The 56,405-nt window shown below is 69.7% G+C and carries 51 protein-coding genes, 1 tRNA gene and 2 pseudogenes (2 of these 54 only partly in view); 10 read left to right on the forward strand and 44 right to left on the reverse strand.

From position 1 onward, the window contains the following. A protein-coding gene (locus ACH4S8_RS16030; RefSeq protein WP_398394217.1) for an ABC transporter permease crosses the window boundary here: on the forward strand, positions 1 to 628 show its 3' portion. It extends 140 nt beyond the left edge of the window; the window shows 628 of its 768 coding nt (coding positions 141-768); its start codon lies off the left edge, out of view; its stop codon occupies positions 626 to 628. Here the strand turns inward: ACH4S8_RS16030 and ACH4S8_RS16035 are convergent. Beyond that, complete coding sequence (locus tag ACH4S8_RS16035) at positions 609 to 1,607, reverse strand: hypothetical protein (protein WP_398394219.1); 999 nt, start codon at positions 1,605 to 1,607, stop codon at positions 609 to 611. The two genes, ACH4S8_RS16030 and ACH4S8_RS16035, sit on opposite strands and share 20 nt — an antisense overlap. Positions 1,608 to 1,780: 173 nt before the next feature. On the opposite strand from ACH4S8_RS16035, the gene ACH4S8_RS16040 reads away from it, so the two are divergent. The 3 genes from ACH4S8_RS16040 to ACH4S8_RS16050 all read left to right on the forward strand — a co-directional run bounded on the left by ACH4S8_RS16040 (position 1,781) and on the right by ACH4S8_RS16050 (position 5,063). Next, complete coding sequence (locus tag ACH4S8_RS16040; RefSeq protein WP_398394221.1) at positions 1,781 to 2,719, forward strand: hypothetical protein; 939 nt, start codon at positions 1,781 to 1,783, stop codon at positions 2,717 to 2,719. A 227-nt stretch (positions 2,720 to 2,946) separates the two neighbouring features. Then, the gene (locus ACH4S8_RS16045) at positions 2,947 to 4,221 is read left to right on the forward strand and encodes an ABC transporter ATP-binding protein (protein ID WP_398394223.1); all 1,275 of its coding nucleotides are present in this window, start codon (positions 2,947 to 2,949) and stop codon (positions 4,219 to 4,221) included. Further along, a complete protein-coding gene (locus tag ACH4S8_RS16050) occupies positions 4,218 to 5,063 on the forward strand; it encodes an ABC transporter permease (protein ID WP_398394225.1) in 846 nt (281 codons plus the stop codon). Before ACH4S8_RS16045 ends, ACH4S8_RS16050 begins: the two co-directional genes overlap by 4 nt. Positions 5,064 to 5,124: 61 nt before the next feature. Here ACH4S8_RS16050 and ACH4S8_RS16055 read toward each other — a convergent pair whose 3' ends face one another. Beyond that, complete coding sequence (locus ACH4S8_RS16055; RefSeq protein WP_398394228.1) at positions 5,125 to 5,457, reverse strand: ATP/GTP-binding protein; 333 nt, start codon at positions 5,455 to 5,457, stop codon at positions 5,125 to 5,127. Positions 5,458 to 5,710: 253 nt separating this feature from the next. On the opposite strand from ACH4S8_RS16055, the gene ACH4S8_RS16060 reads away from it, so the two are divergent. Next, the gene (locus tag ACH4S8_RS16060) at positions 5,711 to 6,739 is read left to right on the forward strand and encodes an LLM class flavin-dependent oxidoreductase (RefSeq protein ID WP_398394230.1); all 1,029 of its coding nucleotides are present in this window, start codon (positions 5,711 to 5,713) and stop codon (positions 6,737 to 6,739) included. A 104-nt stretch (positions 6,740 to 6,843) separates the two neighbouring features. Here the strand turns inward: ACH4S8_RS16060 and ACH4S8_RS16065 are convergent, their stop codons facing one another. Further along, on the reverse strand, positions 6,844 to 7,236 hold the full coding sequence (locus ACH4S8_RS16065; protein ID WP_398394232.1) for an SCO5389 family protein: 393 nt from the start codon (positions 7,234 to 7,236) through the stop codon (positions 6,844 to 6,846). Between the two features lie 364 nt (positions 7,237 to 7,600). Here ACH4S8_RS16065 and nucS point away from each other — a divergent pair, with 364 nt between their 5' ends. Beyond that, positions 7,601 to 8,272 carry an endonuclease NucS gene (nucS, locus tag ACH4S8_RS16070; RefSeq protein WP_398394234.1) on the forward strand — a complete coding sequence of 224 codons (672 nt, stop codon included), beginning with the start codon at positions 7,601 to 7,603 and terminating at the stop codon, positions 8,270 to 8,272. Between the two features lie 111 nt (positions 8,273 to 8,383). Here nucS and ACH4S8_RS16075 read toward each other — a convergent pair whose 3' ends face one another. From ACH4S8_RS16075 to ACH4S8_RS16095, 5 genes and pseudogenes are all read right to left on the reverse strand, one after another. Continuing rightward, positions 8,384 to 10,885, reverse strand: coding sequence for an ATP-binding protein (locus ACH4S8_RS16075; protein ID WP_398394236.1), 2,502 nt, complete (start codon positions 10,883 to 10,885; stop codon positions 8,384 to 8,386). 267 nt (positions 10,886 to 11,152) lie between these two features. Beyond that, on the reverse strand, positions 11,153 to 11,476 hold the full coding sequence (locus tag ACH4S8_RS16080; RefSeq protein ID WP_398394238.1) for an STAS domain-containing protein: 324 nt from the start codon (positions 11,474 to 11,476) through the stop codon (positions 11,153 to 11,155). A gap of 215 nt (positions 11,477 to 11,691) precedes the next feature. Beyond that, the gene (locus tag ACH4S8_RS16085) at positions 11,692 to 12,540 is read right to left on the reverse strand and encodes a 3-hydroxyacyl-CoA dehydrogenase family protein (RefSeq protein ID WP_398394241.1); all 849 of its coding nucleotides are present in this window, start codon (positions 12,538 to 12,540) and stop codon (positions 11,692 to 11,694) included. Positions 12,541 to 12,655: 115 nt separating this feature from the next. Continuing rightward, a pseudogene (locus ACH4S8_RS16090) lies at positions 12,656 to 13,180 on the reverse strand (TetR/AcrR family transcriptional regulator); the annotation flags it as partial. Positions 13,181 to 13,218: 38 nt separating this feature from the next. Next, positions 13,219 to 14,499, reverse strand: a complete 1,281-nt coding sequence (locus ACH4S8_RS16095) for an RNA-guided endonuclease InsQ/TnpB family protein (protein WP_398394243.1) — start codon at positions 14,497 to 14,499, stop codon at positions 13,219 to 13,221. A 26-nt stretch (positions 14,500 to 14,525) separates the two neighbouring features. On the opposite strand from ACH4S8_RS16095, the gene tnpA reads away from it, so the two are divergent. From tnpA to ACH4S8_RS16110, 3 genes are all read left to right on the forward strand, one after another. Beyond that, the gene (tnpA, locus tag ACH4S8_RS16100) at positions 14,526 to 14,954 is read left to right on the forward strand and encodes an IS200/IS605 family transposase (RefSeq protein WP_398394245.1); all 429 of its coding nucleotides are present in this window, start codon (positions 14,526 to 14,528) and stop codon (positions 14,952 to 14,954) included. A gap of 220 nt (positions 14,955 to 15,174) precedes the next feature. Further along, a complete protein-coding gene (locus tag ACH4S8_RS16105) occupies positions 15,175 to 15,747 on the forward strand; it encodes a cob(I)yrinic acid a,c-diamide adenosyltransferase (RefSeq protein WP_103550959.1) in 573 nt (190 codons plus the stop codon). A gap of 370 nt (positions 15,748 to 16,117) precedes the next feature. Further along, positions 16,118 to 17,947: a glycosyl hydrolase family 18 protein gene (locus ACH4S8_RS16110; RefSeq protein WP_398394247.1), complete on the forward strand. Its 1,830-nt coding sequence runs from the start codon at positions 16,118 to 16,120 to the stop codon at positions 17,945 to 17,947. Between the two features lie 131 nt (positions 17,948 to 18,078). On the opposite strand, the gene ACH4S8_RS16115 is transcribed toward ACH4S8_RS16110, so the two are convergent. The 26 genes from ACH4S8_RS16115 to ACH4S8_RS16240 form a co-directional block, all read right to left on the reverse strand. Further along, positions 18,079 to 18,525, reverse strand: a complete 447-nt coding sequence (locus tag ACH4S8_RS16115) for a DUF2550 domain-containing protein (RefSeq protein ID WP_398394249.1) — start codon at positions 18,523 to 18,525, stop codon at positions 18,079 to 18,081. Positions 18,526 to 18,685: 160 nt separating this feature from the next. Further along, on the reverse strand, positions 18,686 to 19,060 hold the full coding sequence (locus tag ACH4S8_RS16120) for a F0F1 ATP synthase subunit epsilon (RefSeq protein ID WP_339131571.1): 375 nt from the start codon (positions 19,058 to 19,060) through the stop codon (positions 18,686 to 18,688). A gap of 127 nt (positions 19,061 to 19,187) precedes the next feature. Next, complete coding sequence (gene atpD / locus ACH4S8_RS16125; RefSeq protein WP_388782852.1) at positions 19,188 to 20,624, reverse strand: F0F1 ATP synthase subunit beta; 1,437 nt, start codon at positions 20,622 to 20,624, stop codon at positions 19,188 to 19,190. After that, entirely contained in the window at positions 20,624 to 21,538 is a 915-nt protein-coding gene (locus ACH4S8_RS16130; protein WP_398394253.1) for a F0F1 ATP synthase subunit gamma, read from the reverse strand. Before ACH4S8_RS16130 ends, atpD begins: the two co-directional genes overlap by 1 nt. Before the next feature lie 21 nt (positions 21,539 to 21,559). Continuing rightward, entirely contained in the window at positions 21,560 to 23,149 is a 1,590-nt protein-coding gene (gene atpA, locus ACH4S8_RS16135; protein WP_398394255.1) for a F0F1 ATP synthase subunit alpha, read from the reverse strand. A 128-nt stretch (positions 23,150 to 23,277) separates the two neighbouring features. Further along, positions 23,278 to 24,099 carry a F0F1 ATP synthase subunit delta gene (locus ACH4S8_RS16140; protein WP_398394257.1) on the reverse strand — a complete coding sequence of 274 codons (822 nt, stop codon included), beginning with the start codon at positions 24,097 to 24,099 and terminating at the stop codon, positions 23,278 to 23,280. Next, a complete protein-coding gene (locus ACH4S8_RS16145) occupies positions 24,096 to 24,641 on the reverse strand; it encodes a F0F1 ATP synthase subunit B (protein WP_037624943.1) in 546 nt (181 codons plus the stop codon). Before ACH4S8_RS16145 ends, ACH4S8_RS16140 begins: the two co-directional genes overlap by 4 nt. A gap of 42 nt (positions 24,642 to 24,683) precedes the next feature. After that, positions 24,684 to 24,914, reverse strand: a complete 231-nt coding sequence (gene atpE, locus ACH4S8_RS16150; protein ID WP_028804225.1) for an ATP synthase F0 subunit C — start codon at positions 24,912 to 24,914, stop codon at positions 24,684 to 24,686. 76 nt (positions 24,915 to 24,990) lie between these two features. Continuing rightward, positions 24,991 to 25,818: a F0F1 ATP synthase subunit A gene (gene atpB, locus ACH4S8_RS16155; protein WP_398394260.1), complete on the reverse strand. Its 828-nt coding sequence runs from the start codon at positions 25,816 to 25,818 to the stop codon at positions 24,991 to 24,993. Positions 25,819 to 26,043: 225 nt separating this feature from the next. Beyond that, complete coding sequence (locus ACH4S8_RS16160) at positions 26,044 to 26,481, reverse strand: hypothetical protein (protein ID WP_387707861.1); 438 nt, start codon at positions 26,479 to 26,481, stop codon at positions 26,044 to 26,046. Positions 26,482 to 26,775: 294 nt separating this feature from the next. Continuing rightward, the gene (locus ACH4S8_RS16165; protein ID WP_398394263.1) at positions 26,776 to 28,131 is read right to left on the reverse strand and encodes an MraY family glycosyltransferase; all 1,356 of its coding nucleotides are present in this window, start codon (positions 28,129 to 28,131) and stop codon (positions 26,776 to 26,778) included. A 129-nt stretch (positions 28,132 to 28,260) separates the two neighbouring features. Continuing rightward, the gene (gene glyA / locus ACH4S8_RS16170) at positions 28,261 to 29,484 is read right to left on the reverse strand and encodes a serine hydroxymethyltransferase (RefSeq protein ID WP_398394264.1); all 1,224 of its coding nucleotides are present in this window, start codon (positions 29,482 to 29,484) and stop codon (positions 28,261 to 28,263) included. 86 nt (positions 29,485 to 29,570) lie between these two features. Continuing rightward, entirely contained in the window at positions 29,571 to 30,218 is a 648-nt protein-coding gene (locus ACH4S8_RS16175; RefSeq protein WP_398394266.1) for a protein-tyrosine-phosphatase, read from the reverse strand. Between the two features lie 52 nt (positions 30,219 to 30,270). Next, the gene (locus tag ACH4S8_RS16180; RefSeq protein ID WP_103550972.1) at positions 30,271 to 30,918 is read right to left on the reverse strand and encodes an L-threonylcarbamoyladenylate synthase; all 648 of its coding nucleotides are present in this window, start codon (positions 30,916 to 30,918) and stop codon (positions 30,271 to 30,273) included. 116 nt (positions 30,919 to 31,034) lie between these two features. Beyond that, the gene (gene prmC / locus ACH4S8_RS16185; RefSeq protein WP_398394269.1) at positions 31,035 to 31,880 is read right to left on the reverse strand and encodes a peptide chain release factor N(5)-glutamine methyltransferase; all 846 of its coding nucleotides are present in this window, start codon (positions 31,878 to 31,880) and stop codon (positions 31,035 to 31,037) included. Positions 31,881 to 31,912: 32 nt separating this feature from the next. Continuing rightward, entirely contained in the window at positions 31,913 to 32,989 is a 1,077-nt protein-coding gene (gene prfA, locus ACH4S8_RS16190; RefSeq protein ID WP_398394271.1) for a peptide chain release factor 1, read from the reverse strand. Positions 32,990 to 33,159: 170 nt separating this feature from the next. Further along, positions 33,160 to 33,381 (reverse strand): 50S ribosomal protein L31, encoded by a 222-nt coding sequence (gene rpmE, locus ACH4S8_RS16195; RefSeq protein ID WP_037624960.1) that lies wholly within the window; start codon positions 33,379 to 33,381, stop codon positions 33,160 to 33,162. A gap of 213 nt (positions 33,382 to 33,594) precedes the next feature. Then, on the reverse strand, positions 33,595 to 34,731 hold the full coding sequence (locus ACH4S8_RS16200) for an LCP family protein (RefSeq protein WP_398394274.1): 1,137 nt from the start codon (positions 34,729 to 34,731) through the stop codon (positions 33,595 to 33,597). 211 nt (positions 34,732 to 34,942) lie between these two features. Beyond that, a complete protein-coding gene (locus tag ACH4S8_RS16205) occupies positions 34,943 to 36,646 on the reverse strand; it encodes a trypsin-like serine protease (RefSeq protein WP_398394276.1) in 1,704 nt (567 codons plus the stop codon). Between the two features lie 281 nt (positions 36,647 to 36,927). Next, on the reverse strand, positions 36,928 to 38,985 hold the full coding sequence (gene rho, locus ACH4S8_RS16210) for a transcription termination factor Rho (RefSeq protein ID WP_398394278.1): 2,058 nt from the start codon (positions 38,983 to 38,985) through the stop codon (positions 36,928 to 36,930). Between the two features lie 388 nt (positions 38,986 to 39,373). Beyond that, positions 39,374 to 40,303, reverse strand: a complete 930-nt coding sequence (gene thrB / locus ACH4S8_RS16215) for a homoserine kinase (RefSeq protein ID WP_398394280.1) — start codon at positions 40,301 to 40,303, stop codon at positions 39,374 to 39,376. A gap of 542 nt (positions 40,304 to 40,845) precedes the next feature. Then, a complete protein-coding gene (gene thrC / locus ACH4S8_RS16220; protein ID WP_398394282.1) occupies positions 40,846 to 41,904 on the reverse strand; it encodes a threonine synthase in 1,059 nt (352 codons plus the stop codon). 6 nt (positions 41,905 to 41,910) lie between these two features. Then, entirely contained in the window at positions 41,911 to 43,200 is a 1,290-nt protein-coding gene (locus ACH4S8_RS16225; RefSeq protein ID WP_398395032.1) for a homoserine dehydrogenase, read from the reverse strand. 281 nt (positions 43,201 to 43,481) lie between these two features. Next, positions 43,482 to 44,873: a diaminopimelate decarboxylase gene (gene lysA / locus ACH4S8_RS16230; protein WP_398394284.1), complete on the reverse strand. Its 1,392-nt coding sequence runs from the start codon at positions 44,871 to 44,873 to the stop codon at positions 43,482 to 43,484. A gap of 22 nt (positions 44,874 to 44,895) precedes the next feature. Beyond that, a complete protein-coding gene (nrtL, locus tag ACH4S8_RS16235) occupies positions 44,896 to 46,008 on the reverse strand; it encodes an ArgS-related anticodon-binding protein NrtL (RefSeq protein ID WP_398394286.1) in 1,113 nt (370 codons plus the stop codon). A 580-nt stretch (positions 46,009 to 46,588) separates the two neighbouring features. Next, entirely contained in the window at positions 46,589 to 47,077 is a 489-nt protein-coding gene (locus ACH4S8_RS16240; protein ID WP_398395035.1) for a response regulator, read from the reverse strand. 188 nt (positions 47,078 to 47,265) lie between these two features. Here ACH4S8_RS16240 and ACH4S8_RS16245 point away from each other — a divergent pair. Beyond that, positions 47,266 to 47,337 (forward strand) — tRNA-Arg (locus tag ACH4S8_RS16245). 296 nt (positions 47,338 to 47,633) lie between these two features. On the opposite strand, the pseudogene ACH4S8_RS16250 reads toward ACH4S8_RS16245, so the two are convergent. The 10 genes and pseudogenes from ACH4S8_RS16250 to ACH4S8_RS16295 all read right to left on the reverse strand — a co-directional run. Further along, a pseudogene (locus ACH4S8_RS16250) lies at positions 47,634 to 48,102 on the reverse strand (haloacid dehalogenase-like hydrolase); the annotation flags it as partial. 635 nt (positions 48,103 to 48,737) lie between these two features. Then, complete coding sequence (locus tag ACH4S8_RS16255) at positions 48,738 to 50,198, reverse strand: tyrosine-type recombinase/integrase (RefSeq protein ID WP_398394288.1); 1,461 nt, start codon at positions 50,196 to 50,198, stop codon at positions 48,738 to 48,740. After that, positions 50,195 to 50,365, reverse strand: a complete 171-nt coding sequence (locus tag ACH4S8_RS16260; protein WP_398395037.1) for a helix-turn-helix transcriptional regulator — start codon at positions 50,363 to 50,365, stop codon at positions 50,195 to 50,197. The genes ACH4S8_RS16255 and ACH4S8_RS16260 overlap by 4 nt, the downstream gene beginning before the upstream one ends. A gap of 4 nt (positions 50,366 to 50,369) precedes the next feature. After that, positions 50,370 to 51,545, reverse strand: a complete 1,176-nt coding sequence (locus tag ACH4S8_RS16265) for an AAA family ATPase (protein WP_398394290.1) — start codon at positions 51,543 to 51,545, stop codon at positions 50,370 to 50,372. Further along, a complete protein-coding gene (locus ACH4S8_RS16270) occupies positions 51,542 to 52,459 on the reverse strand; it encodes a bifunctional DNA primase/polymerase (RefSeq protein WP_398394292.1) in 918 nt (305 codons plus the stop codon). The genes ACH4S8_RS16265 and ACH4S8_RS16270 overlap by 4 nt, the downstream gene beginning before the upstream one ends. 85 nt (positions 52,460 to 52,544) lie before the next feature. Further along, positions 52,545 to 53,033, reverse strand: coding sequence for a single-stranded DNA-binding protein (locus ACH4S8_RS16275; protein WP_398394294.1), 489 nt, complete (start codon positions 53,031 to 53,033; stop codon positions 52,545 to 52,547). Between the two features lie 5 nt (positions 53,034 to 53,038). Continuing rightward, positions 53,039 to 53,701 carry a hypothetical protein gene (locus ACH4S8_RS16280; protein ID WP_398394296.1) on the reverse strand — a complete coding sequence of 221 codons (663 nt, stop codon included), beginning with the start codon at positions 53,699 to 53,701 and terminating at the stop codon, positions 53,039 to 53,041. Between the two features lie 14 nt (positions 53,702 to 53,715). Further along, positions 53,716 to 53,910 (reverse strand): hypothetical protein, encoded by a 195-nt coding sequence (locus tag ACH4S8_RS16285; protein ID WP_398394298.1) that lies wholly within the window; start codon positions 53,908 to 53,910, stop codon positions 53,716 to 53,718. A 151-nt stretch (positions 53,911 to 54,061) separates the two neighbouring features. Continuing rightward, positions 54,062 to 54,313 (reverse strand): hypothetical protein, encoded by a 252-nt coding sequence (locus ACH4S8_RS16290; RefSeq protein ID WP_398394300.1) that lies wholly within the window; start codon positions 54,311 to 54,313, stop codon positions 54,062 to 54,064. Between the two features lie 140 nt (positions 54,314 to 54,453). Next, a protein-coding gene (locus ACH4S8_RS16295; protein ID WP_398394302.1) for a cell division protein FtsK crosses the window boundary here: on the reverse strand, positions 54,454 to 56,405 show its 3' portion. It continues 253 nt past the right edge of the window; 1,952 of the gene's 2,205 nt are visible here — the last part of the coding sequence; its start codon lies off the right edge, out of view; it ends in the stop codon at positions 54,454 to 54,456.

The following is a 56,405-nucleotide window of genomic DNA, read 5'->3' on the forward strand; positions in this document are numbered from 1 at the left end:
CAACATGAGCGCGAACGACCGGCTGACGTTCGACCCGACGTTCATCAGCTTCGCGGGCATGACCCTCGGCCAGCTCGCGATGATCGTGTTCGGGGTGCTGGTCGTCGGCAACGAGTACAGCACGGGCATGATCCGCACCTCGCTCTCGGCGGTGCCCCAGCGCGGCACGTTCCTCTTCAGCAAGATCGCGGTGGCGGCCGGCCTCGCCCTGGCCGTCGGCATGATCACCAGCTTCGCCACGTTCTTCGTGGGCCAGGCGGCGCTCGGCGCGCACCGGACGTCGATCAGCGATCCGGGGGTGCTGCGCGCGGTGATCGGCGGGGGCCTCTACATGACGCTCATCACCGTGTTCTCGATGGGGGTCGCGGCGATGCTGCGCTCTCCGATGCTCTCGCTCGGCATCCTGATGCCGTTCTTCTTCCTGATCTCCAACATCCTGGGCGCCGTGTCCGCGACCAAGAAGGTCGGCCGCTACCTCCCGGACCAGGCCGGCAGCAGGATCCTGCGGGTGGTGACCCCGCTCGACGACACCCCCTACGGTCCCTGGGGCGGCCTCGGCATCATGCTGCTGTGGGTGGCCGCGGCCCTGATCGGCGGCTACGCGCTGCTCAAGAAGCGGGACGCGTAGGGCGGCCGGGGGGCTCGCCGCCGTCCGGGCCGGGGTGGATCAGCCCGTCGAAGTCGGACCATCCCTCCCACTGCCACACGTCCTTGCCGAGGTCGGGCTGGAGCGGCACGAACCGGCCGAGCTCGAAGTCCCCGCCGTCCAGGTCGAACCAGCGCTCGTCGGCGACCTCGGTGCCGAGTCCGACGGTCCGCGCGGTCAGCCGGACGAGGAGTTTCACCCCGGACGATCCGGACAGGTCCTTGCCCTGGATCCGGTGGAACGGCAGTCCGGTCACCGGCGCCTCGACCGGTATCCAGACCGTGAAGGGCGCCCCCCTCTCGACGGCGAGCCAGCTCCGCTCGTCGGCCGGCTCGCCCTGGGCGTCCAGGACCTTCAGCCACTGCTTGTAGATGACGAGGCTGCCGTCGTGCGGGGAACGCTCCAGGTAGCGCAGATGGGCGCGGGCCCGCAGGTCGACGACCGAGAGGTTGTCGAAGCGGTTGTAGAAACGGACGGCGATGACGGCGTCGTCGCTGTCCGCGTGCCGCCGCGAGTAGCCGGGGAAGTCGGCGGTCCAGGCGTGCGAGACGCTGGCCCGGCGCCGCCAGACGAAGGGCCGCAGCGCGAACAGCTTGATCAGGACGATGCCGAGGAGCACCGCCGGTGCCAGGGCGCCGGTCACCGAGGCGAGCGTGGCGAGCAGCTGGTGCGGGGTGCTGTCCGGTTCGGGGTCGAGGTTGTCGGTGCCGACACAGGCCCGCAGCACTCCGAGACTGAGGTCGAGGAGCCGCTCCCCGTTCGAGAACCGCTCCGCCATGGACCGCGGCGAGTTCTCGGTCAGCGTCCACGCCGTCGCCACGAGGACCGAGAGTCCGGCCAGCGCGCCCAGCGCCATCAGCAGCAGGGCGTGGACGGTGCGCCCCGCGATCCACCAGCGAACGGAGGTACGAAAACGCGGATGCGCCGGCCTCCGGCCCGATCGCCCCGCCGCGCGTCTCATCAGCCCCAACTCGCTTCCCCCGCAACTCACTTGGTGACGACTCGTACAATCGGGACGGCATCATTCCCGGTGCCGGTTCAGGCCAACCGCGCTCAGCCGGGGAGACCGGGTCCCGCGCCGGGTACACCTCGGGTGAAGGCCCAGGTTCATCTCGCGTGAAAGGCTGTGCCCGCATGCGCGCGACACCACCCCCGGAGGGCGTCACCGTGACGGCGAAGGACCGAAGCCTGAAGGACCGAAGCCTGGAGGCACTGGGCCTGAGCGACGTGCCCGCGAAGAAACCCCTCACCTATCCCGGCCGGCCCACCACCGAGCCGTCCCTGCTGACCGGCGGCGAGCTGCTCCAGCTGGACGTGCGGCCGCTGCGGCTCGGCGAGTGGTACGTGGAGGAGCGCCAGGAGCAGCAGCGTCTCGACGAGGCCCTCGCCGACCTGGGGCAGGTGGGCACCGGGCTGCGCCATCCGGTCATCGCGGTCGGCTCGAACGCCTCCCCCGGGCAAGTCGCCCACAAGCTGACCCGGCTGGACATCCCGGCGACGGTGCCGATGGTCCCGGTGCGGGTGCGCGGCATCGGCGTGGGCTGCTCCGGGCACATCAGTCCGGCGGGTTACGTGGCCGGGACACCGTACGTGGACCGGACCGCCGAGACGACGCTCGTGGTCACCTGGCTGGACTCGACGCAGCTGAAAGCCGTCGACGACACCGAGTTCCCCGACTACCGGCGGGCGATACTCCCCGGCGACGCGTTCACGATGACGATGCCCTCCGGGGAACGGCTCGGCGGCGCGTACATCTACTTCAGCGCGCACGGCGTGCTCGCCGATCCCGGGACCGGGCGGCCCCGCCCCGGCGGCGGCGACCAGTCCGAGCTGCTCGCCGCCCTGCTGGCCTGTTCCGGGCGTCTGCGCGACCTGCTCGGACCGGACCCCGCGGCCTGGGTGCGCCGGGCGGGTGCCGACCGGTCGCTGCGCGAGGCGGGCACGCTGGTCTTCGGCGAGGAGGGCTGGGTGCTGCCGCAGACCGACTTCCTGCCCTACCTCGACGAATCGACGGAGCTGCGGCTGTACGACGACCTTCCGCCGCTGGACGATTCCCTGCCGGAGCGCCCCTGACATTTCCCGTCGACGGGCCGGACGGCGAATTCCCTTTCCCGGCCGATCAAGAAAGACGGGTACCTGACAGAACAGACGCACGAAACGTCGCCCTCTCCTGGATCTTTCACCGTCCGATGGCCACGATTTTACTTTCCCTTGAGTGGAACCGTCGGCGCCCGGATATCCTCCTTACCCTTACGGGGGCGTGCGCCCCGAGGTCCTGAACCTTTCGATGGGTGCGGAGAATGATCGAGGCAGTCGGCCTGACGAAGCGCTACGGCGCCAAGACAGCCGTGTACAACCTTTCCTTCCAGGTCCGGCCGGGTGCCGTCACCGGATTCCTCGGGCCCAACGGCTCGGGCAAGTCGACGACGATGCGGATGATCCTCGGCCTCGACAACCCGACCTCCGGGCAGGTGACGATCGGCGGCTTCCCCTACCGCAGGCTGCCGAACGCACCCCGCCAGGTCGGCGCGCTCCTCGACGCCAAGGCCGTCCACGGCGGCCGGAGCGCCCGCAACCACCTGCTGAGCCTGGCCCAGCTGTCGGGCATCCCGGCCCGCCGCGTGGACGAGGTGCTCGGGGTCGTGGGCCTCCAGGACGTGGCCAAAAAGCGCTCCAAGGGCTTCTCGCTCGGCATGGGCCAGCGCCTCGGCATCGCCGCCGCGCTCCTCGGCGACCCCCAGGTGCTCCTCTTCGACGAGCCGGTCAACGGCCTCGACCCCGAGGGCATCCTGTGGGTCCGCAACCTGATGAAGTCGCTGGCCTCCGAGGGCCGTACGGTCTTCGTCTCCTCGCACCTCATGAGCGAGATGGCGCTGACCGCCGACCACCTCATCGTGATCGGCCGCGGCCAGCTCCTGGCCGACCAGAGCATCAAGGACTTCATCTCGCACAACTCGGCCGACTTCGCCCGGGTGCGCACCCCCGACACCGAGCCGCAGCAGCGCGAGAAGCTGACCGCCGCGCTGACCGAGGCCGGCGGCCAGGTGCTGCCCGAGCAGGACGGCGCGCTGCGCGTCACCGGCCTGCCGCTCCCCCGGATCAGCGACCTCGCGCACTCCGCCGACGTCCGCCTGTGGGAGCTGTCGCCGCACCAGGCCTCGCTGGAGGAGGCGTACATGCGGATGACGCAGGGCGCCGTCGACTACCGCTCGACCATCGACCAGAAGGCGGGGCTCCAGCAGCAGCTGCCGCCGGGCGCCATGCCGCCGCCGCAGATGCCGGTGGCGGGCCAGGGCCAGCCCGGCTGGTACGCGCCGCTGCCGCCGCAGCAGGGCGGGCAGCCCTTCGCCATGCCGCAGGCCGGGCCCTACGGCGCTCCTCCGGCCCCCGCCGCCCCTGGCCCCTACGGCGCTCCGGCCGCCCCCGGCGCCCAGGATGTCAATCCGTACGCCCAGGCCCCCGCGAGCCCGGCGGCGCCCGCACCGGCTCCCGCAGCCGCGCCCGAAGCCACACCCGAGTCCGCGCCGACGCCCGCGCCCGCCGCCGACCTGACCAAGCCCGAGGACGCCCGATGAGCACGCCCCAGCCCCCGATGCCGCAGCAGACCGCCGCTGCCCCCGACTGGCAGGCGGCGCCCGGCACTTCGTACACCTCGCCGATCCCCGTCACCCGCACCCACCTCGGGCACGCGCTCAACTCCGAGTGGACGAAGATCAAGTCGGTGCGCTCCACGATGTGGACGCTCGGCACCTTCCTGCTCCTGGTGGTCGGCATCGGATTCCTGGTCGCCACGCAGACCACGAACGAGGACTTCGGGGACGTCCCGTTCACGGTCCCCGCGTTCATCGGCCTGCTGCTCGGACAGATCTGCATGCTCACGCTGGGCGTGCTGGTGGTCTCCTCCGAGTACGGCACGGGCATGATCCGTACGACGTTCACGGCCTCGCCGCAGCGGCACCGGGTGCTCGCCGCCAAGATGATCATCTTCTTCGCGGTCGCGTTCACCGTCTCGGTCTGCGCGATCGGGCTCGTCGGCCTGTTCACCGCGAGCCTGCACAGCGGCGGCTCGTCCACCCCGTGGGGCGGCACCGTCTTCATGGGCGCGCTCTACGTCTCGCTGCTCGGCACGCTCTCGCTCGCCGTGGGGTCGATGCTGCGCCACTCGGCGGGCGCGATCACCACGATGCTCGGCGTCGTGCTGCTGCCCTCGATCCTGCCCGCGTTCCTGATGATGTCCGACACCCTGCGGACGATCGGCGAGAAGATGGAGAAGTACGCCGCCATCTCCACCCTCGCCACGGTCTTCCGGACGGGCCCCGACGACGGCAACGGCAGCGCCCAGCTCGGCCTGCTCGCCGGGGTCACGGCGGCGGCCGTCGCCGCCGCCTTCGTGCTCCTGGAGCGCCGGGACGTGTGACGCCCGCGCCCGCCGGACGGCCCGGGGCCGTCCGGCGCGAGGCCGGACCGGTCGAAGTCGCCTAGAACCTGGGCGCGTTACGGGACCGCTGCACCCGCGAGGTGCGGCGGTCCTTCGCGTTCCAGCAGGCCTTGTGCCAGTGCCGCCGCTCGTCGACGCCCGAGTGCTCCGGCCAGGCCACCACGTGCGGCACCCCGGAGGGGATCAACTGGTCGCAGCCGGGACAGCGGTAGGTCTTGCCCTGCGCGCTCGCGCCCGCCACATGACGCACGCTCCACTCCTCGCCCTGCCAGCTCTCGGTGGACTGCCAGCCGCCGTAGCGGTCCGACGAGTCCTCCTCGTGGCTCCTGCCGGACGAGCCGGCGTCCTTCGGACGGTTGCGACGCGGGGACAAGGGACACCTCACGGAGCTATACAGGGAGCAGGGGCCGGCTCCAGCCTACGCGGGACGCGCACGGGTACACGTACTCCGCCAACCCGCACAGATCTCCCACCGGACCGTCCTCGGACGGCCCTCGGACGTCTTCGGACAGCCCAATTCCCAGACAATCCGCAAATCTCTCCGCAAGGCCGTGTCTTCGGCACGTGTCAGGCGGTTATGCCGGGTGGGGGAGCTCCGTGTCGGAGCCGAGGAAGCAGGAAGTTCGATGCACGTTGGAAGCTTTGTACTGGCCGCCCAGTTCCCTGGACAGGGTCAGGGAGAGGCCCTGCACCGCGCCACGCGGTCGGCCGAGGTCGCCGAGGAGGCCGGGCTGGACACGGTCTGGCTGGCCGAACACCACTTCGTGCCGTACGGGACATGCCCGTCGGCCATCACACTCGCCGCGTATCTGCTCGGCCGCACCGAGCGGATCCGGATCGGCACCGCGGTCAGCGTGCTGCCCACCGTCCACCCCGTGGCGCTCGGCGAACAGGCCGCCCTGCTGCACCTGACGTCCGGCGGGCGCCTCTCGCTGGGGGTCGGCCGCGGCGGCCCCTGGGTCGACCTGGAGGTCTTCGGCGCGGGTCTCGCGGCGTACGAACACGGGTTCCCCGAGTCACTCGATCTGCTGATTCGCTGGTTGCGCGAACCGTCCGTCGCCGGCACCTCCGGACGCTTCCCGTTCCGTGAAGTCCCGGTCGTGCCCCGCCCGTCGGAGGCGCTGAGCGGCGCTCCGGGGCCCGAGGTCGTCGTGGCGTGCACCTCGCCCGCGAGCGTCCGGCTCGCCGCCGAACGCGGGCTGCCGATGCTTCTGGGCATGCACGTCGGGGACGAGGAGAAGGCCGAAATGGTCGCGCTGTGGCGGCGGCACGCGCGCGCGGCGGGCCGCCCCACGGACGAGATCCTGGGCGCCGCCCATGTCTCCGCAGGCGTCTGCCAGATCGCGGACCGCCGGACCGACGCCGTCGAGACGCTCGTCAAGGCGATGCCGGGCTGGCTGAAGCAGGGACTGGACGCCCACGTGACGGTCGACGGCCGCGCCCGCTCGATGCGGGACCCGGTGGCGTACACCGAACTGCTCTGCGGGCTGCACCCGGTGGGCACCCCACGACTGTGCGCCGACCGGCTCGCGGCGACCTCGGAGCGGACCGGCATCGGGCGCTTCGCCCTGCTCGTCGAGGGTTCGGGCGACCTGGCGGCGACCGAGGAGAACGTGCGGCGGCTCGGGGCCGAGGTACTGCCCCAGCTCAGGTGACCGCACGGGGCCGGGCCCGGCGGTCCGGACGCGCGGGGAGCTTGCCGCCCCAGTACCAATGCACCTCCCGCGTACGGAGCGGCAAGCAATGCGGCATCAGTGCGTCAGCAGTCCCTGAACTCAGGGGACTGGTTGAGCAGCTGACTGCGTACCGAGGTGAAGCGTGCCAGTGTGTCGTCCACCGAGTCGTCCAGTGGGAACACCGCCACCCGGTGGCAGTTCTGGAAGGCCAGCCGCACTCCGAAGTGCCGCTGCAGCGCGCCGCGTATCGCGTCACTCGCGAGCGCACGCAGCAGCTGGCCACGTGCCTGCTCGTCCGGCGGAGGCGTCTGGTTGTCGGCGAAGTTGCCGCCGTCCACCTTCAGCTGGGCCACCAGGGAGCTGATCATCTCCCACGCGTAGGGCAGGGAGGTCCGGACGCAGTCGACGAAGTCAGCTTCATCGACCTCGCCTCGCTCGGCCTGTTGGAGTAGGGCCGGTGAGACGTCGAGCGACATGGGTACTCCTCTCGCACCCCCACACATCGGGGGTTGCCGGACAGGGACGGGGATCGCGATATCGAACACGCTGAGTACAGGTATCGCGACCTCCCGTTCATACGGTAAGCATCGGCAGGTAACGACACCAGGAGAATGGGCACATAGCGAACGCCCCGTACGCCGACAATCGGCCACGACGGAACGGGGAACCTTCGGGATCAATGGGATGACCCGCGGAAACGCCGCCCGCGCCGGCCAGGGAGACCCGAGGGGTCAAAAGGGGCGAACCGTGACTTCCTCCTCCGGTCCGGGCGCGGAGGGCGGCCGGGGTCCGGGGACGGGAATCGCGTGCACCGCCGCCGGTCGAGTAGCGTTGCCGACCATGCGTCTCGTCATTGCCCGCTGTTCCGTGGACTACGCGGGCCGGCTCACCGCCCATCTCCCGTCGGCCCCCCGCCTGATCCTCGTGAAGGCGGACGGCAGCGTCTCGATCCACGCGGACGACCGGGCCTACAAGCCCCTCAACTGGATGTCGCCGCCCTGCACACTGAAGGAGGGGTCCGGCGACGACGAAGGTGTCTGGACCGTCATCAACAAGGCGGGCGAGAAGCTCATCATCACCATGGAGGAGATCCTCCACGACTCCTCGCACGAACTCGGCGTGGACCCCGGCCTGATCAAGGACGGTGTGGAAGCGCACCTCCAGGAGCTGCTCGCCGACCGCATCGAGACCCTCGGCGAGGGCTACTCGCTGATCCGCCGTGAGTACATGACGGCCATCGGTCCGGTCGACATCCTGTGCCGGGACGCCGCGGGGCAGACCGTCGCCGTGGAGATCAAGCGCCGCGGCGAGATCGACGGCGTGGAGCAACTGACGCGCTATCTGGAGCTGTTGAACCGCGATCCGCACCTCGCGCCGGTCCGCGGCATCTTCGCGGCCCAGGAGATCAAGCCGCAGGCCCGCGTTCTCGCCACCGACCGCGGCATCGGCTGCACGGTCCTGGACTACGACGCCCTGCGCGGCATCGAGGACGACAAGCTGCGGCTGTTCTGACCCCCTCGGGTTCGTATACGGCAGAGGGCCGGGTCCGTCATCGGACCCGGCCCTCTGCTCACTGCTCTGCTCGTCTTCCGTGCGGTCCGGCCGTACGTCCGGACCGCACGGTCAGATCACCGTGCCGCTCGGCGACGTCGTGGCGGAGCCCGTGCCCGCCGGGGTGCCGCCGGGCACCGGACCGCTCGCGGAGTCGGTGGTGGCCGGGCTCGACGACGTGCTGGCCGACGGCGACGGGGACGGCGAGGTGCTCGTGGAGGACGTCGACGGCGAGGGGTTCGGGGGCGACGAGGACGGCCGGTGCGTGGGCCGGTGCGTGGGTGACGCGGAGGGCGACTTCGACGGCTTGCTCGTACCGGTGCGCGTCCCGCTCGGGTCGGCGGACGGCTGCCTGCTCACCGTGGCCGTCGGCGACGGCGTCGTGGGGTCGTCCGAGGTGCCGTACGTGCCGTCGGGGCCCGGGTCGGTGGGGGAGGCCACGACGCTGGGAGAGGAGTCGTCGCCCTTCTTCGGCGTGTCCGCGCTCAGGCTGTCGTCCTGGGCGTCCTGCGTGGCGGACGGGTTGACGCCGGCCTTCTCGGGCGGGGTCTCGTTGTTGTGCTGCGAGGTCGCGCCGAGGGTCACCACGGTCCCGAGGACGGCCACGAGGAGCGCGCCCGCGCCCGCGGCCACCAGATTGCGCCGGGTGCCGGAGACCAGCCGCCCCGCGACGCTCCGCGGCTTGGCCCCGGGGGTGCCGGGGCCGCCCGGGTGGCCGAGCAACGTGACGGTGTCGCCCGACGGGTCGGTGCGGGGGAAGGCCGCCGGGACGCCGCCGGGAGGCGACATCGACTCCTCGTGGCGCGCGTCGGGTATCTCCTCGCCCGCCGGGGTGCGCCCGCCGGTGAGCTGCAGGGTTCCGGAGCGGTCGGTGACCAGCGCGAGGGCGCGGCGGCCGGCGGTGGTGCCGCGCTTGTCGGCGAGCTCGCCGCGCATGGCGACGGAGGCCTCCAGCTCGGCGCGGGCCCGGTCCAGCTGGTGGCCGCAGAGCGCGAGGACACCCAACTCGTGGTGGAAGTAGGCCTGTTCCCCGATGTCGCCGGCCAGTTCGGAGGCCTCGACACCGAGGCGCAGGACGCGCTCCCAGGCGCTCCAGTGCAGCCCCGAGGCGAAGGCCGCCGCGGCCTTGCGGGCGAGCTGGACGGAGACGGCGTCCTCGTCCTCCTCGTCCAGCGGGGCGGTGGTGACCGGGACCAGCACGTCCAGGGCGGCGAGCACCGCGTCGGCCTCGGCGCAGACCCGCTCCGGGGTGACCGAGGGGTGCCCGGCCCACCAGCTGTAGTGCCGGGCGGCGGCCAACGCGCTGTCCTGGAGGGTGTCCGCGTATCCGGAGGCCTCCAGCTGGGCCTGCACTCCGGCGGCGAGCCGGTAGCGGGGGCCGACCGGGGAGACCAGAGCGCAGTCCGCGAGTTCGGCGAGCGCGGCGTCGGCGTGGGTGTCGCCCACGAGTGCGGGCAGATGGGCCTGGTGGGGCACCTCGCCACCGAGCGCGACGGCGAAACGCAGGGTGGCGCGGGCCGATTCGCTGAGCCGGGAGGCGAGCAGCGCGGCGGGCGCGGCGCCTTCGGCGAGGGAGGGCAGCGGCAGCTCCTGGCCGTCGCCGGCCTCGAAGTGCACGTCGGCGGGGGCTTCCTGGAAGACCCCGTAGTCGTCGAAGGCCTCCTCGCCGGCCCGCTGCCGGTCGCGCTGCCGCAGCAGCGCTCCGGCCTGGATGAAGCGCAGGGGCAGCCCCTCGGACTCGAACCAGAGGTCGCCCGCCCAGTTCGACTCGTCCTCGGTCAGGACGCGTCCGACGGCGCGCTCCAGCAGTTCGAGGCCGCCGCTGCGGTCGAGGCCGCCGAGGACGACCTCGTCGAGTTCGGCGTGGGCGGACGGGGCCGGCGCGTCGGGGGCCGCGGCGATCGCGAAGGCGCACTCGGGGGTGGCGTCGAGCAGCATGTCGAGGGCGCTGCCGCCGATCTCCGCGTCGTCGAGGACGACGACCGCTCCGATCTCACGGACGAGCAGGAGCAGGTCGTCGTGGTCCGGGCGGTAAAGGGGGGCTTCGTAGACGGCGGCGAAGAGGTCGTACAGCACGTCGCTCGCGGTGCGGCCGTAGCCGGAGAGGCGCACGACTCCGTCGGGGGCGAGGTCCGCGCAGTCGTCGGCGACGGCGTCCAGCAGGACGGTGCGGCCCGATCCCGAGGGGCCGGTGAGCCGTACCGAGCGCCCGCGCGCGAGGAGGCGTACGAGTTGCTCGCGCTCCTCGTCGCGTTCGAGGAGGGGCAGCCGGGGCCGGGTCGGGCCGGGCGGAGCGGGGGGCGCCACCGCGCGGGCCAGCTCGGCACGGGCGGCGGCGCTGTGCCGGACCGGCGGCTGCGGCCGCTCGTGCGGCGGGCAGTTCTCGATCTCGCTGCCGTCGACGGGGTTGACGGTGAGGGCGAATTCGCCCGTGACGAGCCTGACCGTGCGGACGGGCGCGGGTTTGTGCTGTCCGAGGTCGGCTGCGAGCGGGTCGCGCGGCGGGCGCGGACGAGACACCTGGCCGTCGTCCTCCTGGCCGTACTCCTCGGATCCCCGGTCGATCGGGTCCATGTTCCAAGCCCCCCAAAAGCGTCGTGTGCCGATGCCCTCCCGGCCTGGCTGCACAGCGCTTCGTCGCTTCTGGTCCGGTGCCCGCTCGTAGGGTTTCGGTCGGCGGGCAGCCGAACCCTAAACCTTCGCACAGTATCTACGAACAGGCGGGGTACCGCGCCGTCCGAACCGTCACAGCTTCATGAGGATTGTGCATGTGGCACGCCGAATGCGCCGGTCGGGGCGCGTACGCGGTCGCGCACGCGGAGCACAGGGGGCGCGCCCGGGTCACACGCGGGGCAGGGACTCGACCCCGATGCCGCCCTCGATCGCCAGGATCCGGTGCAGCCGGGTGGCCACCAGCAGGCGCTGCATCTGCGCCGGCACGCCGCGCAGCACGAGCCGTCGGCCGCACCTCCCGGCACGTCGGTGGGCCCCCATGATGACGCCGAGCCCGGTGGCGTCCCAGGAGTCCAGCTCGGACAGGTCCAGCACGAGATCGCCGGCTCCGTCGTCGACGGCCGAGTGCAGGACCGTACGGGCGTCCGCCGCGCTGCGTACGTCGAGGCGGCCCCCGACGACCAGTTCGGTGTGGTCGCCCCTGATGTACATATGCGCTCCCCGAGAATGCGTCTCGTAACTCCGCGTGTGTCTGTTTCCGCGTCTTCGCGTCTGCATGTTGTGCATGGTCTGACTGCCTGAGGGCCGTGGAGGTTGCCGTCTGTAAGCGAACCGATACCGAATTCACCTCATGGGGTGACATCCGGGAGGCGCGCACGGCGTCCGCGGCACATGCGGCGACCGGGTCCCGGTCGCCGCATGATCGTTCAGTGCTTGTAGAAGCCCTGCCCGCTCTTGCGCCCGATGTCACCGGCGTCAACCATCCGGCGCATCAGCTCCGGCGGGGCGAACTTCTCGTCCTGGGTCTCGGTGTAGATGTTGCCGGTGGCGTGCAGCAGGATGTCGACGCCCGTGAGGTCGGCGGTGGCCAGCGGGCCCATGGCGTGACCGAAGCCCAGCCGGCAGGCGAGGTCGATGTCCTCGGCGGTGGCCACGCCCGACTCGTACAGCTTCGTCGCCTCGACGACGAGGGCCGAGATGAGGCGGGTGGTGACGAAGCCGGCGACGTCACGGTTGACGACGATGCAGGTCTTGCCGACGGACTCGCTGAACTCCCGTGCGGTGGCGAGCGTTTCGTCGCTGGTCTTGTAGCCGCGGACCAGCTCGACGAGCTGCATCATCGGCACCGGCGAGAAGAAGTGCACGCCGACGACCCGCTCCGGGCGCTCCGTGGCCGCCGCGATCTTGGTGATCGGGATCGCGGAGGTGTTGGAGGCGAGCACGGTGTCGGGGCGCACGATCTTGTCGAGAGCCTGGAAGATCTCGTGCTTGACCTCGAGCTTCTCGAAGACCGCCTCGATGACGATGTCCGCGTCGGCGGCGGCGTCCAGGTCCGTGGTCGCCGTGATGCGCGCGAGGGCCGCGTCCGCGTCCGCGGCTTCGAGCTTGCCCTTGCTCACGAACTTGTCGTACGAGGCCTTGATGCCGTCGAGGCCGCGGTTCAGCGCCTCGTCGGTGACATCGCGCAGAACGACGTCCCAGCCCGCCTGCGCGGAGACCTGGGCGATACCGGACCCCATCAGTCCGGCTCCGATGACGGCAAGCTTCCCAGCCACTCAGACTCCCTTAACACGCTGCTTGTGTATGCCTCTTCGGCGGAGAGTAGCGTTCGGAAGGGGGTGTGAAACCCGTAAGTAACGCGTGTCACGGTCTCAGGGCGTGAGACACCCGTCACGTCCGGTCCGGGGTGTCACCGGGCCCGGGTCGTCCGTCCGCCCGTACGGCGTAACCGCGGACCTTCGGGCTCAGCAACTCCTCGATGTCGTCGAGGAGGACGAGGACCTCGCGCGACACCTCGTCCGGGGCACGGCCCGCCCTCATCTCGCGGGCGATGACCGCCGCGACGGTCTGGTGCGCCCAGTTGATCTGGCCGGCGACGAGGCCGGGCAGCGGGTCCCCGGGCGGTGCGCCGGTCTCCTCGCGCAGGGCCTCCTCCAGGTTCTCCAGCGTCTCCTGGCCGATCGCCCAGAGCCGCGAGCGCAGCGCGGGCGCCTCGTCGACGACCTGAAGGAAACGGGCGACGCCCGCCGCCAGGCCGATCCGGGGCGAGACCGCCTCCACCTCCTCGCGCAGCTCGCGCAGGACGGCGTCCGCGGCCGACTCGCCCTTCGCACGGCCGCGCACCCAGCGGGCGAGGCTGTCGACCACGCCCGCGGAGCGGTCGAGGAAGAGGTCCTCCTTGGCCGGGAAGTAGTTTTGAAGTGCTCTCCCGAATGAGGCCGGGAGATTCCTGCTTACCTTGCGGCAGCGGGCTTGACGCGCTTCGCGCGCCTGACGACTGCCCTCCCGGCAGCCGGGACGAGCGCGAGGCCCATCCGGTACAGGTGCAGGATGTTCCGGGCCGCATTGTGGTCGGCGTTGCCCAACCAGCCGCAGTCCGAGTTCTTGCACACGAACACGGCCTGGCCCTCCCGGCTCCCGGGCGTGATCAAGCCGCACGCGGAACAACGCCGGGATGTGTTGGGGGCCGGGACCTTGTGCAGAGTGCCGCCATGCCTGGTGGTCTTGTACGCCAGCATGGTGACCGTACGGCCCCACGCTTCCCCGCTGATGGAGCGGTTCAGCCCGGACTTCTGGGCCACATTCTTCCCCGGCTCCTCGACGGTGCCCTTGGCAGACTTGACCATGTTCGTGATGGCGAGTGCCTCGACCACGACGGTGCCGTACTGCCTGGCGATGACGGTGGTCGTACGGTGCTGCCAGTCCAGGGCCCGGCGCTTGGCTTTCGCGCGAAGTCCCGCGATCTGGTCATAGGTGCGGTGCAGCCGACGGCTGCTGTGCTCGCCGGGTTTGCGGTGCTGCTTACGCTGGGCGGCGCGCTGCTCCAGGTGCAGGAGCCTGGCCTTCTCCTTGGCGGTCAGCCACTCGCCGTGCTCGTAGGTTTCGCCATCGGAGAGGGCGATGGGCACGTTGATCCCGACGTCGATGCCGACTTCGGGGCCGGTGTGGGGTTCGGGCTTGATCTCAAGGGTCTGGACGCGGAAGGCGATGTGCCATCCGAGCGCGTCTTTGACCAGCCGGGCCCCGGTGATCCGGTTCTCCGCGCCTGCGTGCTTGCCTACCGGCAGGTCTTTGGTCCAGCGGAAACGGACCCGGCCCACCTTGGGAATATTGGCCATGCCCCAGCGTCGGTGCACGCGGACGATGCTCAGGTCACGGCCCTGTGGAACGTCCACCGACATCACCGTGCGCAGCCGGCCCTTGAAGTTCGGCGTGTCTGCCCGCCCGTCCCAGCAGTTCTTCCAAGCCTGGAAGTACGTCTTCAGCACCGCTTGCGCGGCCTGGGCGGGCAGGACGGCGAGGAAATCAATGTCCTTGCGGGCCTGACGGATCGCGGCGTCCGCATTCGCCAGGGTCCGCTTTTCCTTCGGCATCATCTGCCACCACGCGTGGAGAAGATTCCACAGCGCGCGGGCGGCGTGCGCCTGGGCATCCGCCGTACGGGCCCCGGCAGGCGACAGCGCAAGCCGGGCACGGTGCCCGAACTGCCGCCTCCCCAGACCGCACTCACTCACGGTAGCGACTCTACTACAGTTGGTTTATGTCGCCGCGCTGGAATCCGAATCCTGACGTACGCACCGGACGTCACGTCGTCCACAACCTGCACGTTCACTTGGTTTTTGTCACGAAGTACCGGCGGAAGGCATTCACCGACGCCATGCTGACCCGCACCGAAGAGATCATGCAGGAGGTCTGCGCCGACTTCGAGGCCGAGCTGAAACAGTTCGACGGCGAACAGGACCACGTCCACCTGCTCGTGCACTACCCGCCCAAAGTCCAGCTCTCCAAGCTGGTCAACTCCCTCAAAGGCGTCAGCTCGCGCAGACTCCGCCAGGAGTACGACGCACATGTCCGCCGGTACCTGTGGGGCGGACACTTCTGGTCCGGCTCCTACTTCGCCGGATCATGCGGCGGTGCACCGCTCACCGCCATCCGCCAGTACATCGAGAACCAACAGCGACCCACCTGACCGTCACCACCCAGCCGCAGAGAACTCCGGCGCCTCGCGCCTCCACGACAAGGATGCACCTCACCCCCACCCTGGACGACGGAGCACTGCGCATGATCAGAGATAGACGGGTGTTCACGGAGACGTTCGCAGCGTCCACGACCCCTCGCCTTCGCCGCGCTCCCCGTGACAGTGGGCACACGGGCGTTCCGCAGAGCCGGAGCGTAACTAGGCTGGTCCCATGGTCAATCTGACGCGCATCTACACCAGGACCGGCGACCAGGGCACCACCGCCCTCGGGGACATGAGCAGGGTCGCCAAGACCGATCTGCGGATCTCGGCGTACGCCGACGCCAACGAGGCGAACGCGGTGATCGGGACGGCGATCGCGCTGGGCGGTCTGGAGGACGAGGTCGTCCAGGTCCTCACCCGCGTCCAGAACGACCTGTTCGACGTCGGCGCGGATCTGTCGACGCCGGTGGTCGAGGACCCGAAGTTCCCGCCGCTGCGGGTCGAGCAGTTCTACGTCGACCGACTGGAGGCGGACTGCGACCTGTTCAACGAGCGGCTGGAGAAGCTCCGCTCGTTCATCCTGCCCGGCGGCACCGCCGGCGCGGCGCTGCTGCACCAGGCGTGCACGGTCGTACGCCGGGCCGAGCGCTCGACCTGGGCGGCGCTGGAGGTCCACGGCGAGGCGATGAACCCGCTCACCGCCACCTACCTCAACCGGCTCTCGGACCTGCTGTTCATCCTGGCCCGCACGGCGAACAAGGACACCGGCGACGTGCTGTGGGTCCCCGGCGGAGAGCGCTGAGCAACTCCCGCCGCACCCACCGCACCGCCAAACCGCCGCACCGCCGCACCGGACGAAGGGCGTCTGCGCCGGGCTCGAAGGTCACTTCGGGCCCGCTGCCGCAGGCGCCCTTCGCCGTCCCCGCCATCCCCTCCGGCGGACCACGGACGAAGACGCGAAAGGCCCACGTCAACCGCCTGCCGGATCGTCAGAACCGCCCGACCGCCGTCAATGCACGCCCCGCTCATGGGAGTTGAGACTCCATCACGAGAGCGAAACAGTGGTCCAGACCTATTGACCTGTGGTCCAGACCTTCCTATTCTCACGGCACCGTGGGCGTGAAGGCTCAGTCACGCCCCTTCCTCCCCCAACTCCCCCGAGGAGGCGCGGAATGCGCTTCAGACAACGAGCGACGGCAGGGCTGGCCACCCTGCTGCTCCCCCTGGCCGGCCTGGTCGGCCTCGCGAGCCCCGCCCACGCCGCCGACAGCGCGACCGCCACGTACGCCAAGACCCAGGACTGGGGCACGGGCTTCGAAGGCAAGTGGACCGTCAAGAACACCGGTACCACCGCGATCAGTTCGTGGACGATCCAGTGGGACTTCCCCTCCGGGACCTCCGTCACCTCGGCCTGGGACGCGGACGTCACCAGCTCCGGAAACCACTGGACCGCCAAGAACAAGTCCTACAACGGCAGCCTCGCCGCGGGCGCCTCCGTCTCCTTCGGCTTCAACGGGGCGGGCTCCGGATCGCCGTCCAACTGCACGCTGAACGGCGGCAGTTGTGATGGCGGCACCACCGTCCCCGGCGACAGCGCGCCCTCCGCGCCGGGCACCCCCACCGCCTCCTCGATCACCGACACCTCGGTGAAGCTCTCCTGGAGCGCGGCCACCGACGACAAGGGCGTCAAGAACTACGACGTCCTGCGCGGCGGCACCAAGGTCGCGACCGTGACGACGACCTCGTACACGGACACCGGCCTGACCGCCGGCAACGACTACTCGTACAGCGTCCAGGCCCGTGACACCGCCGACCAGACCGGTCCGGTCAGCGGCGCGGTCGCCGTCCACACCACCGGCGGCACCACCGACCCGCCCCCGGCCACCGGCGGCAAGGTCAAGCTCGGCTACTTCACCGAGTGGGGCATCTACGGCCGCAACTACAACGTCAAGAACCTGGTGACGTCGGGCTCGGCCGCCAAGATCACGCACATCAACTACGCCTTCGGCAACGTCACCAACGGCCAGTGCGCGATCGGTGACTCGTACGCCGACTACGACAAGGCCTTCACCGCCGACCAGTCGGTCAGCGGCGTCGCCGACACCTGGGACCAGCCGCTGCGCGGCAACTTCAACCAGCTGCGCGAGCTGAAGGCCAAGTACCCGAACCTCAAGGTCCTCTGGTCCTTCGGCGGCTGGACCTGGTCCGGCGGCTTCGCCCAGGCGGCCGCCAACCCGACCGCGTTCGCGAACTCCTGCTACAACCTCGTGAAGGACCCCCGCTGGGCCGATGTCTTCGACGGCATCGACATCGACTGGGAGTACCCGAACGCCTGCGGTCTGTCCTGTGACACCAGCGGTGCCGCGGCCTACAAGAACCTGATGCAGGCCCTGCGCGCCAAGTTCGGCTCGAACAACCTGGTCACCGCGGCCACCACGGCCGACGGCACCTCCGGCGGCAAGATCGACGCCGCCGACTACGCGGGCGCCTCCCAGTACGTCGACTGGTACAACGTGATGTCGTACGACTTCTTCGGAGCGTTCAACGCCCAGGGTCCGACCGCCCCGCACTCCCCGCTCACCTCGTACAGCGGCATCCCGACGCCTGGCTTCACCACGGCCGACGCGATCGCCAAGTTCAAGGCGAAGGGCGTGCCCGCGAGCAAGCTGCTCATCGGCATCGGCTTCTACGGCCGCGGCTGGACCGGGGTCACCCAGGCCGCACCCGGCGGCACGGCGACCGGCCCCGCCGCCGGTACGTACGAGCAGGGCATCGAGGACTACAAGGTCCTCAAGACGTCCTGCCCCTCCACGGGCCTCGTCGCCGGCACGGCGTACGCCTACTGCGGCAACAACTGGTGGTCGTACGACACCCCCGCCACCATCGGGACGAAGATGTCGTGGGCCAAGAGCCAGGGCCTGGGCGGCGCCTTCTTCTGGGAGTTCAGCGGCGACACCGGCAACGGTGAACTCGTCGGCGCCATCAACAGTGGCCTGAGCTGATCACCGGACCGGACACCGGTCCACAGCGCACCAAAAAACCGCGGGCAGACCTCAGGGTCTGTCCGCGGTTCGCCGTTCGGGGGCCTCAGGCGACGTCCACCCTCCCCCACCCAACGGGGCCCTGAACGCCGCTACGCGACGTTCACCCGTTGTCCCGGAGGGGCCGCCTCCAGCCAGGCGAGGAATCCGGTCAGCGCGTCCTCGCTCATCGCCAGCTCCAGCCGCGTCCCGCGGTGCAGACAGGCCAGGATGATCGCGTCGGAGAGCAGCGCGAGCTCCTCCTCGCCCTCGGCGGCACGACGGCCGGCCACCTCGATCGACGAACGTTCGAGAAGGCGGCGCGGGCGGGGGGCGTACGAGAAGACGCGGTACCACTCGACCCGGTCGCCGTTGTAGCGGGCCACGCCGTAGCTCCAGCCCTTGCCGCTGAGGTCACCCTTCTCGGGGACGTCCCAGCGCAGGCTGCAGTCGAACGTTCCGCCCGAGCGCTGGATGAGCCGGCGGCGGAGGCCGAAGACGAACAGCCCCACCACCACGAGCGCCACTACCACTCCGCACACAGTCAGAGCGAGGACCATCGACACCGACCTCCTCGTCTCCTAGGTAACGGAAAAGAAAAAACGTCCGGATTTGCCTCAGCCGCGGCCAGGGCCGGAGTGATCCGGTCCCAGCCGCGGCTGAGTCAAAGCCTTGCACAGTGCTCCCCCGGCGCCTGACGGGCCGGGGTCGCACCGATCGTCAGTGGTTCGCCACCGCACGCAGACGGACGTCCGCACGACGCTCGGCGGACGCGTCGGCGTCCGACTTCGCGCGCTCGAGCGCCCGCTCCGCACGCTGGACGTCGATCTCGTCCGACAGCTCGGCGATCTCGGCCAGCAGCGACAGCTTGTTGTCGGCGAAGGAGATGAAACCGCCGTGCACCGCGGCGACGACCGTTCCACCATCACTCGTACGAATGGTCACCGGGCCCGACTCCAGCACACCGAGAAGCGGCTGGTGACCGGGCATGACGCCGATGTCGCCGGACGTGGTACGCGCGACGACCAGGGTGGCCTCGCCGGACCAGACACTGCGGTCCGCGGCGACGAGCTCGACGTGCAGCTCAGCAGCCAAGGTGGGCTCCTCGGGTCACCACCCGGCGTTGCTGCCGGGTGTTGGGTCAAAGTCTAGTAGGCGTACGGAGGGGGAAGGACCGCACCCCGCGAGGTGCGGCCCCGCCCCCTCCTCAAGAACACGAGGTTCAGGAGACGCCGAGCTCCTTGGCGTTGGCCTTGAGGTCCTCAATGCCACCGCAGAGGAAGAACGCCTGCTCCGGGAAGTGGTCGTACTCACCGTCGATGATCGCGTTGAAGGCCGCGATCGACTCGTCCAGCGGGACGTCCGACCCGTCGACGCCGGTGAACTGCTTGGCGACGTGGGTGTTCTGGGACAGGAAGCGCTCCACGCGACGGGCGCGGTGGACGGTGAGCTTGTCCTCCTCGCCCAGCTCGTCGATACCGAGGATCGCGATGATGTCCTGAAGGTCCTTGTACTTCTGGAGAACCGACTTGACGCGCATCGCGGCCGCGTAGTGGTCCGCCGCGATGTAGCGGGGGTCCAGGATGCGGGACGTGGAGTCCAGCGGGTCCACGGCCGGGTAGATGCCCTTCTCGGAGATCGGACGGGAGAGAACCGTCGTCGCGTCGAGGTGGGCGAACGTGGTGGCCGGGGCCGGGTCGGTCAGGTCGTCCGCGGGGACGTAGATCGCCTGCATCGAGGTGATCGAGTGACCACGGGTCGAGGTGATGCGCTCCTGGAGGAGACCCATCTCGTCGGCCAGGTTCGGCTGGTAACCCACCGCGGAGGGCATACGGCCGAGCAGGGTCGAGACCTCGGAACCGGCCTGCGTGAAGCGGAAGATGTTGTCGATGAAGAACAGCACGTCCTGCTTCTGCACATCGCGGAAGTACTCCGCCATGGTCAGACCCGCGAGGGCCACGCGCAGACGGGTGCCCGGGGGCTCGTCCATCTGGCCGAAGACAAGGGCGGTCTTGTCGATGACGCCCGAGTCCGACATCTCCTCGATGAGGTCGTTGCCCTCACGGGTGCGCTCGCCGACACCGGCGAACACGGAGACACCGTCGTGGTTGTTGGCGACGCGGTAGATCATCTCCTGGATGAGCACCGTCTTGCCGACGCCGGCACCACCGAACAGACCGATCTTTCCACCCTTGACGTACGGGGTGAGAAGGTCGATGACCTTGACGCCGGTCTCGAACATCTCGGTCTTCGACTCGAGCTCGTCGAAGCGCGGGGCCTTGCGGTGGATGGACCAGCGCTCGCCCGAGTACTTCTCGTCCGAGTTCAGCACCTCACCGAGGGTGTTGAACACCTTGCCCTTGGTGAAGTCGCCGACCGGGACGGAGATGCCCGTGCCCGTGTCGGTGACGGCGGCCTGGCGGACCAGACCGTCGGTCGGCTGCATGGAGATCGTACGGACCAGGCCGTCACCCAGGTGCTGGGCGACTTCCAGGGTCAGCGTCTTCTTCTCGCCGGCGTTGGCCGGGTCGGCCACCTCGACGTGAAGGGCGTTGTAGATGTCCGGCATCGCGTCGACGGGGAACTCCACGTCGACGACCGGGCCGATGACCCGGGCGACGCGGCCCGTGGCAACGGCCGTCTCAGAAGTCGTCGTCATTACTTGTCACTCCCCGCGGTCGCGTCGGCAAGGGCTGCGGAGCCACCGACGATCTCGCTGATTTCCTGGGTGATTTCGGCCTGGCGGGCCGCATTGGCAAGTCGGGAGAGCGTGGTGATCAGGTCTCCCGCGTTGTCGGTCGCCGACTTCATCGCGCGGCGCGTGGCGGCGTGCTTGGAGGCAGCCGACTGGAGCAGCGCGTTGTAGATACGGCTCTCGACGTAGCGCGGCAGAAGGGCGTCAAGGACGTCCTCCGCCGACGGCTCGAACTCGTACAGCGGAAGGATCTCGCCCTCGGGCGCTTCCTCCGCCACCTCTTCGAGGCGAAGCGGCAGCAGCCGGCCGTCGATGGCCGTCTGCGTCATCATCGAGACGAACTCGGTGTAGACGATGTGGAGTTCGTCCACGCCGCCGTCCGCCGTCTCCTTCTCGATGGCCTCGATGAGCGGACCCGCGACCTTCTTCGCGTCCGCGTAGGTGGGCTCGTCGGTGAAGCCCGACCACGATTCCACGACCTTGCGCTCGCGGAAGTTGTAGTGGGCCAGACCGCGGCGGCCGACGATGTACGTGTCGACCTGCTTGCCCTCGGCCTCAAGACGGGCGGTCAGCTGCTCCGCCGCCTTGATGGCGTTGGAGTTGAAGGCGCCGGCCAGTCCGCGGTCGCTCGTGAGGAGCAGCACCGCGGAACGGGTCGCCGTCTCCGCCTCCGTGGTCAGCGGGTGCTTGGTGTTCGAGCCGGTGCCGACCGCCGTGACCGCGCGGGTGAGCTCGGTCGCGTACGGCGTGGAGGCCGCCACCTTGCGCTGCGCCTTGACGACGCGCGAGGCGGCGATCATCTCCATCGCCTTGGTGATCTTCTTGGTCGCGGTGACGGATCGGATGCGACGCTTGTAGACCCGGAGCTGGGCTCCCATGAGTCAGGTCCCTTCCTTACGTCACTTGGCGGCGGCCGGAGCGTCCTCGCCGAGAAGCTTCCCGTCCGAGGTCTCGAACTGCTTCTTGAAGTCGACGATGGCGTCCGCGACGGCGGTGAGCGTGTCGTCGGACATCTTGCCGCCCTCCTTGATGGAGGTCATGAGGCCCTGCTCCTTGCGGTGCAGGTACTCCAGGAGCTCCTTCTCGAAGCGGCGGATGTCGGCGACCGGGACGTCGTCCATCTTGCCGGTGGTCGCGGACCACACGGAGACGACCTGGTCCTCGGTCGGCATCGGCTGGTACTGAGCCTGCTTGAGCAGCTCGACCAGGCGCTGACCGCGCTCCAGCTGCGACTTCGACGCGGCGTCCAGGTCGGAACCGAAGGCGGCGAACGCCTCCAGCTCGCGGTACTGGGCCAGGTCGAGGCGCAGACGGCCGGAGACCTGCTTCATCGCCTTGTGCTGCGCGGAACCACCGACTCGGGAGACGGAGATACCGACGTTCAGCGCGGGGCGCTGACCGGCGTTGAACAGGTCCGACTCCAGGAAGCACTGGCCGTCGGTGATGGAGATGACGTTGGTCGGGATGAACGCCGACACGTCGTTCGCCTTGGTCTCGACGATCGGCAGACCCGTCATCGAACCGGCGCCCAGGTCGTCGGAGAGCTTCGCGCAGCGCTCCAGCAGACGGGAGTGCAGGTAGAAGACGTCACCCGGGTAGGCCTCGCGGCCCGGCGGGCGGCGGAGCAGCAGGGACACGGCGCGGTAGGCGTCGGCCTGCTTCGAGAGGTCGTCGAAGATGATGAGGACGTGCTTGCCCTCGTACATCCACTGCTGGCCGATGGCCGAACCGGTGTACGGCGCAAGGTACTTGAAGCCGGCCGGGTCGGACGCCGGGGCGGCGACGATGGTCGTGTACTCCAGCGCGCCGGCCTCTTCGAGGGCGCCACGCACGGAGGCGATGGTCGAACCCTTCTGGCCGATGGCGACGTAGATGCAGCGGACCTGCTTCTTGGTGTCGCCCGAGCGCCAGTTGTCGCGCTGGTTGATGATCGTGTCGACGGCCAGCGCGGTCTTGCCGGTCTGACGGTCGCCGATGATCAGCTGACGCTGGCCGCGGCCGATCGGGGTCATCGCGTCGACGGCCTTGTAGCCCGTCTCCATCGGCTCGTGGACCGACTTGCGGACCATGACGCCGGGGGCCTGCAGCTCGAGGGCGCGGCGGCCGGACGTCTCGATCTCGCCGAGGCCGTCGATCGGGTTGCCGAGCGGGTCGACGACGCGGCCGAGGTAGCCCTCGCCCACGGCGACGGACAGCACCTCACCGGTGCGCTGCACCGGCTGGCCCTCTTCGATACCGCTGAACTCGCCGAGGATGACCGCACCGATCTCGCGCTCTTCCAGGTTCAGCGCGAGGCCGAGGGTTCCGTCCTCGAACTTCAGCAGCTCGTTCGCCATGGCCGAGGGAAGACCCTCGATCTTGGCGATACCGTCGCCGGCGACGGTGACCGTACCGACCTCCTCGCGCGAGGCCGCGTCCGGCTGGTACGACTGGACAAAGTTCTCCAGTGCGTCCCGGATCTCCTCCGGCCGGATCGTGAGCTCCGCCATCTGGGTTCCCTGCTCTCCTTGTTGGGCCCGAAGTTTCACTTTGGGGGGATGGGGGACTCCCCCCGATGAGAGGTGAATCCTCTGCACGGCCCAACCAGGGCCGTAATTGCGTACTGCTTGTGTGATTACTAGCTCGCCATGCGGCGGGCGGCGTCCTCGAGACGGTCCGCGATGGAGCCGTTGATGACCTCGTCGCCGACCTGCACCCGGATCCCGCCGAGGACATCGGGGTCCACGTCGAGGTTGAGGTGCATCGAGCGGCCGTAGAGCTTGGCCAGAGCGGCGCCGAGGCGCTGCTTCTGTCCGTCGCTCAGCGGCACCGCGGAGGTGACCACGGCGACCATGCGGTCGCGACGCTCGGCGGCGAGCTTGGACAGGGACTCGAGTCCCGCTTCCAGGCTACGTCCGCGCGGCGCGGTCACGAGGCGCGTCACCAGACGCTCGGTCGTCGCCGCGGTCCGGCCGCCGAGCAGGCTGCGCAGCAGCTCGCTCTTGGCCGCCGTGGTGGCGGCCCGGTCGGTCAGCGCGGCGCGCAGCTCGGTGTTCGAGGCGACGATCCGGCCGAAGCGGAACAGCTCGTCCTCGACGTCGTCGAGCGTGCCCGTCCGCTGCGCCGCCGTGAGGTCGGCGGTGGCGGTGAGCTCCTCGAGGGCGTCCACCAGGTCGCGGGGCTGCGACCAGCGGGAACGCACCATGCCGGAGACCAGGTCGGCGGCGCTGCCGCCCACCTGGGTGCCCAGCAGACGCTGGACCAGCTCGGCCTTGGCCTCGCCGGGCTGCGCCGGGTCGGTGAGGACCCGACGCAGCGACACCTCGCGGTGGAGCAGCGCGGTGACCGCGGCCAGCTCGTCGGCGAGCCGGGCCGCGTCCACGGACGTCGAGTCCGTCAGCGCGTCGAGACGCTCACGTGCGGCTGCGGTTGCCTCGCGGCTCGCTCCGTGTGCAGTCATCGAGCCGCCTCGGCCTTCTCCTCAAGCTCGGAGAGGAAGCGGTCGATGACGCGGCTCTGGCGGGCGTGGTCCTCGAGGGACTCGCCGACGAGCTTGCCGGCCAGGTCGGTGGCAAGCGTGCCGACGTCCTGACGCAGCGACTGAGCGGCGGCCTTGCGGTCGGCCTCGATCTGCGTGTGACCGGCGGCGACGATCTCGTCGCGCTGCCGCTGGCCTTCCGCGCGCATCTCGGCGATGAGCGTGGCGCCCTGTTCCTGAGCGTCCTGGCGCAGGCGCGCGGCCTCGTGACGGGCCTCGGCGAGCTGAGCCTTGTACTGCTCGAGAACGCTCTGGGCCTCGGTCTGCGCGGCCTCGGCCTTTTCGATACCGCCCTCGATGGCCTCGCGGCGCTGCTCCAGAACCTTGTTGATGTTCGGGAGCAGCTTCCAGGCCAGGAAGCCGAAGACGATGACGAAGGCGAGCAGGCCGATGACAAGCTCGGGGATCGGCGGGATGAGGGGATTTTCCTTCTCCTCGGCCGCCAGAATGAGCAGGTGGCTCATGTCAGTGCCTTTCGTCTAGTGGGCTGTCGCTGATCGGGTGGATCAGGTGCCGTAGACGAACGGCATGACCAGACCGATGAGGGCGAGCGCCTCACAGAAGGCGAAGCCGAGGATCTGGTTGGCGCGGATCAGACCGGCGGCCTCGGGCTGACGGGCGAGAGCCTGGGTGCCGTTACCGAAGATGATGCCGACGCCGACGCCGGGGCCGATGGCCGCGAGGCCGTAACCGATCGAGCCGAGCGAGCCGGAGACAGCGGCAAGGGTCTGGGACATGCCAGTTCTTCCTTTTCTTTACGGACCGGTGGGGGTTGGCCACCGGACGACTGAGGGGTCGGGGGAGGGGCGCCGCTCAGTGGTGCTCGGCCAGCGCGCCCTGGATGAAGGTGCAGGTCAGCAGCACGAACACGTACGCCTGCAGGGCCTGGATGAACAGCTCGAAGGCCGTCATGACGATGACCATGACGAAGGAGACGCCCGAGTAGGCGATGCCCCAGCCGTTGAGCAGGTACCAGGTGGCGATCGTGAACAGCAGCAGCAGCGTGTGGCCCGCGAACATGTTCGCGAAGAGTCGCACCGCGTGCGTGAACGGCCGGACGATCAGGTTCGAGAGCAGCTCGATGAACATGGCCAGCGGGAGAACCGGGCCGAGCGACTTGTCGTAGCCGCTGAAGTTCTTGAACGCTCCGACGAATCCGTGGCGCTTGAACGTCAGGGACACCCAGACGATGTAGACGATGCCGGCCAGTACCGCGGGGTACGAGATGATCGCCGTGACCGGGAACTGGGCGACCGGAATGATCGACCAGAGGTTCATCATCCAGATGAAGAAGAACAGCGAGACGACCAGCGGGACGTACTTCTCGCCTTCCTTCTTGCCGATCGTCTCGTAGACGACGCCGCGGCGGATGAAGTCGTAGCCGGTCTCGGCGACCATCTGCAGCTTGCCCGGGACGACCTTCGGCTTGCGGAAGGCGGCCCAGAAGAAGGCGACGACGACGAGCGAGCCGAGCAGCGCCAGGAGCATCGTCTTGTTGAAGTACACGTTGCTGTCCCCGTTGCCCCAGAGGGGCTCGAACAGGAACGAGTGCAGGCCGGGTGCCGGGAAGCCACAACCGTTGTTCTCGAAGATGTGGCAGTCGGTCTCGAAAGCGAGCACCTGCGTCGGGTCAGCACTCACCGCGGGCTCCTTCAGCGTGGCGCATAGGTACGGCAACCTCGTTGTGTCGGCGCGGCGCGCAGCCGCGGTTCGGCACTGGACTGGTGTTACGGATGTGGGGGCGGCAGAGGGGCATCAAGCCTCGCGATCGAACAGGCGTCAGCTCAGATGCCCGCGCCCGCGATGCCGCAGTTGGCACCGGACGATAGCAGGATCTCCTGCGTGCACTTATCCCGGCCCTACCCCTCACGACGAATGACCCTTGTTCTCGGGCTTTTCGGCCTTCGAGGAGTCGGGTTCGACGTAGAGGATCTTGGCCTTCATATGGGCACGCGCCTGTGCGCCGATCCACACGAGGGTGGTGACGACCAGGGTGAGCGCGAAGGACTTGGGATTGAACAGCGAGGTGTTCTTGAACACGGCGACAAAGATGAAGAGCAGAAGAATCTGCGCCGTGTAGAGCAAGAGCCCCATCGCCTGGAACAAGTGCGGAAGCGATTTGGCAGTGCGCTGCAGGACGTAGAGGCCGAGTCCCATGAAGAGAACGACCACCAGCGTCGCGACGACCGCCCCGAGCGCTCCCTTGCCGCCGGCGACCACACCGCTGACGACGGCGGCAATCGCGCCGACGGCAGCTGTGGGTACAGCGGCCTGAAGGAGGATCCGGGCGTCATTGGACGGCATGGCGGCAACTCCGCTTGCTAAGGGGGGCGTGTCGTCATGGACGAGCGTAGTCCCGGGCTGAGAGAGAACCTCACGCCAAAGGACCGTCGTTCAGGGGTCCTTCGGCTCTGCCCTGGGTTCTCGTGAACCGTATCACAAACTATTTGATGAGGTCTTTACCTGGTTGGTGTGCCGACTGTCACACATGAGAGTGAAGCTGCGCGTCTGTGCATTTCAAGCGCCCGTTTGTCTGGTATTGGGCGGCTTTACTACCCCACGTTTTGGTCACGTGTTAGTCAGATTCTTACCTTCGACTCAGCGCGAGGACTCGGCCTCGCGCCGGTCCAGAAGTCGCGGACGGGTACCGATCGCCGTCGCTCCATTGACTCCTGAGACTCCCGCGACCGCCGGAGCACCGTGCTCACGCGCCCCGTCCGGCTCGCCCGCAGAGGCCGCCTCGTGGGTCACGGGCGCCCCGTCCCGGGCGGCCGCCGCGGCGGCCCTGCGACGGCGGTAGCGCGGCGGCAGGAGGTGCTCGGCCCAGCGCGGGGCCCGCGGGGTGAAGCGCGGCAGCAGGAGCAGCACGAGACCGACGGCGCTGAGCGCCGCGATGGCGAGCACGCTCCACATGGCCCCGGAGTTGACCGAGTACGCGAGGGCGCCGAAGGCGATCAGCGCCGACCAGAAGTACATGATCAGCACCGCGCGGCTGTGCGAGTGCCCGACCTCCAGGAGGCGGTGGTGCAGATGCCCCCGGTCGGCGGCGAACGGCGACTGCCCGCGCCAGGTGCGCCTGACGATGGCGAGCACCAGGTCGGCGGCCGGGATCGCGATGATCGTCAGCGGCAGCAGCAGCGGGATGAACACCGGCACCGTCTGGTGCACCGTGTTGCGCTCGGAACCGGAGAACAGGTTCATCACGTCGGGGTCGATCTGCCCGGTGATGGAGATCGCGCCGGCGGCCAGCACCAGTCCGATGAGCATCGAGCCGGAGTCGCCCATGAAGATCCGCGCGGGGTGCATGTTGTGCGGCAGGAAGCCCAGGCACATCCCCATCAGGATCGCCGCGAACAGCGTCGCCGGGGCGGCGGCCTCGATGCCGTACGAGTACCAGATCCGGTAGGCGTACAGGAAGAACGCGGCGGACGCGATGCACACCATGCCGGCGGCCAGTCCGTCGAGACCGTCCACGAAGTTGACCGCGTTGATGGTGATGACGACGAGCGCCACCGTCAGCAGCGTGCCCTGCCACTGGGTCAGCGCGACCAGGCCGACCCCGGGGATCGGCAGCCACAGGATCGTCAGACCCTGCATGACCATCACACCGGCGGCGATCATCTGGCCGCCCAGCTTGATCAGGGCGTCGATCTCGAACTTGTCGTCCAGCACACCGATCAGCCAGATCAGCGCGGCGCCGGAGAGCAGGGCGCGCGGCTCGTTGGAGTTCGAGAAGACCGCGTTGAGGTTCTTCAGGTGGTCGGCGACCAGCAGACCGGCGCACAACCCGAAGAACATCGCGATGCCGCCGAGCCGCGGCGTGGGTTCGCGGTGCACGTCGCGCGCCCGGATTTCCGGCATGGCTCCGGCCACGATCGCGAATTTCCGTACCGGCCCTGTCAGCAGATACGTCACCGCGGCCGTGATGCAGAGCGTCAGCAGGTATTCACGCACGGGCTTCCCCACAGGTCTCGCTGGCCATCACAGCCCCACACCCTAGCGATGCACGCATATGGTTGAGGACTTTCGGGTAGCGACGATGGTTGCACGTGTGGCTGTGCAGTCGGGTACGCGTACCCCCGGTCAGTCCGGATAGGGCGGAAATCTGCCGGTCAGTTCCCGCACCTCGTCCCGTGCCGCCCGGCCGTCGATCTCGCCCCGCAGCACGCCCGCGAACAGGGCCGCGACCCGTGCCATCTCCGGCTCGCCCATCCCCTGGGTGGTCAGTGCCGCGGTGCCGAGCCGCAGGCCGCGGGCGTCTCCGTGAGGCAGCGCACAGGTGTCGAGGACCATACCGGCGGCGGCCAGCCGGCCGCGCGCGATGCGCCCCTCGACCCCGAGCGGCGCCGGATCCGCGACCAGCAGATGGGTGTCGGTGCCGCCCGTGGTGACCGCGAGCCCCTCCGCCTCGAGCCCCGCGGCCAGCACCCGCGCGTTGGCGGTCACCTGATGCGCGTACGCCGTGAAGGCCGGGGTCGCCGCCTCGCCGAACGCGACCGCCTTGGCCGCGATCGTGTTCATCTGCGCGCCGCCCTGGGTGAACGGGAAGACGGCCCGGTCGACCCGCTCGGCCAGTTCGCCGCCGCACAGGACCATGCCGCCGCGCGGCCCCCTGAGCACCTTGTGCGTGGTGGCGCACACGACATCGGCGTACGGCACCGGGTTCGGCGCCGCTCCCCCCGCGACGAGCCCGACGGTGTGGGCGGCGTCCGCGATGAGATAGGCGCCGACCTCGTCGGCGATCTCCCGGAACAGCGCGTAGTCGATGTGCCGGGGATACGAGATCGACCCGCAGACGACGGCCTTGGGGCGGCGGGCGCGGGCCAGGGTCCGCACCTGCTCGTAGTCGATCAGTCCCGACTCCGCCTCGACGCCGTAGCCGACGAAGTCGAACCAGCGGCCGGAGAAGTTCGCGGGCGACCCGTGGGTGAGATGGCCGCCGAAGGGCAGGCCCATCGCCAGCACGGTGTCACCGGGGCGCAGCAGGGCGGCGTACGCGGCCAGGACGGCCGAACTGCCGGAGTGGGACTGCACGTTGGCGTGATCGGCGCCGAAGAGGGCCTTGGCGCGGTCGACGGCGATCCGCTCGGCGACGTCGACGATCTCGCAGCCGCCGTGGTGGCGGGCGCCGGGATAGCCCTCCGCGTACTTGTTCGCCAGCGGCGAGCCGAGCGCGGCCAGCACGGCGGGCGAGGTGAAGTTCTCGGCCGCGATCAGCTGCAGCGTGGTCGACTGCCGGTCCAGCTCACCGCGCAGGATCTCGGCGAGCTCCGGGTCCTGACGGCTCAGGACATCCGCTTCGGGCATGGTGGCGACCGGCATGGTGGGCTCCGGACATCTGCGGGGGGACGCTTACGTCCAATGTAGGACCGGGACCGGCGCCACGCCCGGTGTCACGTCCGGGCGGGTACCCCCGTCAGAGCGGTGACGACCGGATCCAGTGCCTCGTTGATCTCGTCCCCGATGGACCGGAAGAACGGCAGGGGCGCTCCGTAGGGGTCGTAGACCTCGTCGGCCTCCGCGGTCGGGGCCAGCAGCCAGCCGCGCAGCGCCGCGGCGGCCCGCACCAGGGCGACGGCGCGTTCGACCACGCCGTCCTGGAGCGGCGGCAGGGTCGCGGTGTCTATCGCGCGGACCAGCCGGGTGAACTCCTTCAGCGTGAAGGTGCGCAGGCCGGCGGAGTGGCCCATGGAGATGACCTGGGCACGGTGGTCGCGGGTGGCCGTCAGGACCAGGTCGGCGCGGATGACGTGGTCGTCGAGCAGTTCACGCCCGACGAAGCCGGAGGGATCCGCGCCGAAGTCGGTCAGGACGGTCGCGGCGTTGGCCTCCATCGGCGCGCCCTCGTGGCCCCAGGTGCCGGCGCTCTCCACGATGAGGCCGCCCCACAGGGGGTCGCCCAGCCGGTCCGCCAGGGCGTGCCGGGTCAGCCGCTCGGTGATCGGCGAGCGGCACACGTTGCCGGTGCTGACATGGAGGATGCGGAAGGACCCGGCCGGCGATCCGCCGGGCCCGGTGATCGGCGTGCCTATGCCACGCATGGGGGCGCTCCCTGCTCGGGCCGAGCCGGGAGCCCGGAGGGCTCGGGGGCTGTCAATTCGCCACCTCGAGGTCGGGTACGACCTTCCGGAGCTCCTCCGCCGACAGTGCGCCCGCGCGCAGCAGGACGGGCACCTTGCCGGTGACGTCGACGATCGAGGAGGGCACGTTGCCGGGGGTCGGGCCGCCGTCCAGGTAGACCGAGACGGAGTCGCCGAGCATGCCCTGCGCGGCGTCGCAGTCCTCCGGCGCGGGGTGGCCGGTGAGGTTGGCGGAGGAGACGGCCATCGGGCCGACCTCGGTGAGCAGTTCGATGGCGACGGGGTGCAGCGGCATACGGATCGCCACCGTGCCCCGGGTGTCCCCCAGGTCCCACTGGAGGGACGGCTGGTGCTTGGCGACGAGGGTCAGGGCGCCCGGCCAGAACGCGTCGACGAGCTCCCAGGCCATCTCGGAGAAGTCCGTGACGAGGCCGTGCAGGGTGTTCGGGGAGCCGATGAGGACGGGGGTGGGCATGTTGCGGCCCCGGCCCTTGGCGTCGAGCAGGTCGGCGACGGCCTCGGAGGTGAACGCGTCGGCGCCGATGCCGTAGACGGTGTCGGTGGGGAGGACCACCAGTTCGCCACGGCGGACGGCGGACGCCGCCTCACGCAGACCTGTGGTGCGGTCGGTCGCGTCGTTGGTGTCGTATCGCCGTGCCATTTAGCGGGCCTCCTCATACACGTACTGCTGGCTGGGGGTGCGAAGAAACGCGATGCGGGCGAACGCCGTGCACGGGCGCGCGAGGGCGCCTCGCGCCCTGGCCGCGTGGGCCGCGCTCACGGCATCGCCTTGCGGGCGGTCGCGAACCGCGGCCGGTTGTTGAGGTCCGGGTGGTCGGCCGCGTCGGCCCAGCCCCGCTCCTCGGTGAAGATCCAGGGCACCTGTCCGCCCTGGGTGTCGGCGTGCTCGATGACGACGACGCCGCCGGGGCGCAGCAGCCGGTGCGCGGTGCGCTCGATGCCGCGGATGAGGTCGAGTCCGTCCTCGCCGGAGAAGAGGGCGAGCTCGGGGTCGTAGTCCCGGGCCTCCGGAGCCACGTACTCCCATTCGGTGAGCGGGATGTACGGAGGGTTGGAGATCACCAGGTTCACCTGGCCGTCGAGGTCGGGGAAGGCCGTGAGGGCGTCTCCCTGGCGCAGGTCGACCCTGGACCCCTCGACGTTCTTGCGCGTCCACCTAAGGGCGTCCTCGGACAGCTCCACGGCGTGCACGCGGGAGCGCGGGACCTCCTGGGCGAGGGCGAGCGCGATGGCGCCCGAGCCGGTGCACAGGTCGACGATCAGCGGTTCGACGACGTCCATCGCGCGGACGGCGTCTATGGCCCAGCCGACGACCGACTCGGTCTCCGGGCGGGGCACGAAGACGCCGGGCCCCACCTGGAGTTCGAGGTAGCGGAAGTAGGCGTGCCCGGTGATGTGCTGGAGCGGTTCGCGGGCCTCGCGGCGCGCGGTCACCTCCCAGTAGCGGGCGTCGAAGTCCGCGTCCTTGACGGTGTGCAGCTCGCCCCGCTTCACGCCGTGCACGAAGGCGGCGAGCTCCTCCGCGTCGTTGCGCGGCGAGGGCACGCCGGCGTCGGCCAGCCGCTGGGTGGCCTGGGCCACTTCCGCGAGCAGCAGGTTCACGCTGGTCCTCCGGGGCTGAGCTGTTGTCGTGGTTATGCGGCGGCGAGCTTGGCGGCCGAGTCCGCGTCGACGCAGGCCTGGATGACGGCGTCGAGCTCACCGTCGAGGACCTGGTCCAAGTTGTACGCCTTGAAGCCGACGCGGTGGTCCGAGATGCGATTCTCCGGGAAGTTGTACGTACGGATCTTCTCGGAGCGGTCGACCGTGCGGACCTGGCTGCGGCGGACGTCGGAGGCTTCCCGCTCCGCTTCCTCCTGCGCCGCCGCGAGGAGCCTGGAGCGCAGGATACGCATCGCCTGCTCCTTGTTCTGCAGCTGGCTCTTCTCGTTCTGGCAGGAAGCGACGACTCCGGTGGGAATGTGCGTGATGCGCACCGCGGAGTCGGTCGTGTTGACGGACTGCCCGCCGGGGCCCGAGGAGCGGTAGACGTCGATACGGAGATCGTTCGCGTGGATCTCGACCTCGACCTCCTCGGCCTCGGGCGTGACCAGGACACCGGCGGCGGAGGTGTGGATCCGGCCCTGCGACTCGGTGGAGGGCACGCGCTGCACCCGGTGCACGCCGCCCTCGTACTTCATCCGGGCCCAGACGCCCTGGCCGGGCTCGGTCGCGCCCTGGCCGCCCTTGGTCTTCACGGCGACCTGGACGTCCTTGTAGCCGCCGAGCTCGGACTCGGTGGAGTCGATGATCTCGGTCTTCCAGCCGATGCGCTCGGCGTAGCGCAGGTACATGCGCAGCAGGTCACCGGCGAACAGGGCGGACTCGTCGCCGCCGGCGCCCGCCTTGATCTCCAGGATGACGTCCTTGTCGTCGCTCGGGTCGCGCGGGACGAGCAGCAGCCGGAGCTTCTCGGTGAGCTCCTCGCGCTGCTTCTCCAGTTCCTTGACCTCGGCGGCGAAGTCGGGGTCGTCGGCGGCGAACTCCTTGGCCGTGCCGATGTCGTCCCCGGTCTGCTTCCAGGAGCGGTACGTCGCGACGATCGGGGTCAGCTCGGCGTAGCGCTTGTTGAGCTTGCGCGCGTTGGCCTGGTCGGCGTGGACCGACGGGTCAGCGAGCTTCTTCTCCAGATCGGCGTGCTCGCCGATCAGTTCCTCGACCGCCTCGAACATCTCCGGCTCCAATGGACTGTCCCCGGCCGGGTGAAGGGCTCGGGAACGTAGGTACGGCGTGGGGTTCCCCTGCTCGAACGTGTCGAGAGCCCGGGGAGGGGGTGGACCGCAAAGCGCCGGTCCCGGCGTCCCCCGTGCAGGGAACACCGAAGACCGGCGCTGTGGGCTCGCTACTTGCTGGCAGCGGCAGCCTTGCCGAAGCGGGCCTCGAAGCGGGCCACACGGCCACCGGTGTCGAGGATCTTCTGCTTGCCCGTGTAGAACGGGTGGCACTCGGAGCAGACCTCGGCGCGGATGGTTCCGCTGGAGATCGTGCTGCGGGTGGTGAACGACGCGCCACAGGTGCAGCTGACCTGCGTCTCGACGTACTCGGGGTGGATGTCGCGCTTCAAGGTGTCTCCTAGTTTCGGGAGGGCGCCGGGTCGCCGCCGCTGGATGCGGATGCGTGAACCGGGGCCGACGTACCAGTTTGCCAGCACTGGCCGTATCCCCCAAAACGGGGGGACGCGGCGTTCTATTCCCCGGGGCCGGCGCGAGGCCCGCACGGGGCCCCGGCGGGGGTCGGCGCGAGGCCGGCACGGGCCCCGACAGGGGTCGGCGGGGGCTCAGCCGGGGCTGACGACGCCCTTCGCGGTGCCGGTGGCGGTTCCCTCGGTGGCGGCCTTCGGGATCGCCCGGTCGGCCTTGAGCGCCTTCCAGACCAGCTCGGCCTTGGGCTTGTCGACCAGGACCCGGTTGGCGTCGGCGGGGTCGTACTGGACCGGCATGGTCACCATGGTCATGTGGGACGAGCCGATGCCCTTGAGGCCGCCCGCGAAGGAGGCGAGGTCGGTGACGCTGCCGATGTCGGAGTCGGTGGTCACCGCCTTGGTCGCGGTGTCGGCGAGGTCGTACAGCCTTTTCGGGTTGGACAGGAGCCCGATGTGCTTGACCCGGTCGACGAGGGCCTTCATGAACGCCTGCTGGAGCTGGATGCGGCCCAGGTCGGAACCGTCGCCGACGCCGTGCCGGGTGCGGACCAGGCCGAGCGCCTGCTTGCCGTTCAGATCGTGCGATCCGGCGGACAGCCGCAGATGGCTCTCGTGGTCGGAGATGGCCCTGGTCGTGGTGATCGTGACGCCGCCGAGGTCGTCGATCAGCTTCTGGAAGCCGCTGAAGTCGATCTCGATGTAGTGGTCCATGCGGATGCCGGTCATGGACTCGACGGTCTTCACCGCGCAGGCGGCGCCGCCGGTCGCGTACGCGGAATTGAACATCGCGCCGGAGGCCGCGCCGTGGACGGTGCCCTTGGAGTCGGTGCAGGAGGGCCGCTCGACGAGGGTGTCGCGGGGGACGGAGACCACGCTGGCCCTCTTGTGGCCCTTGTACACGTGGACGATCATCGCGGTGTCCGAGCGGGCGGTGCCGTCGTCGGCGCCGCCGCCCAGCTTCTTGTTGGTGCCGGAACGGGTGTCGGAACCGAGGACGAGGATGTTCTGCGAGCCGTTGTCGATCTTCAGGGGCCGGTGGCTGCCGAGCGCCTGGTTGATGTCGACGCTCTTGAGGTTGCCGTTGAGCTTGAAGAACAGATAGCCGGCTCCGGCACCGCCCAGCGCCACGACACCCGCCGCGGTCCAGGCCGTGACGATCAGGGCCTTGCGCCGTGTGCTGCGGGCCTTGCGGCGGCTTTCCTTCGCGCGGGGCGGGGTGCTGTCGCCGGGGTCGCCCGGTATGACGGGCTCCGGCGTGCTCTCGGCGGGCATATGGCTCCTCGGTCTCCTGCGCGGTCGGTTACCCCCTGCTTTCAGGGCCAGGCCCATCTGGTCGTGACGAGGCGTACCGCTCCATGGTCGCTCCGTACGGTCAGACGGGGAAACTCGGGAAAGGGTTGCGCGACGCACAGTGCCCACCGCGTGACGCGGTGGGCACCTTGTGTGTCCGGCCGAGCGGGGAGAACCCCGCTCACCTGCGATGTCAGCCGAAGATGTCGTACTGCTTGAAATCGGTACCGACCGAGATCCTCGTGGCGAAGATCTCGCTGGTGGCCTTTCCGGTCCCCGGGTACAGGTAGAGCGTGCCGCCGGGGGTGCGGGCCAGGAAGTCGGCCTTGCCGTCGCCGGTGATGTCGCCGACCGCGTCGAAGGCGTTGTAGCCGGTCCAGGCGCTGCGCACCTTGATCCGCGAGGAGAACGCCTCGGAGCCGGTCTTGCCGGTGCCCTTGTACAGGTACAGGTCGTCGCTGCCCGACTGACGGGCGAGCAGGTCGGCCTTGCCGTCACCGGTGAAGTCGCCGTGGGCGCGGATGGAGTTGTACTGGTTCCAGCCGGTGCGGACCTGGATACGGGCCGAGAAGGTGCCGTTGCCCTTGCCCGGGTACTCCCACATCGCACCCGCCGAGTCGACGGAGAGCATGTCGGGCAGACCGTCGCCGGTGATGTCGCCGGGGGCGATGATCCGGGTGCGGGTCTTCCAGTTGGTGAAGATCCTGTCGGTCGACCAGTCGTCGACCGACTTCACGTAGTGCATCCAGAAGACGTCGCCGCTGGTGCTGTCGCGCACCACGAGGTCCTGGTAGCCGTCACGGTTCAGGTCCGCCTGGACGACGGAGTTGACGCCGTTCCAGTTGCCCCACGTCACGCGCGCGGCGAACGAGGTGCCGTTGGAGTTCTTCGAGTAACCCGTCTTGGTCGACGAGTTACGGACCCACAGGTCGGCCTTGTGGTCGCCGCTCAGGTTGGTGTCCTCGACGCGCGGGTAGGCGGCGCCGACGTAGGTGCTGACCTTCGAGAAGACGCTGTACGCGCCCGCCGCGACACAGTCCTCGACACCCCAGGACACGACACCGACGATGCGGCCGCCCACGATCAGCGGGCCGCCCGAGTCGCCGTTGCAGGCCGTGGTGGTGCCGGCGTCGGAGCCGGTCGCCTTGGTTCCCGCGCAGACCATGTGGCCCGCGACGAAGTCGGTGCCGTACGTGGTCTTGCAGGTGGTGTCCGAGTTGATCGGCAGCGTGGCCGTCTTCAACGTCTCGGAGATGTCCTGCGTGGTGGACGAGGTACGGCCCCAGCCGTAGAGCGTGGCCTTGGTGCCGGACGCGTACGACGTGGTGTCACCGGACGTCGTCATGCTGATCGGCTTGGCGCTCACGGGGTTCGCCAGCGTGATGACCGCGATGTCGTTGTCGATGGTCGTCGAGTTGTACGACGGGTGGTTCCACTGGCGCCAGGGAGCGCTGACCGTGGCGCCCGACGGCAGCGTGCTGCCGCTCGCGAGCTGGGCGGTTCCGGTGACGACCGCGCCGTTGGCCTTCCAGTCGTAGCCCTTGACGCAGTGCGCGGCGGTGAGGATCTTCGTCGGCGACACGACGGAGCCACCGCAGAAGAAGCCGAAGTCGTCGGCCTCGCTGGTGGTGCCCTTGTCGTCGTAGTACCAGAGCTGCGCCATCCACGGGGCCGTGGAGATGGTGGTCGTGGTACCGCCGATGATCTTCGGGTCGACCTTCGCCGTGTTCGTGCCGGCGCTCAGGGACGCCTTCTGGGTCGTCCGGCCCGCGACGTCGTCACTGGCGACGGCGCCCGCCACCCGCTTCTCCAGCTCGGCCAGGGACGGCGTCGAGTGGGCGGGCCGCACGGTCGGAGTCGGCGGCGTCGTGCTGGGCGCGGCGTTCGCGGACGACATCAGAAGCGCACCGGCGACCACCGCGGCGAGGCCCGCCGCGGCGACCGGGACGGCGATCCGTATACGGCGTCTGTGCCTACCGCCCCCGGACGTGGACGTATCCACTCAAGTCCCCCCTCAGAGATAAGAGTTCAGATCTGCTTCAGCAGTAGTTCAAGGGCGCGATCGTACACGTGTCGCGGACAGCACAAAGGGCCGCCCCCGTCACCTGGGTGACGGGGGCGGCCCTTTGCGGTTCTGCCCTGCGAATTCGGTCGCCTGGGACCTCGGTCGCGAGGAGATCAGTCGTTGCCGTTGCCCGGCGACGGCGTGGTCTTCTGGATCTGGAGCAGGAACTCGGCGTTCGACTTCGTCTGCTTCATCTTGTCGAGCAGCAGCTCGATCGCCTGCTGCTGGTCGAGCGCGTGGAGCACGCGGCGCAGCTTCCAGGTGATGGCGAGCTCGTCGCTGCCGAGCAGGAGCTCTTCCTTGCGGGTACCGGACGCGTCGACGTCCACCGCCGGGAAGACGCGCTTGTCGGCGAGCTTCCGGTCGAGCTTGAGCTCGGCGTTGCCGGTGCCCTTGAACTCCTCAAAGATGACCTCGTCCATGCGCGAGCCGGTGTCGACGAGCGCGGTGGCCAGGATCGTCAGCGAGCCGCCGTCCTCGATGTTGCGCGCGGCACCGAAGAAGCGCTTCGGCGGGTAGAGCGCGGTCGAGTCGACACCACCGGACAGGATGCGGCCGGAGGCCGGGGCGGCGAGGTTGTACGCACGACCCAGACGCGTGATCGAGTCGAGCAGCACGACGACGTCGTGGCCCAGCTCCACCAGACGCTTGGCACGCTCGATGGCGAGCTCGGCGACCGTGGTGTGGTCCTCGGCCGGACGGTCGAAGGTCGAGGAGATGACCTCGCCCTTGACCGACCGCTGCATGTCGGTGACCTCTTCCGGACGCTCGTCGACCAGGACGACCATCAGGTGGCACTCGGGGTTGTTGTGCGTGATCGCGTTGGCGATCGCCTGCATGATCATGGTCTTGCCGGTCTTCGGCGGGGCCACGATCAGACCGCGCTGGCCCTTGCCGATCGGCGCGACGAGGTCGATGATCCGGGTCGTCAGCACACCCGGGTCGGTCTCCAGGCGGAGCCGGTCCTGCGGGTAGAGCGGCGTCAGCTTGTTGAACTCCGGCCGGCCGCGGCCCGAGTCGGGGGCCATGCCGTTGGTGGAGTCCAGACGCACGAGCGCGTTGAACTTCTCGCGGCGCTCGCCGTCCTTGGGCTGCCGGACCGCGCCGGTGACGTGGTCACCCTTGCGCAGACCGTTCTTGCGGACCTGGGCGAGGGAGACGTACACGTCGTTGGGACCCGGCAGGTAGCCCGACGTACGGATGAACGCGTAGTTGTCGAGGATGTCGAGGATGCCCGCGACGGGGATCAGCACGTCGTCGTCGGCGACCTGCGGCTCGGCGATCTCGTCACGGCCACGACGGCCACGGCGGTCGCGGTAACGGCCACGACGGCCGCGGCGGCCGCCCTCGAAGTCGTCGTCGTCCTGCGGTCCGTTGTCACGCGGTCCGTTGTCACGCGGTCCGCTGTCACGCGGCTGCTGGCGGTCCTGACGGTCCTGGCGGCCGCCCTGCTGCTGGCGGTCCTGGCGCTCCTGACGGTCCGGGCGCTGCTGGCCGGCACCCTGGCCGCCCTGCTGCTCGTCGCCCTTGACCGGACGGCGGTCGCGGTCGCGGCCACCCCGGTCACGGCGGTCACGGCGCTCCCGACGGCCCTCGGCGCCCTCGGCGTCGCCCTGCGCGTCGGCCTTCGCCTCGGCGGCGACCGTCTCGGGGCTGCCCGCCTCGGCGGTGGCACGGCGACGGCGGCGCTCGGCGGGGGCGTCGTCTCCCCCGCGGTCGGCCTCTCCCCCACGCTCGGCGTCGCTCGCGCGGGAGGGACCGCCGGCCGGCTGGCCGGGGATCTCGATCTGCTGCTGGGCCACGGCCTTCTCGGCGGCCTTCTCGGCCTTGTCCGCGGCGGGCGCGGCGGCCTCGTCACCCGTACGGGCCTTCGAGGTGGTCCGGCGCTTCGGCTTGGTCTCGGCGGCGTCGGACGCCGTCTTGGCCGGGGCGCCACCTCCGGCCTGCGCCTCCTTGATGACCTCGATCAGCTGGCTCTTGCGCATCCGCGCGGTGCCCCTGATGCCGAGGCCGGACGCGACCTGCTGCAGCTCGGCCAGCACCATGCCCTCGAGGCCGGTACCGCGGCGTCGCCTGGAGCCGGCACCGGTGGCAGGCGCGGAGGCGTCCGTGGCGGGCGCGGCAGCGGTCTCCTCGACACGTGCGCCCATCAGATCGGTGGTGTCGCTCACGAAGGGTCCTTCCCTGGAGCGGACGTCGGCCTGTCTGGCTCGGCGACCGGTTGTGCTGTCCGGCATTGGCCCTTGCTGTGTGGACCGTGCCGGGGCGGTGGTCCGCCAAAGCGGCGGAAGACATTGCTGGTGATGACGATTACGGAGCCGTGGCACTGAGGTTCGGTGTCATCGGCTCGGTCACGCCGGTTCCGGAGCGTGCTCAGCACTGCTCAGCGCATGGCACCCAATGCAAGGCACGTAGCAGTTTGGGAGGCTCCCGGAAGAATGGGTGTCCCGGACAGGGACTCGAAGCACCTCGCCATGGTGGGGTCGGGTGCAGACTTGAGGTTAACACTACCGGATCCAACAAACATTCCCCCTCTCCAAATCCGGCAACCGTGCGTTGTCAATCGACCTCGACAGGTGCGAGGGGCAGCACGCACGCCCCCTGTGCGTCGAGGTCCAGACGATTGGCGGCCCACCCCTGACCTGCGAGATCGGCCACCTTGTCGGCCGACGCACGGTCGGCCAGCGCGAGGACCGTGGGCCCCGCGCCGGAGATCACCGCCGGGATGCCGTCGGCGCGCAGGCGCTCCACGAGCGCCGCGCTCTCCGGCATCGCCGGGGCGCGGTACTCCTGGTGCAGCCGGTCCTCGGTGGCGGGCAGCAACAGTTCGGGGCGCCGGGTCAGCGCCTCGACGAGCAGTGCGGCGCGGCCCGCGTTGGCGGCGGCGTCGACGTGCGGGACGGTGCGCGGCAGCAGGCCGCGCGCGGTCTCGGTGAGCACGGGCTTTCCGGGGACGAAGACCACCGGGACGACGGAGTCGGCGGGGTCCATCCTGATCGCCCGCGCGGCGCCGGACTCCATCCAGGAGAGCGTGAATCCGCCGAGCAGACAGGCCGCGACGTTGTCGGGATGTCCCTCGATCTCGGTCGCGAGCTCGAGGAGCGCGGTGTCGTCGAGCCTGTTCTCCCCGCCTATCGTCACCGCGCGGGCGGCGACGATGCCGGCGCAGATGGCGGCCGACGAGGAACCGAGACCCCGGCCGTGCGGGATGCGGTTGGCACAGACGATCTCGAGACCGCGCGGCTGTCCGCCGAGCAGGTCGAAGGCGGTGCGCAGGGAACGTACGAGGAGATGCTTCTCGTCACGCGGCAGCGTCTGACTGCCCTCACCCGCGATGTCGATGTGCAGTCCTGAGTCGGCCACCCGGACGACCACGTCGTCGTAGAGCCCCAGTGACAGGCCGAAGGCGTCGAAACCCGGGCCGAGGTTGGCACTGGTGGCGGGGACGCGCACCCGGACGGCGGCGGCGCGGAACGCTGGACCGGCCATCGCTCGATGACTCTCCTTGAGCTGCGTGATGTACGAGATTTTCGAAGAACTGCGAGGTGAACTGCGGCGGGCGGGCACGAGGACCCGGAATCCGCAAGGACCGCGCGGCACCGCGGCATATGCGGTGGGCGGGTTAGGTACAGCCTATCGAAGGAAGGTTCTGTGGCGACATAGGGCGCACAGGAGGCGCACGATGCGTGTCGTAAGCCCCTCGTGCACCCCCTGTCGGGTCGGCATGGGGATGACCCCCGCGAGCGGACGGTTTCCGTCGGCTTTCCGGCGATTTTCCGCCCGCTCACAGCATGTTCCCCCGGCTGGACGGCTCCTGCCCGGCCCGAACGGGGCCGGTGGGAGCCACCCGGCGGATTTGCGTCCGGCGTGCCCGCACCCGGTGGATTCGCGCCACGAAGGCACGACTTCCCGCCATTTCCCGGCCCGCTTCCCGACCGTCCCGGTCCGGCTTCCGGCCGGACCGGGCCCGGAGCCGGGCCGGACCTGGAGGGGCCGGCCGGACGGGCCGGGAGCCAGTGCCCGTCGCGGCACTAGACCAGACCGAGCCGCTCCGCCGCCGTCGCCGCGTCCACCGGGACCGTGACCGGCTGGGGAGCGCCCGCGACGGCCCAGTCGGGGTCCTTGAGACCGTTTCCGGTGACGGTGCAGACGATGCGCTGACCCGGGTCGACCTTGCCCTGCTCGGCGGCCTTCAGCAGACCGGCGACGGACGCGGCGGACGCGGGCTCGACGAAGACGCCCTCCTGGGAGGCCAACAGCCGGTAGGCGCGCAGGATCTCACGGTCCGTCACCTCGTCGATGAGACCACCGGACTCGTCCCGCGCGGCCAGCGCGAACTGCCACGAGGCAGGGTTGCCGATCCGGATCGCGGTGGCGATGGTCGACGGATCCTTGACGATCTCGCCGCGCACGATCGGCGCGGAGCCGGACGCCTGGAACCCCCACATGCGCGGGGTCCGCGCGGCGATGCCGTCGGCGGCGTACTCCTTGTACCCCTTCCAGTACGCGGTGATGTTGCCCGCGTTGCCCACCGGAAGGACATGGATGTCGGGCGCGTCGCCGAGCATGTCCACGATCTCGAAGGCGGCGGTCTTCTGGCCCTCGATACGCACCGGGTTGACGGAATTGACCAGCGCCACCGGGTAGTTGTCGGACAGCGAGCGCGCCAGCGTCAGACAGTCGTCGAAGTTGCCGTCGACCTGGAGGATCTTGGCGCCATGGATGAGGGCCTGGCCCATCTTGCCGAGCGCGATCTTGCCCTGCGGGACGAGGACGGCACAGACCATCCCGGCGCGTACGGCGTAGGCGGCGGCGCTCGCCGACGTGTTGCCGGTGGAGGCGCAGATGACGGCCTTCGCGCCCTCCTCCTTCGCCCGCGTGATGGCCATGGTCATACCGCGGTCCTTGAAGGAACCGGTCGGGTTCGCGCCCTCCACCTTGAGGTGGACCTCGCAGCCCGTGCGCTCGGAGAGCACCTGCGCGGGCACGAGCGGCGTACCGCCCTCGCGGAGCGACACGACCGGCGTGCTGTCGGACACCGGAAGCCGGTCCCGGTACTCCTCGATGATTCCGCGCCACTGGTGGGTCATTGCTCGTTACTCCCCTTCAACCCGCATGATGCTGGAGACGCCCCGCACGGTGTCGAGGCCGCGCAACGCCTCGACCGTCCCGGCGAGGGACGCGTCGGACGCGCGATGGGTGACGACGACGAGAGAGGCCTCGCCGTCCTTGCCCGACTGGCGCACGGTGTCGATGGACACCCCGTGTTCGGCGAAGACGGTGGCGACCTGGGCGAGGACACCGGGCTTGTCGGCCACGTCGAGGCTGATGTGGTACCGCGTCACGACGTCGCCCATGGGCGAGACGGGCAGCTGGGTGTACGCGGACTCGCCGGGGCCGGTGGCATTGCCGAGCTTGTTGCGGCAGACGGCCACCAGGTCGCCGAGGACGGCGGACGCGGTCGGGGAGCCGCCGGCGCCCGGTCCGTAGAACATGAGCTGCCCGGCGGCGTCCGACTCGACGAACACGGCGTTGTACGCGCCGCGCACGGAGGCGAGCGGGTGGGTCAGCGGAATCATCGCGGGATGGACGCGCGCCGTCACCGAGCCCCCGTCGGCGGCCCGCTCGCACAGGGCGAGCAGTTTGATGGTGCAGCCCATCCCCTTCGCCGAGGCGAAGTCGGCGGCGGTGACCTCGGTCATGCCCTCGCGGTAGACGTCGTCGAGGCGCACCCGCGTGTGGAAGGCGATCCCGGCGAGGATGGCGGCCTTGGCGGCGGCGTCGAAGGCCTCGACGTCGGCGGTGGGGTCGGCCTCGGCGTACCCGAGCGCGGTGGCCTCGTCGAGGGCCTCCTGGTAGCCCGCCCCCGTGGAGTCCATCTTGTCGAGGATGAAGTTGGTGGTGCCGTTGACGATGCCCATCACCCGGTTGATCTTGTCGCCGGCGAGGGACTCGCGCAGCGGCCGGATCAGCGGGATGGCGCCGGCGACGGCGGCCTCGTAATAGAGGTCCCTGCCGTGCTCCTCGGCCGCCGCGTGCAGGGCGGCACCGTCCTGGGCGAGCAGCGCCTTGTTCGCGGAGACGACGGAGGCGCCGTGCTCGAACGCGGTGGTGATGAGCGTACGGGCGGGCTCGATGCCGCCGATGACCTCGACGACCACGTCGATGTCCCCGCGTTTGACGAGGGCGGTGGCGTCGGTGGTGACCAGGGCGGGGTCGATGCCCGCGCGCACCTTGGAGGGACGGCGGACGGCGACGCCCGCGAGCTCGACGGGGGCCCCGATCCTGGCCGTGAGGTCGTCGGCGTGCGTCGTCATGATGCGCGCCACCTCTGAGCCGACAACCCCGCAGCCCAGCAGCGCCACCTTCAGCGGACGCGTACGCATCATCCGACCTCGTTTCCTCATACCGTGTTCGGTTGGACCAGTCTCACTCACCGGACGGGAGTTTCTACCCTTCGTCCGGATCGTGAGACGTCCATTTCATTTTTCTGGTAGGTGACGACAGGAGATCTTCCGCCCCGGTCTGCACCCGGCCGATCCGGTCCATCCGATCACCTGACGTCACCTCCTGTCACTTGCCGTCGCTCCCGGGCAGCCGGGCGCGGACACTGTTCCTCTGACGTTCTTCTTCTGTGTTCTTCTGCTCGGCTTCCGTGTTCTTCTGCTCAGCCGACGTCGAGACGCAGGAGGTCCTCCTCCGTCTCACGGCGGACGATCACCCGCGCCGCACCGTCCTTCACGGCGACGACCGGCGGACGGAGCGCGTGGTTGTAGTTGCTGGCCATGGACCGGCAGTACGCGCCGGTGGCCGGGACCGCGATGAGGTCGCCCGGCGCGAGGTCGGCCGGCAGGAAGGCGTCCTTGACCACGATGTCCCCGCTCTCGCAGTGCTTGCCGACGACGCGCACGAGCATCGGCTCGGCGTCGGAGGTGCGCGAGACGAGGGCGACGCTGTACTCGGCGTCGTACAGCGCGGTCCGGATGTTGTCGGACATGCCGCCGTCGACCGAGACGTAGGTCCGCAGCCCGTCGAGCGGCTTGACGGTGCCGACCTCGTACAGCGTGAACGCGGTCGGGCCCACGATGGCGCGCCCCGGCTCCACGGAGATCCGCGGGGTGCACAGCTTCGCCGCCTCGCACTCACGCGTCACGATCTCGCTCAGCGCCTTGGCGATCTCGTGCGGCTCGCGGGGGTCGTCGTCGCTGGTGTACGCGATGCCCAGACCGCCGCCGAGGTCGATCTCGGGCAGCTCGACCCCGTGCTCGTCCCGCACCGCGGCCAGCAGTGCGACGACACGCCGGGCGGCGACCTCGAAGCCGGCCATGTCGAAGATCTGCGAGCCGATGTGCGAGTGGATGCCGACGAGTTCGAGCGCGTCGAGCGCGAGCGCCCGCCGTACGGCCTCGGCGGCCTGCCCGTCGGCGAGCGCGATCCCGAACTTCTGGTCCTCGTGCGCCGTGGCGATGAACTCGTGCGTGTGCGCCTCCACGCCCACCGTCACCCGGATCTGCACCCGCTGCCTCTTGTCCAGGGACTGCGCGATGTGGGCGACCCGCACGATCTCCTGGAAGGAGTCGAGCACGATCCGCCCGACACCGGCCTCGATGGCGCTACGGATCTCGTCGGTGGACTTGTTGTTGCCGTGGAAGGCGATGCGGTCGGCGGGCATTCCGGCGGACAGGGCCGTCGCCAGCTCACCCCCGGAACACACGTCCAGGTTGAGCCCCTCCTCGTGCAGCCACCGCACGACGGCGCGCGAGAGGAAGGCCTTGCCCGCGTAGAAGACGTCGGCGTCGTGCCCGAACGCGGTGCGCCAGGCGCGCGCCCGCTCGCGGAAGTCGGCCTCGTCGAGGAAGTACGCCGGAGTGCCGAACTCCTCGGCCAGCGAGGTGACTTCGAGCCCGCCGACGCGGACGACACCGTCCTCCCCACGGCTCACGGTGTGCGACCACACCTTCGGGTCGAGGGCGTTGAGGTCGGCGGGCGGGGCGCTGTAGTGGCCCTCGGTGAGGACGTCGGCGTGACGGGGTCCGGCGGGGTGCGCGGAACGGCTCATGTCTGCGGTGCTTTCTGCTTCGTCAAAGGTATTCGGGTGCGCTGATGCCGAGCAGGGACAGGCCACCGGCCAGCACCGCCCCGGCAGCTTCGGCGAGCGCGAGCCGGGCACGATGGGCGGCCGAGGGTTTCTCGTCGCCGAGCGGCAGCACGACGTGCTGAAAGCCGAGAAGAGCGTCAGCGGTCACGACGAGATGCCGCGCCAGCCGATCGGGCGCCCGGTCCCGGGCGGCGAGACGCAGGGCATGCGGGTACTCGGCCAGAGCGGCGAGGAGATCGGCTTCGGCGGGGGTGGGACCGACCGGGTCGGAGTCGGATGCCCCAAGCGGGGCGCCCGTACGCAGGTCACCGGTGCCGGCACCGGCACCGACCAGGACGCCGGAGCGCTCCGGGCGGCGTACAGATGCACGGCATACAGATACAGCAGAGGGACGTACGTCCCCCGGGGCACTGGTGTAACCGAGGGTGGCGGCGTTGCGGCGCAGGGCCCGGGTGCGGGCGTGGGCGTAACGGACGCGGAAGAGAGGGTTGCTCTCGCGCTGGAGAAGGTGATCGGCGCTGATCCGGGGCCGGTCGTGCGGCGCGGGGTGGAGCAGCGCCCAGCGGGCGGCGTCGTGGCCGAGGGGGGCGGGATCCTCGGGCGCGGGCACGGGTCGGAGGTTCACGGGCTCGGCGTGACGGACCTCGGCACGTCCGCCCTGGGTGGCGACGATCCGTACGAGGGTGTCGGCGACGATCTCGGCCCGGGTGTCATAGGGCACGCGCAGCTCGACGACCTGCCCGGCGAGGGTGTCGCCGTACCCGTACCGCGCCCCGTGCTCCAGAACCTCTTCGACCAGACCGGCGGACGCGCCGCCCGCGAGGGCGATGTTGAGGAAACCGGGCCCGGTGACGGTCACGTCGGCGACACCGGGGTCACCCTCGATGTACGCCCGCAGGATCTCGGCGACTTCCGGCGCCGGCCGCCCCGCCTGCCCGGCCAGCCGCAGGGCGACGTTCGTCGCGTAGTCCCCGCACCCACCCGGCCCCGGCGGGGTGACCGCCACGCTCGCGGGCACGGAGACGCTCAGTTCCCCCACGTCGACAGCACGACGCACCGCGCGCAGCACGGTACGGGAGAGCTCGACGGGAGTCACGGGACAAGCCTAGGGGAGGAGGGGGGTGGGAAAGCGAGCCAGTTTGGCGATGGTCCGGGATGTGGACGGGGACGGGGCCACTGGCCAAGGGGCGGCCACGGGGACAGCCACAAGGGGTGCGCTTGCCGGTGCAGGGGGCACTGAGGGCACTGAGGGCACTGAGGGCACTGAGGGCACTGAGGGCACTGAGATCCTGGAGGACACTGCGACCCTGGAGGGACCGCCGGGTGTCCGACATCACTGGCGCGCGATCACGGTGAACCGGGGGCATGACTCTTGCCTACAGGGCTGGGCAGGGTCCGCGGCTGAGGTCGAGACCGAGGCCTGACGGCCTGACGGCCTGGTGATCGGCGGGGCGACACTCCGCTCTTCCTCCCCCCTCCTCCCCCGACACTCCCCACGGCCTGCTGATCAGACCGGCACCAGGGCGATGCTGTCCGGCCCACTCAACGGACGAACAGACCCACCCGGCACGAATCAACGCCCGATGCAAAGCCCCACAACCAGATGACCGGTGCAAGGCCTCACAACTCAGTGCCGCCTAGTGCCATCCAGCGTCGGCGTGTGTCGGCGTGTCGACTCAATGCCCGGTGCGCCCGGCGCGCTCGGCCTCGTCGACGACGCCCCCCGCGGCACCACCCAGTCCGCGCCCTTCCATCAACTGCCTCACGAGATTGACGAGTTCGGACGGTTCGAAGGGTTTGGCGAGAAAGGCGTCGACACCGACGTCGAGCCCGGCCTCGACCTCGTACTGCGTACAGGCGCTGACGATGGCGAGGGGCAGATTCCTGGTCCGCGGGTCGGCACGCAGCCGGGCGGCGGTGCGCAGACCGTCGAGCCGGGGCATCACGACGTCGAGGGTGACGACATCGGGCTGCACCTGATGAACGACATCCAGACACTCGGCACCGTCAGCCGCGGTCACGACCTCGAGACCCTCCAGCTCGAGGTTGACCCTGATCAGCTGCCGGATGACCTTGTTGTCGTCCACAACAAGCACCCGACCGGACGCGCCTGGCACAACTCGAGAGTAGGTCCGCGCCCACCGCCGCGTCCGGCTTTTCCCCACTTCCGCCCCCTGCGGCCCCCACCCTCCCCACAGGCCGGCCCCGCCCACCCCGGGCCCGCTCCCCCACTCGCCTCTCACTCCTCCCTCGCGCCCCCGCAACACCACCCGTCCCCGACCAAAAGACGTGGCGATCACCCCTGAAAGAGCTGGTAGGGTTCTACCCGTCGCCGCACACAAGCGCCCGACACGCCCCCGTAGCTCAGGGGATAGAGCAACGGCCTCCGGAGCCGTGTGCGCAGGTTCGAATCCTGCCGGGGGCACAGAAGCCGGACCAGCGCGATCAACCCGCTGACCAGCGAAAGTGCCAGACATAAGAGCCGGACCCAGTCCTACTGGGTCCGGCTCTTTGTCGTTGTCACGCACTGATCGCGAGTGAGCGGTGAGTGAGTTTCAGGAACCTCGAAGGGGCTGGCGCACGAGCAGCGATCCTCGCAGGCGCCCACGGTCTCGCGGGCCGTTGAATCCCTTGTACCGCAACCCCCAGATCCAAAGGGTTAGTAAATGGACGTTAATCCACCACAAACGGACGTCAACGTACCGCGCGCGTGGAGGAGTCCTCGGACGTGGCCAGCACCTTGATCGCCTCGTCCTTCGTCGGCCCGTAGGCGTAGTACTCCACCTCACCCGTGAAGCAGCCGCCCTCGACGCCGGATGTGGACACGATCACGACGTCCCGGCCGGCCCTGTGGTGCTGCTCGATGAACGACGCCGCCTCGTCGTAGATGATCGGGTCGATGAGGTCGTGCAGCGTCTCGGCAACGATCTCCCTGACCTGCTGGACGTTCCACCTGCGGCACATCGAGGACAGGTACTTACTCATCCGCTCCATCTGGTCGTGGTCGGCGCCGCCCGCCAGGAACACGAACTGGATGTATGCGGTGCACAAGGCCGCCCTGCGGTTGATCAGTCCGCCTTGGTAGAACGACTTGCTGAAGGTGAGCGTGCTCGACTTCGCAATAACCGTCTCGCCAGGTCAAATAAGGCCGCTGACGAGGCAAGAAGCGGTTTTCCACAAGGGCGAGCATATGGGCCCACCATTCGGCGTAAGGTAAGGCGCGTGGGTTTGCCTGCCACGGGTCCTCGGGTACACCATGGAGGCACCGGGTCACCCGGATGGCCTAGGTCGCCTGAATGAAAAATGGCGGCCCCCTGCTGTAACAGGAGGCCGCCCGGAGTGGCTTATCACAGGTCCCTAGAAGGGAAAGCCCTCTCCATGTCCCATTCTACGATGGATGGCCAAGAAAGCCCAGGCGAACCGTCGCAGGTTCAGCCACCCTGGCCGACTCGGCACCGGAACTTACTGATCATCAGCGTGTCGACTGTGGTCGGAGTCCTCTGCATGCTCGTGTTCACGGGGGTTCTTGGCGCAGAACAGACGTCCGCCGCAGCTGCGGTTGCAGGGGTCGGAACGGCGGCAGTGTTGGCAATCCATAACTGGCAGGCCCGTGGCGGCAATTCCGGTCGAGATTGAGAGTCACTTCCGCACAATTAGCGCACGTCGCTAAAAGCGTATGAAATCGATCTCCCCAGACCGATGTCCGCAGATATCAGTCTGGGGAATTTCATCAGATTTCCGCTGAGTGCACCTTGATGGGTATTCCGGTCATGCCTTCCATTTCCCTAACTTCGCATAGCTGAAGCGCACACTTCCACATCACCCTTAGCCGCCTCCCCGCCATCCCATAGCCTTCTCGATCTTCCTATTATTCAGTTCCTCGTGCCCGTCAATGCATCCCTCATATCGACGATGAATAACTTCGGGAGAGTTGCCAGCACGGCGGGCCACCTCTGCTACCGGAACCCCTGCGTTAAGCCAGTTTGTGATGCAGGTATGGCGCAGGTCGTATGGCCGGCGCCCGAGTGGTGAAGCGACTTTGTCTGGTGGGAGCCCGATCAGCCGGGCCTCCTGCCAGACTCGCCAGTAGCTAGAGGTGCCGAGGACGTCGCCGCGCTCATTCTGGAAGATCCTTCCGTCCATGGCACGGCCGAACTCCTGAATGTGAGCACGCAGGATCTCGACCAGCAAGGGTGGTGCTGGCACAGGTCTGTCCGAGTTGGCTTCGCGGGCTTTCAAGCCTCGCTTGTCGTGACGTTTCCCTGAGTCGGTCCACTTCTTACCAGACACGGGACGTGTCTCGCGCAGAGTCAGAGTGCCCCATCCCGTCTCAGGGAGGTAGCAGTCTTCCTCGCGCAGGCCAACTACTTCAGCTGGCCTCATGGCGGCATAGAGCTGGCAGGCGAAGAAGGCCACGAGCCGGCGCCCTCGGTTTCGGTGGACGGACCCAATGTACGAGACAGCGGTGAGGAGTTGCGCGCCTTGCACCTGGTTGACCAGGACTCGGGGGTCCACCACGTCACCGCTTTTGGCGCCGCTGCGTTTTACTCCAACCAGTGGATTTGCTGCGAGGTAACCCGTCTCGATCGCGTACTCCATCGCCGTGTTGAAGCCACGACGGCGACGTTTATACGTCTCTGCCGCCGCAGGCGTGTCATCGAGCTTGAACGAGAGTCGGTATTGAATGTCTCGCACCACTCTCGGATCTGTCAGGGCCGACAGCGGAAGCGAGCGGGCCGCCAGCCAGGTGCAGGCTTCCTGCAACTCGGGAGGCGGCTCTTCGCCGTTGTGTACCGGTACAACAGCCCAGCGCACTGCCAACCTTGTCTCCTCTAGCGTCGGCGCCTTCGCCCCGTCGCCTCTCATGGCGAGCGCCACGGTGGCAAGGCTGTCCGCGAGGCCTTCACGGGTCTTTGCAGCCGTCGTACGCCAGCGAACCGCCATGTACTCGCGGCTGAAGTCCCACCACGTCGGATCGGGCCTGATGTGCTTCTTGGCGATGGCAGCGCGGAGTTCGGACTCCGGCAGCCCCGTGTCCACATCGAATGCCTCACCTCTACGCATCGCCTGCCACAGCTCGGAGCGGCGGCTTTCCGCGAGAGCAACCGTGCTGAAGCTGGCTGTCTTGACCTTGCCCGCGATGATCCAACGAAGCTGGTACGGAGCTCTCTTGCTCCGGACTTGGTTGATCTTCCATACCCGTACGTCCGTGGACAGAGTCGGTTCTGCGGCCGCAGGCGGGCGCCCGCTTTCGCGGACGCCCTTCGAGTTGTCGCGGTAGGTCACGCGGCTTCCTCCAGCGTCTCGATCCAGCGCTCCAGTTCCGACCTCCGGATGCGCACCGAGCCGTTGGGGAGCTTGATGGCCTTCGGGCCTTTCCTGAGCTGACGCCAGCGGTAGAACGTCGCTCGCGGCACGCCGATTTCCTCTATGACCTGGGGAATCGTGAGCATCTCGTCACGCGCCACGGTCGGTTCCTTCCAGGTTGTCGCCAGCGGAACGCGGGTCGGGCAGGTGGGACAGTCCTGATTCCGGCTGTCCCACCTGTTCACGCAGGTCAGATTCGGTATTGGGACAGTCGGACAGCTGGGACACCCCCGGCGTTCCCTGTGTCCGGCTCTCGGTGTCCGGGAAGTAGCGGCCAGCGCCGTCCTTGGTCAGCTGTCCGTCTGCGGCCATGCGTGAGCAGGTGCGGCGGACGTTCTCGGCATCGAGCTGCGGCAGCGCAGCGACGATGTCCCGTGGACGCGTGCCGGGGTTCTCCCGGACGTGGCGGAGGATGGCGGCGCGGGTGTCGCCGATGGTGTGGTCGGTGACCGGTCCGTCGAGCATCTGCCAGGCGCCGGAGGCAGCTTGGAACTGAAGTGCGTACTCGGCTTCGTCCACATCCCGCCCCGTCACGTGCAGGATGCCGTCCGCCTGGCCCCGCGCCCGCTTCAGGACGAGCGTGGCGTCCGCGGCGCCAGCGACGCCGTTGGTGCCGGACACCTCGGTCAGGAAGTCGTCCGAGCCTGCCTTGCGGACGTGATGGACGAGGACCACGGCGATGCCGTAGTAATCGGCGATCCGCTTGGCGTAGCCGACCGCGACGTAATCGGCGTCGTACGCGGACACTCCCTGTGGGGCTTGGCCGCGCATCTTGGCGAACACGTCGATGACGACCATGCGGGCGTCCGGGTTGCGCTCCAGCCAGTTGGCGATGGCGTCGCTGCCGCCCTGGGGGAAGGGCGGGCATTCGGTCACCAGGGTCAGGCCGGCCGGGGCTGCCTGACCCGCGAGCATCTTGCCCATGCGGGTCTGGAGGCGGCGCGGGGTGTCTTCCAAGGCGAGGTAGAGCACCGGGCCGCTGTCGACGGACAGGGAGCCGAAGGCGTTTCCGCCAGCGGCGACCGCGAGGGCCAGGCCGAGGGACAGCCAGGACTTGCCCACCTTGGGCGGTCCGGCGAGCAGGCTGACGCCCTCGGCGAGGATGCCGGGCACTGCCCACTTGGGTTCGGGGAACTCTGCGACCATGAGTTGATCCGCTGTCCAGGCGGTGCGCGGGCGCTCCCGTTTGGGCAGCTCGCGCGGGGCCTGTTCGGGATCACTGGGCACCGAGTACAGGTGCAGTGGAGGGATCGGGTTGGTGCTCATGCCGCCCCATTCGTGGCGACGTTGAGGCCGTTGGCGACGGCGCGGCGGGCGTACCGCTCGGGGACGCCGACGGAGACGGCCGCGTCGATGATCTGCGCGCCGATGGCGTCCAGCCCGCAGGGTCCGGGGCACTGCGCGTGCCGGCTGGCCTGGAACCGGGCCACCTGGAAGGCCTGCGATCCCGCGCCGGATTCGGTGTGGCTGCGGACCAGTGCGAGCCCGTGGTCCAGGCCGGTGCGCACGTACTGCTCGGTGTGCCTGCACCCGGTGGCAACGGTCCGGTCCCACCGCCCTCGCGCGCTGGAAGAAGAGGCCACCCTCCCCCGGGCGGGGGTGGCCTCTTCTCGCACGGCGAGCGCGCGGACGGAGGACGGCAGGTCCGTCATGAGGCCGTCGCCGGGGCCGAGCCAGCGGGCGTAGGCCATGAGCGACTTGACGTCCACGCCGGGCCGGACCGCGTTGGCCGACCGCATGGCCCCTCGGTAGAGCCAGTGCTGGCCGCGGGTGGTCGGCACCGTGCGGGTGGCCGGGAGCGCCGTGCGCGCCCACGCGATGGCCGCCGCGTTGTCCAGGTCGACGACGGTCAGTCCCGCGCCGCCCGGGTGGTAGGCGACGGATGCGGCCTGTTGCCATGCCGGGGCCCACGCGCGGGAGGTGATCACGCCGGGGTCCGTGGTGGCAGCGGCCCATCCGTGGCACGCCGAGGGGCACTGGCAGGGGCCCGCGCTCTTCATGTGCGGCCGGCCGCCGCAGGCGCCGTTCGCGCAGGCGCGGCAGTTGCCGAACGGCACTTTCCCTGCCCGCAGGGGCAGCACCGGCACTCCGGCGTTGGCCAGGTACAGAGCGGTGCGCAGGGGGTTCCCGTCCGGGTGGTCCAAGGAGGGCGGGGACGCGGTCTTGCCTGTGGGTGTCATGCTGGAGGTCTCCTGTTCTGTCGAAGGGACAAGAGAGCCGGGGCGGCCGTGGTCTTGTGGTGAGAGACGGCCGCCCCGGGCGTCTCTAGAACGGCGGCTCGTCGCCTGTCGCCGGGGCATCGGCCGGAGCGGACGCGCCCCATCCGCCGGGAGCGGGTGCGGCGTTGTTCCAGGCGTCGTTGGCCGGTGCGGATCCGGCGCCGTTGCGCTGGGCGCGTTCGACCTTGGCCGTGGCGAAGCGCAGCGAGGGGCCGATGTCGTCGACTTCCAGGGCGAGCATGGAGCGGTTCTCGCCCTGGTCGGTCTTCCAGTTGTGCTGACGCAGGCGGCCAGTAACGACCACGCGCATGCCCTTGGTCAGGGACTCGGCGACGTGGTTGGCGAGGTCGCGCCAGGCGGTGCACCGCAGGAACATCGCGGTGCCGTCCTGCCACTGGTTGGTGGTCTTGTCGTAGCTGCGCGGGGTGGAGGCGACGGAGAATTTGACGATGGCGGCGCCGCTGGTGGTGAAGCGCAGTTCGGGGTCTGCGGCCAGGTTGCCGACGATGGTGATGGGGGTCTCTCCCACGGACATGTGGATCACTCGCTTTCGGTGTGGGTGGGGATCTGGTGGGTGATGGGCGCGGCGGCGATGCTGCGCGGGGTGTCGCCGACCGGGCCGACGACGGTGGGCAGCCCGGCCGTGGTGAGCGCCTGCGCGTCGAAGCCGGGCAGTGCGGCGCGGGCGGTGAGGGCCTGCGCGAGGGCTTCGGCGTACGCGGCGCCGGTGCGAGCCACCTCGATCTGTGTGGTGCCGCGGATGGTCTCGACGCGTTCGAGGTGGGCGTGTTTCTCGCGGCGGTCGCTGACATGCCGCTCGTGCGCCGTGCGGGTGCGGCGGTCGGTGCGCCAGTAGCGGGCGGCGAGGCCGTAGGCGCCAGCGGTGGCGACGGACCACAGCAGCAGCGGGAGCGGAAGCCCGTCGGCGTATCCGGCGATGCCGGCGAAGGCGAGCGCTCCGGAGGCGGCGAACGCGGTTCCCGCGATGACCGGGTCTCCGGCATGGCCGACGCTCGCGCACGCGCCCGCCGCGGCGGCGCCGATGGACAGGGCCGTCATCAACACGGCGTTGCCGAGGGAGTGTTCGGCGCCGTTGGCGTTCCAGACGCGGGCGAGGGCGAGCACGGTCGTGGTGGCGAGGGCGGGTGCGGTCTTGGGCGCGGCGAGGGCGAGCCAGTGCCGGGCGACGATGGGTTCGTTCACGAGGGTCTCTCCCGTCAGTTGCCGAGGTCGGCCAGCGCGGTGGCGGACGCTTGGACGAGGTTGTGGATGGGTTCGTAGGCGCCGGTCCCTGCGGCGAAGAAGCCGAACAGGAACAGCACCAGGGCGGCGCCGCCGCCGGCGGACTTGGTCTTGACGGCAAGGGCGGACGCGGCGCCGAACAGCAGCACGGCGGAGATGTTGAGGATCACGGGAACTCGCTTCCGGGCGAGGTGGGCGGGTGGATAGGCTCTGCGCGCCCCGGGTGCTGGCAAGTTCGGGGCGACAGACCGGCGACCGCGCCTGCCTGGCTCCAGCTAGGAGCGGGGTCCGTCTCATGACGGGCAGTCGCCGGTCGTCTGCTCAGTCGGTGCCGGCGCGGTAGATGCGGGCCCAGCGGTTGTAGAGCCAGCGGCCGGCGCGGATGCGCTTGCCGGTGGCCTTGCAGCGGCGGCAGTCCTTGCCGCGCTTGAGGCGTCCCTTGCGGTCGGTCTTGAGCGCGTGGCCCATGCCGCGGCACTTGCGGCAGTTGCCGAACGGCGAGGCCGCACACAGCCCGCCGTAACCGAACGTGACGGCGATCAGGCAGGCGATAGCGGCGAGGATGGGGGTCATGACGGGCCCTTCGGGCGGGTTTTCGGGGTTTCCGCTGGTGGGCCGCTAGGCACTAGCGTCCTGATCACATGCGATGTGGGGTGCTAGCGGTGCCGCTAGACCTAGCGGGGCGTGGTGCTAGGTCTAGCGGCGTTTCCCGCTCAGCCCGCATCCCGGTTTCCGTCACGCTCCGCGATCGCTGTGGTGATGCGGGCGCGTTCGATGCCGCGCCGGTTGGCGCCCTTGCCGGACTCGGTCTTGCCCCACACCTGGCCGGTGGCGATGCCATGGGGCTTCAGCGCCGCGGCCAGTCCTTCGGCATCCCAGCCGCCGTAGACGTCCGGCCGCAGTTCGGCAAGCCGGGCGACGACGGTCTCGGACCACACCTTGGGCTCCTCGGTAGGGACAACGGCGAGGATGTCGGCGAGCAGGTCGTATCCGGCCACCTCGCTGACCTGCGATTCCTGACCGAGGGCGTGTCCGGCGAGCGTGCCCGCCTTCTCGCGCAGTGCGCGGGCGCGCAGGGCGATGGCCTCGGCCAGCACCGAGTTGACGTTCACCGAGCGCACGATGCGGGCGTCCGAGCCCTCGCCGACGAAGTAGCAGATGCCCTTGTCGGCCCAGGCGAACATGGTCGCCCGCACCCCACGCTTGTACGACGAGGTGCCGAGCACCATGTCGTTCTCCAGCTGGCCCATGACCTTCAGGCACCAGCGGGCCGAGGCGTTCGCCGAGATGCCGGTGGGCAGCGACTTGGCGTCCGGGCGCTGCGTGGCCAGCAGCAGCACGATTCCGGTGGCCGGGCCGCGCTTGACCAGGTCGGTGCAGATCTCCTCGAACTCCGCCCCGTACTTGGGGTGTTCGAACCACTTCTGGCACTCGTCCACCCCGATCACGATCGGGTGCAGTCCCAGCGCCGGCTTGTCCGCCAGCTCGGTGGTGACCTTGGACTCCGGGCAGATGTCCCGGGGAAGCGAGCGGATCACCTTCGCGCGGCGGCGCAGCTCGCCGCGGACCTCGCGCATGTCGGCCAGCGCGTACTCGAAGTCCTCCTCGTCCTCGCCGGCCCGGTGGCGGTAGGAGACCTGGTCGCCGACCGGGTCCAGGTCGCCGGTGCCCTTCATGTCGTAGCTGTGCACTTCGGCGCGCGGGTCCAGGGCGGCGAGCAGCAGGAGCAGGCGCAGCAGGAACGTCTTGCCCATGCGCGGGATCGCGCCGATCACCCCGGCGATGTACATGAGGGTGACCTCGACCCAGCGTCCGCGCTGGTCGGTGGCGAACGCGGCGGGCCTGAACAGGTCCACCGTCCCGGACTTGGCCAGCGGCCATGCGGGCGCCCTGGTCTTGGACATGTCCTGATCGCCGACCCACAGCACCAGGCGTCCGGTGTGCTCGTCCGGCACCGCCTCGGGCCACACACAGCCCAGCGGGCGCCGAAGCCCGGACGCGAGACGCTCCCGGCGGTCCATCACGTCGGTGACCGTCACGCCGTAGGGGAGGTCGCCCTCGGCGCGCCAGCCGGGCCCGTCACGGGTGATCGGGGCGGTGAAGGCGAACCCGTCCCGGCCCTTGCCCTGCGCCTGGTTGATCGCCGGGATACCGAGCGCCCCCAGCGCCCGGAGCACGATGTCCGAGGTGAGCTTGGGCGCGTCGGGAAGTTCCACAGCCCTGTGGACGACCGGGGCATCGGCCTGGCGTCCGGCGGAGCCTAACGCCAGCACGACCGCGGCCACCGACACCGCCTGGAGCCAGTCCGGGGCGAGGACGTAGAGGGCGAGTGCGGCACCGATTCCGGTGAACAGGGCGAGCACGGCCACGATGGTGCGCAGCCTCACCCGGCCGTCGCGCTGCCGCGACAGCTTCAGGTACTCGGCAGCGTCCTCGCGGCGCACGGCGGCGAGGCGGACCGGCTCGCCCTCACGGTCGGCCACCCACCGCATCGTGCCACTCACGAACCGGGCCAGCCCGGTCGGGGCCCGGAAGGTGAGCCGGGCGGCGTAGACCGGGGCGCGGAGGGCGTGATACCCGGCGGTGTGGGCGTAGTGGCGGGCCACCCACGCGGACGCGGTCTTGAGTTCCGCCAGCGACTTCAGCCAGAGCGGGACGACCGCCC

Origin of the sequence: Streptomyces sp. NPDC021080 (assembly GCF_044333225.1) — a bacterium.
Classification (GTDB): domain Bacteria; phylum Actinomycetota; class Actinomycetes; order Streptomycetales; family Streptomycetaceae; genus Streptomyces.

What these genes read in the sequence shown, in the direction of transcription:
- ACH4S8_RS16130 (WP_398394253.1), bottom strand. Translation starts at nt 21,538, where the DNA reads ATGGGAGCCCAGCTCCGGGTCTACAAGCGTCGCATCCGATCCGTCACC.
- ACH4S8_RS16175 (WP_398394266.1), bottom strand. Translation starts at nt 30,218, where the DNA reads ATGCGTGGCATAGGCACGCCGATCACCGGGCCCGGCGGATCGCCGGCC.
- atpA (WP_398394255.1), bottom strand. Translation starts at nt 23,149, where the DNA reads ATGGCGGAGCTCACGATCCGGCCGGAGGAGATCCGGGACGCACTGGAG.
- ACH4S8_RS16115 (WP_398394249.1), bottom strand. Translation starts at nt 18,525, where the DNA reads ATGGTCCTCGCTCTGACTGTGTGCGGAGTGGTAGTGGCGCTCGTGGTG.
- ACH4S8_RS16265 (WP_398394290.1), bottom strand. Translation starts at nt 51,545, where the DNA reads ATGAGCACCAACCCGATCCCTCCACTGCACCTGTACTCGGTGCCCAGT.
- ACH4S8_RS16205 (WP_398394276.1), bottom strand. Translation starts at nt 36,646, where the DNA reads ATGTCGTCCGCGAACGCCGCGCCCAGCACGACGCCGCCGACTCCGACC.
- tnpA (WP_398394245.1), top strand. Translation starts at nt 14,526, where the DNA reads ATGTCGCCGCGCTGGAATCCGAATCCTGACGTACGCACCGGACGTCAC.
- ACH4S8_RS16270 (WP_398394292.1), bottom strand. Translation starts at nt 52,459, where the DNA reads ATGACACCCACAGGCAAGACCGCGTCCCCGCCCTCCTTGGACCACCCG.
- ACH4S8_RS16075 (WP_398394236.1), bottom strand. Translation starts at nt 10,885, where the DNA reads ATGGACCCGATCGACCGGGGATCCGAGGAGTACGGCCAGGAGGACGAC.
- ACH4S8_RS16105 (WP_103550959.1), top strand. Translation starts at nt 15,175, where the DNA reads ATGGTCAATCTGACGCGCATCTACACCAGGACCGGCGACCAGGGCACC.
- ACH4S8_RS16290 (WP_398394300.1), bottom strand. Translation starts at nt 54,313, where the DNA reads ATGACCCCCATCCTCGCCGCTATCGCCTGCCTGATCGCCGTCACGTTC.
- ACH4S8_RS16065 (WP_398394232.1), bottom strand. Translation starts at nt 7,236, where the DNA reads ATGTCGCTCGACGTCTCACCGGCCCTACTCCAACAGGCCGAGCGAGGC.
- ACH4S8_RS16035 (WP_398394219.1), bottom strand. Translation starts at nt 1,607, where the DNA reads ATGAGACGCGCGGCGGGGCGATCGGGCCGGAGGCCGGCGCATCCGCGT.
- ACH4S8_RS16060 (WP_398394230.1), top strand. Translation starts at nt 5,711, where the DNA reads ATGCACGTTGGAAGCTTTGTACTGGCCGCCCAGTTCCCTGGACAGGGT.
- prfA (WP_398394271.1), bottom strand. Translation starts at nt 32,989, where the DNA reads ATGTTCGAGGCGGTCGAGGAACTGATCGGCGAGCACGCCGATCTGGAG.
- ACH4S8_RS16160 (WP_387707861.1), bottom strand. Translation starts at nt 26,481, where the DNA reads ATGCCGTCCAATGACGCCCGGATCCTCCTTCAGGCCGCTGTACCCACA.
- ACH4S8_RS16040 (WP_398394221.1), top strand. Translation starts at nt 1,781, where the DNA reads ATGCGCGCGACACCACCCCCGGAGGGCGTCACCGTGACGGCGAAGGAC.
- atpD (WP_388782852.1), bottom strand. Translation starts at nt 20,624, where the DNA reads ATGACGACGACTTCTGAGACGGCCGTTGCCACGGGCCGCGTCGCCCGG.
- nucS (WP_398394234.1), top strand. Translation starts at nt 7,601, where the DNA reads ATGCGTCTCGTCATTGCCCGCTGTTCCGTGGACTACGCGGGCCGGCTC.
- ACH4S8_RS16200 (WP_398394274.1), bottom strand. Translation starts at nt 34,731, where the DNA reads ATGCCCGCCGAGAGCACGCCGGAGCCCGTCATACCGGGCGACCCCGGC.
- ACH4S8_RS16045 (WP_398394223.1), top strand. Translation starts at nt 2,947, where the DNA reads ATGATCGAGGCAGTCGGCCTGACGAAGCGCTACGGCGCCAAGACAGCC.
- ACH4S8_RS16275 (WP_398394294.1), bottom strand. Translation starts at nt 53,033, where the DNA reads ATGTCCGTGGGAGAGACCCCCATCACCATCGTCGGCAACCTGGCCGCA.
- glyA (WP_398394264.1), bottom strand. Translation starts at nt 29,484, where the DNA reads ATGCCCGAAGCGGATGTCCTGAGCCGTCAGGACCCGGAGCTCGCCGAG.
- ACH4S8_RS16260 (WP_398395037.1), bottom strand. Translation starts at nt 50,365, where the DNA reads ATGCTCACGATTCCCCAGGTCATAGAGGAAATCGGCGTGCCGCGAGCG.
- lysA (WP_398394284.1), bottom strand. Translation starts at nt 44,873, where the DNA reads ATGAGCCGTTCCGCGCACCCCGCCGGACCCCGTCACGCCGACGTCCTC.
- ACH4S8_RS16145 (WP_037624943.1), bottom strand. Translation starts at nt 24,641, where the DNA reads ATGAGCCACCTGCTCATTCTGGCGGCCGAGGAGAAGGAAAATCCCCTC.
- ACH4S8_RS16110 (WP_398394247.1), top strand. Translation starts at nt 16,118, where the DNA reads ATGCGCTTCAGACAACGAGCGACGGCAGGGCTGGCCACCCTGCTGCTC.
- ACH4S8_RS16050 (WP_398394225.1), top strand. Translation starts at nt 4,218, where the DNA reads ATGAGCACGCCCCAGCCCCCGATGCCGCAGCAGACCGCCGCTGCCCCC.
- ACH4S8_RS16180 (WP_103550972.1), bottom strand. Translation starts at nt 30,918, where the DNA reads ATGGCACGGCGATACGACACCAACGACGCGACCGACCGCACCACAGGT.
- ACH4S8_RS16140 (WP_398394257.1), bottom strand. Translation starts at nt 24,099, where the DNA reads ATGACTGCACACGGAGCGAGCCGCGAGGCAACCGCAGCCGCACGTGAG.
- ACH4S8_RS16225 (WP_398395032.1), bottom strand. Translation starts at nt 43,200, where the DNA reads ATGCGTACGCGTCCGCTGAAGGTGGCGCTGCTGGGCTGCGGGGTTGTC.
- atpE (WP_028804225.1), bottom strand. Translation starts at nt 24,914, where the DNA reads ATGTCCCAGACCCTTGCCGCTGTCTCCGGCTCGCTCGGCTCGATCGGT.
- thrB (WP_398394280.1), bottom strand. Translation starts at nt 40,303, where the DNA reads ATGGCCGGTCCAGCGTTCCGCGCCGCCGCCGTCCGGGTGCGCGTCCCC.
- ACH4S8_RS16080 (WP_398394238.1), bottom strand. Translation starts at nt 11,476, where the DNA reads ATGTACATCAGGGGCGACCACACCGAACTGGTCGTCGGGGGCCGCCTC.
- thrC (WP_398394282.1), bottom strand. Translation starts at nt 41,904, where the DNA reads ATGACCCACCAGTGGCGCGGAATCATCGAGGAGTACCGGGACCGGCTT.